Annotated in this window: 53 protein-coding genes (2 of these 53 cut by a window edge); 19 read left to right on the top strand and 34 right to left on the bottom strand. The window is 71.4% G+C overall.

What is annotated here, in order from left to right; all coding sequences use genetic code 11:
* From QSJ40_RS00570 to QSJ40_RS00555, 4 genes are all read right to left on the bottom strand, one after another.
* Positions 1-427: the 5' portion of a DUF308 domain-containing protein gene (locus QSJ40_RS00570; protein WP_278857107.1), read on the bottom strand. The gene continues 173 nt to the left of window position 1, outside the view; the window shows 427 of its 600 coding nt (coding positions 1-427); its start codon is at positions 425-427; its stop codon lies beyond the left edge, outside the window.
* A 97-nt stretch (positions 428-524) separates the two neighbouring features.
* Positions 525-1,055 carry a DUF805 domain-containing protein gene (locus QSJ40_RS00565; protein ID WP_278857108.1) on the bottom strand — a complete coding sequence of 177 codons (531 nt, stop codon included), beginning with the start codon at positions 1,053-1,055 and terminating at the stop codon, positions 525-527.
* A gap of 258 nt (positions 1,056-1,313) precedes the next feature.
* Positions 1,314-2,195 carry a universal stress protein gene (locus QSJ40_RS00560; RefSeq protein ID WP_024289619.1) on the bottom strand — a complete coding sequence of 294 codons (882 nt, stop codon included), beginning with the start codon at positions 2,193-2,195 and terminating at the stop codon, positions 1,314-1,316.
* Positions 2,196-2,515: 320 nt separating this feature from the next.
* Positions 2,516-3,883, bottom strand: a complete 1,368-nt coding sequence (locus QSJ40_RS00555; RefSeq protein WP_053448041.1) for an MATE family efflux transporter — start codon at positions 3,881-3,883, stop codon at positions 2,516-2,518.
* 124 nt (positions 3,884-4,007) lie between these two features.
* Between QSJ40_RS00555 and QSJ40_RS00550 the strand changes: the two genes are divergently transcribed.
* Positions 4,008-5,465, top strand: coding sequence for an MFS transporter (locus QSJ40_RS00550; RefSeq protein ID WP_285728342.1), 1,458 nt, complete (start codon positions 4,008-4,010; stop codon positions 5,463-5,465).
* A gap of 98 nt (positions 5,466-5,563) precedes the next feature.
* Here the strand turns inward: QSJ40_RS00550 and QSJ40_RS00545 are convergent, their stop codons facing one another.
* Both QSJ40_RS00545 and QSJ40_RS00540 read right to left on the bottom strand, forming a co-directional pair.
* A complete protein-coding gene (locus QSJ40_RS00545) occupies positions 5,564-5,947 on the bottom strand; it encodes an RNA-binding S4 domain-containing protein (RefSeq protein WP_006214070.1) in 384 nt (127 codons plus the stop codon).
* A 608-nt stretch (positions 5,948-6,555) separates the two neighbouring features.
* Positions 6,556-7,023, bottom strand: coding sequence for an SRPBCC domain-containing protein (locus QSJ40_RS00540; RefSeq protein WP_058871954.1), 468 nt, complete (start codon positions 7,021-7,023; stop codon positions 6,556-6,558).
* Positions 7,024-7,144: 121 nt separating this feature from the next.
* Between QSJ40_RS00540 and QSJ40_RS00535 the strand changes: the two genes are divergently transcribed.
* Together QSJ40_RS00535 and QSJ40_RS00530 are read left to right on the top strand one after the other, a co-directional pair.
* On the top strand, positions 7,145-8,071 hold the full coding sequence (locus QSJ40_RS00535) for an N-acetylglucosamine kinase (RefSeq protein WP_058871953.1): 927 nt from the start codon (positions 7,145-7,147) through the stop codon (positions 8,069-8,071).
* A gap of 64 nt (positions 8,072-8,135) precedes the next feature.
* Positions 8,136-9,266, top strand: coding sequence for a hypothetical protein (locus QSJ40_RS00530; protein WP_259870457.1), 1,131 nt, complete (start codon positions 8,136-8,138; stop codon positions 9,264-9,266).
* Positions 9,267-9,290: 24 nt separating this feature from the next.
* Here QSJ40_RS00530 and QSJ40_RS00525 read toward each other — a convergent pair whose 3' ends face one another.
* Positions 9,291-10,304 carry a hypothetical protein gene (locus tag QSJ40_RS00525; protein ID WP_285728341.1) on the bottom strand — a complete coding sequence of 338 codons (1,014 nt, stop codon included), beginning with the start codon at positions 10,302-10,304 and terminating at the stop codon, positions 9,291-9,293.
* Positions 10,305-10,516: 212 nt separating this feature from the next.
* Here QSJ40_RS00525 and QSJ40_RS00520 point away from each other — a divergent pair, with 212 nt between their 5' ends.
* Positions 10,517-11,044 carry a mycothiol transferase gene (locus tag QSJ40_RS00520; RefSeq protein ID WP_058871950.1) on the top strand — a complete coding sequence of 176 codons (528 nt, stop codon included), beginning with the start codon at positions 10,517-10,519 and terminating at the stop codon, positions 11,042-11,044.
* A gap of 120 nt (positions 11,045-11,164) precedes the next feature.
* On the opposite strand, the gene QSJ40_RS00515 is transcribed toward QSJ40_RS00520, so the two are convergent.
* The 3 genes from QSJ40_RS00515 to QSJ40_RS00505 form a co-directional block, all read right to left on the bottom strand.
* On the bottom strand, positions 11,165-11,848 hold the full coding sequence (locus QSJ40_RS00515) for a hypothetical protein (RefSeq protein ID WP_058871949.1): 684 nt from the start codon (positions 11,846-11,848) through the stop codon (positions 11,165-11,167).
* A gap of 127 nt (positions 11,849-11,975) precedes the next feature.
* Positions 11,976-12,938, bottom strand: a complete 963-nt coding sequence (locus QSJ40_RS00510; protein WP_285728340.1) for a prolipoprotein diacylglyceryl transferase — start codon at positions 12,936-12,938, stop codon at positions 11,976-11,978.
* 265 nt (positions 12,939-13,203) lie between these two features.
* On the bottom strand, positions 13,204-14,136 hold the full coding sequence (locus tag QSJ40_RS00505) for a hypothetical protein (protein WP_285728339.1): 933 nt from the start codon (positions 14,134-14,136) through the stop codon (positions 13,204-13,206).
* Positions 14,137-14,349: 213 nt separating this feature from the next.
* On the opposite strand from QSJ40_RS00505, the gene QSJ40_RS00500 reads away from it, so the two are divergent.
* Complete coding sequence (locus QSJ40_RS00500) at positions 14,350-15,264, top strand: HpcH/HpaI aldolase/citrate lyase family protein (protein WP_285728338.1); 915 nt, start codon at positions 14,350-14,352, stop codon at positions 15,262-15,264.
* Positions 15,265-15,462: 198 nt separating this feature from the next.
* Here QSJ40_RS00500 and QSJ40_RS00495 read toward each other — a convergent pair whose 3' ends face one another.
* A complete protein-coding gene (locus QSJ40_RS00495; protein ID WP_285728337.1) occupies positions 15,463-16,203 on the bottom strand; it encodes a transglycosylase family protein in 741 nt (246 codons plus the stop codon).
* A 268-nt stretch (positions 16,204-16,471) separates the two neighbouring features.
* Between QSJ40_RS00495 and QSJ40_RS00490 the strand changes: the two genes are divergently transcribed.
* Positions 16,472-17,191 carry a response regulator transcription factor gene (locus QSJ40_RS00490; protein WP_153005735.1) on the top strand — a complete coding sequence of 240 codons (720 nt, stop codon included), beginning with the start codon at positions 16,472-16,474 and terminating at the stop codon, positions 17,189-17,191.
* A gap of 102 nt (positions 17,192-17,293) precedes the next feature.
* On the opposite strand, the gene QSJ40_RS00485 is transcribed toward QSJ40_RS00490, so the two are convergent.
* Positions 17,294-19,006 carry an ATP-binding protein gene (locus QSJ40_RS00485; RefSeq protein WP_285728336.1) on the bottom strand — a complete coding sequence of 571 codons (1,713 nt, stop codon included), beginning with the start codon at positions 19,004-19,006 and terminating at the stop codon, positions 17,294-17,296.
* Positions 19,003-19,761: a response regulator transcription factor gene (locus tag QSJ40_RS00480; protein ID WP_051452672.1), complete on the bottom strand. Its 759-nt coding sequence runs from the start codon at positions 19,759-19,761 to the stop codon at positions 19,003-19,005. Before QSJ40_RS00480 ends, QSJ40_RS00485 begins: the two co-directional genes overlap by 4 nt.
* 88 nt (positions 19,762-19,849) lie before the next feature.
* Between QSJ40_RS00480 and QSJ40_RS00475 the strand changes: the two genes are divergently transcribed.
* Positions 19,850-20,671 carry a VOC family protein gene (locus QSJ40_RS00475; protein ID WP_082677015.1) on the top strand — a complete coding sequence of 274 codons (822 nt, stop codon included), beginning with the start codon at positions 19,850-19,852 and terminating at the stop codon, positions 20,669-20,671.
* Positions 20,672-20,840: 169 nt separating this feature from the next.
* Positions 20,841-21,185 (top strand): cupin domain-containing protein, encoded by a 345-nt coding sequence (locus QSJ40_RS00470; RefSeq protein WP_006214052.1) that lies wholly within the window; start codon positions 20,841-20,843, stop codon positions 21,183-21,185.
* 12 nt (positions 21,186-21,197) lie between these two features.
* Here the strand turns inward: QSJ40_RS00470 and QSJ40_RS00465 are convergent, their stop codons facing one another.
* The 11 genes from QSJ40_RS00465 to QSJ40_RS00415 all read right to left on the bottom strand — a co-directional run bounded on the left by QSJ40_RS00465 (position 21,198) and on the right by QSJ40_RS00415 (position 33,881).
* A complete protein-coding gene (locus tag QSJ40_RS00465; RefSeq protein ID WP_285728335.1) occupies positions 21,198-22,106 on the bottom strand; it encodes a PaaI family thioesterase in 909 nt (302 codons plus the stop codon).
* Positions 22,107-22,322: 216 nt separating this feature from the next.
* On the bottom strand, positions 22,323-23,075 hold the full coding sequence (locus QSJ40_RS00460) for a putative endonuclease domain-containing protein (RefSeq protein ID WP_285728334.1): 753 nt from the start codon (positions 23,073-23,075) through the stop codon (positions 22,323-22,325).
* Between the two features lie 529 nt (positions 23,076-23,604).
* Complete coding sequence (locus tag QSJ40_RS00455) at positions 23,605-24,801, bottom strand: MFS transporter (protein WP_235586817.1); 1,197 nt, start codon at positions 24,799-24,801, stop codon at positions 23,605-23,607.
* A gap of 22 nt (positions 24,802-24,823) precedes the next feature.
* On the bottom strand, positions 24,824-25,354 hold the full coding sequence (locus tag QSJ40_RS00450) for a DedA family protein (protein WP_006214048.1): 531 nt from the start codon (positions 25,352-25,354) through the stop codon (positions 24,824-24,826).
* Between the two features lie 127 nt (positions 25,355-25,481).
* Positions 25,482-26,474, bottom strand: coding sequence for a 2-hydroxyacid dehydrogenase (locus QSJ40_RS00445; protein WP_024289599.1), 993 nt, complete (start codon positions 26,472-26,474; stop codon positions 25,482-25,484).
* 399 nt (positions 26,475-26,873) lie between these two features.
* Positions 26,874-27,494, bottom strand: coding sequence for a superoxide dismutase (locus QSJ40_RS00440; protein ID WP_006214046.1), 621 nt, complete (start codon positions 27,492-27,494; stop codon positions 26,874-26,876).
* Between the two features lie 103 nt (positions 27,495-27,597).
* On the bottom strand, positions 27,598-29,769 hold the full coding sequence (locus QSJ40_RS00435) for an alpha-amylase family glycosyl hydrolase (RefSeq protein ID WP_285728333.1): 2,172 nt from the start codon (positions 29,767-29,769) through the stop codon (positions 27,598-27,600).
* A gap of 635 nt (positions 29,770-30,404) precedes the next feature.
* Complete coding sequence (locus QSJ40_RS00430) at positions 30,405-31,364, bottom strand: ABC transporter substrate-binding protein (protein WP_251714346.1); 960 nt, start codon at positions 31,362-31,364, stop codon at positions 30,405-30,407.
* Positions 31,361-32,041: an ABC transporter permease gene (locus QSJ40_RS00425; RefSeq protein WP_285728332.1), complete on the bottom strand. Its 681-nt coding sequence runs from the start codon at positions 32,039-32,041 to the stop codon at positions 31,361-31,363. The genes QSJ40_RS00430 and QSJ40_RS00425 overlap by 4 nt, the downstream gene beginning before the upstream one ends.
* Positions 32,038-32,715: an ABC transporter permease gene (locus tag QSJ40_RS00420; protein ID WP_285728331.1), complete on the bottom strand. Its 678-nt coding sequence runs from the start codon at positions 32,713-32,715 to the stop codon at positions 32,038-32,040. The genes QSJ40_RS00425 and QSJ40_RS00420 overlap by 4 nt, the downstream gene beginning before the upstream one ends.
* Entirely contained in the window at positions 32,712-33,881 is a 1,170-nt protein-coding gene (locus QSJ40_RS00415) for an ABC transporter ATP-binding protein (protein ID WP_053448058.1), read from the bottom strand. Before QSJ40_RS00415 ends, QSJ40_RS00420 begins: the two co-directional genes overlap by 4 nt.
* Before the next feature lie 217 nt (positions 33,882-34,098).
* Here QSJ40_RS00415 and QSJ40_RS00410 point away from each other — a divergent pair, with 217 nt between their 5' ends.
* The gene (locus QSJ40_RS00410) at positions 34,099-35,052 is read left to right on the top strand and encodes a DUF808 domain-containing protein (RefSeq protein WP_006214038.1); all 954 of its coding nucleotides are present in this window, start codon (positions 34,099-34,101) and stop codon (positions 35,050-35,052) included.
* A gap of 109 nt (positions 35,053-35,161) precedes the next feature.
* Here the strand turns inward: QSJ40_RS00410 and QSJ40_RS00405 are convergent, their stop codons facing one another.
* On the bottom strand, positions 35,162-37,030 hold the full coding sequence (locus QSJ40_RS00405; protein WP_024289595.1) for an ABC transporter ATP-binding protein: 1,869 nt from the start codon (positions 37,028-37,030) through the stop codon (positions 35,162-35,164).
* An 83-nt stretch (positions 37,031-37,113) separates the two neighbouring features.
* Complete coding sequence (locus tag QSJ40_RS00400; RefSeq protein ID WP_006214035.1) at positions 37,114-37,578, bottom strand: MarR family winged helix-turn-helix transcriptional regulator; 465 nt, start codon at positions 37,576-37,578, stop codon at positions 37,114-37,116.
* 111 nt (positions 37,579-37,689) lie between these two features.
* On the opposite strand from QSJ40_RS00400, the gene QSJ40_RS00395 reads away from it, so the two are divergent.
* Both QSJ40_RS00395 and QSJ40_RS00390 read left to right on the top strand, forming a co-directional pair.
* A complete protein-coding gene (locus QSJ40_RS00395; protein ID WP_285728330.1) occupies positions 37,690-38,580 on the top strand; it encodes a dioxygenase family protein in 891 nt (296 codons plus the stop codon).
* Between the two features lie 35 nt (positions 38,581-38,615).
* Positions 38,616-39,335, top strand: coding sequence for a DMT family transporter (locus tag QSJ40_RS00390; RefSeq protein WP_285728329.1), 720 nt, complete (start codon positions 38,616-38,618; stop codon positions 39,333-39,335).
* Positions 39,336-39,357: 22 nt separating this feature from the next.
* On the opposite strand, the gene QSJ40_RS00385 is transcribed toward QSJ40_RS00390, so the two are convergent.
* Positions 39,358-40,071, bottom strand: coding sequence for an MOSC domain-containing protein (locus QSJ40_RS00385; RefSeq protein WP_251714342.1), 714 nt, complete (start codon positions 40,069-40,071; stop codon positions 39,358-39,360).
* Between the two features lie 164 nt (positions 40,072-40,235).
* On the opposite strand from QSJ40_RS00385, the gene nhaA reads away from it, so the two are divergent.
* Positions 40,236-41,630 (top strand): Na+/H+ antiporter NhaA, encoded by a 1,395-nt coding sequence (nhaA, locus tag QSJ40_RS00380; protein ID WP_285728328.1) that lies wholly within the window; start codon positions 40,236-40,238, stop codon positions 41,628-41,630.
* A 60-nt stretch (positions 41,631-41,690) separates the two neighbouring features.
* Here the strand turns inward: nhaA and QSJ40_RS00375 are convergent, their stop codons facing one another.
* Positions 41,691-42,179, bottom strand: coding sequence for a hypothetical protein (locus QSJ40_RS00375; protein WP_006214029.1), 489 nt, complete (start codon positions 42,177-42,179; stop codon positions 41,691-41,693).
* Positions 42,180-42,261: 82 nt separating this feature from the next.
* Here QSJ40_RS00375 and QSJ40_RS00370 point away from each other — a divergent pair, with 82 nt between their 5' ends.
* From QSJ40_RS00370 to QSJ40_RS00360, 3 genes are all read left to right on the top strand, one after another.
* Positions 42,262-43,113 (top strand): SIR2 family NAD-dependent protein deacylase, encoded by an 852-nt coding sequence (locus QSJ40_RS00370; protein WP_327033418.1) that lies wholly within the window; start codon positions 42,262-42,264, stop codon positions 43,111-43,113.
* 263 nt (positions 43,114-43,376) lie between these two features.
* Complete coding sequence (locus tag QSJ40_RS00365; protein WP_006214027.1) at positions 43,377-44,906, top strand: APC family permease; 1,530 nt, start codon at positions 43,377-43,379, stop codon at positions 44,904-44,906.
* A gap of 130 nt (positions 44,907-45,036) precedes the next feature.
* Positions 45,037-47,226, top strand: a complete 2,190-nt coding sequence (locus QSJ40_RS00360; protein ID WP_006214023.1) for an MMPL family transporter — start codon at positions 45,037-45,039, stop codon at positions 47,224-47,226.
* Positions 47,227-47,360: 134 nt separating this feature from the next.
* On the opposite strand, the gene QSJ40_RS00355 is transcribed toward QSJ40_RS00360, so the two are convergent.
* Positions 47,361-48,239 carry a hypothetical protein gene (locus tag QSJ40_RS00355; protein ID WP_006214022.1) on the bottom strand — a complete coding sequence of 293 codons (879 nt, stop codon included), beginning with the start codon at positions 48,237-48,239 and terminating at the stop codon, positions 47,361-47,363.
* Positions 48,240-48,409: 170 nt separating this feature from the next.
* Between QSJ40_RS00355 and QSJ40_RS00350 the strand changes: the two genes are divergently transcribed.
* Both QSJ40_RS00350 and QSJ40_RS00345 read left to right on the top strand, forming a co-directional pair.
* Positions 48,410-48,727, top strand: a complete 318-nt coding sequence (locus tag QSJ40_RS00350; RefSeq protein ID WP_006214021.1) for a glutaredoxin domain-containing protein — start codon at positions 48,410-48,412, stop codon at positions 48,725-48,727.
* Between the two features lie 304 nt (positions 48,728-49,031).
* Positions 49,032-50,471: a sugar porter family MFS transporter gene (locus QSJ40_RS00345; RefSeq protein WP_285728327.1), complete on the top strand. Its 1,440-nt coding sequence runs from the start codon at positions 49,032-49,034 to the stop codon at positions 50,469-50,471.
* A gap of 121 nt (positions 50,472-50,592) precedes the next feature.
* Here the strand turns inward: QSJ40_RS00345 and QSJ40_RS00340 are convergent, their stop codons facing one another.
* Positions 50,593-51,027 carry an arsenate-mycothiol transferase ArsC gene (locus QSJ40_RS00340; protein WP_006214018.1) on the bottom strand — a complete coding sequence of 145 codons (435 nt, stop codon included), beginning with the start codon at positions 51,025-51,027 and terminating at the stop codon, positions 50,593-50,595.
* Positions 51,028-51,052: 25 nt separating this feature from the next.
* On the bottom strand, positions 51,053-52,111 hold the full coding sequence (gene arsB, locus QSJ40_RS00335; protein WP_053448069.1) for an ACR3 family arsenite efflux transporter: 1,059 nt from the start codon (positions 52,109-52,111) through the stop codon (positions 51,053-51,055).
* Between the two features lie 123 nt (positions 52,112-52,234).
* Between arsB and QSJ40_RS00330 the strand changes: the two genes are divergently transcribed.
* A complete protein-coding gene (locus QSJ40_RS00330; protein WP_006214016.1) occupies positions 52,235-52,603 on the top strand; it encodes an ArsR/SmtB family transcription factor in 369 nt (122 codons plus the stop codon).
* 14 nt (positions 52,604-52,617) lie between these two features.
* On the opposite strand, the gene QSJ40_RS00325 is transcribed toward QSJ40_RS00330, so the two are convergent.
* Both QSJ40_RS00325 and QSJ40_RS00320 read right to left on the bottom strand, forming a co-directional pair.
* Entirely contained in the window at positions 52,618-54,069 is a 1,452-nt protein-coding gene (locus QSJ40_RS00325) for an MFS transporter (protein ID WP_285728326.1), read from the bottom strand.
* Positions 54,070-54,140: 71 nt separating this feature from the next.
* Positions 54,141-54,341 carry a hypothetical protein gene (locus QSJ40_RS00320; protein ID WP_053448070.1) on the bottom strand — a complete coding sequence of 67 codons (201 nt, stop codon included), beginning with the start codon at positions 54,339-54,341 and terminating at the stop codon, positions 54,141-54,143.
* Positions 54,342-54,692: 351 nt separating this feature from the next.
* On the opposite strand from QSJ40_RS00320, the gene QSJ40_RS00315 reads away from it, so the two are divergent.
* Complete coding sequence (locus QSJ40_RS00315) at positions 54,693-54,896, top strand: hypothetical protein (protein WP_285728325.1); 204 nt, start codon at positions 54,693-54,695, stop codon at positions 54,894-54,896.
* 3 nt (positions 54,897-54,899) lie between these two features.
* On the opposite strand, the gene QSJ40_RS00310 is transcribed toward QSJ40_RS00315, so the two are convergent.
* On the bottom strand, positions 54,900-55,740 hold the 3' portion of the coding sequence (locus QSJ40_RS00310; protein ID WP_285728324.1) for an alpha/beta hydrolase family protein. 152 nt of this gene lie beyond the right edge of the window; only the last 841 of its 993 coding nucleotides appear in the window; the start codon falls outside the window, past its right edge; it ends in the stop codon at positions 54,900-54,902.

Raw genomic sequence — 55,740 nt, 5'->3', positions numbered from 1 at the left:
CCGCGGCGGTGACGAGACCCACGATCTGCCAGTCCTTGGCCAGGGGATGCAGGCCGCGGCGCGACGTGCCCAGCCAGCCCTCCGGCAGGCCGACCAGGAACAGCACGACGGAGGCCACCAGCGCCAGCATCTCGGCGGTGGACGGGATCATCACCACGGCGATGCCTCCCAGGACCCACATGATCCCGGTCGAGCGCGGCACGGTGGCCAGTCCGCCCAGATCCAGGCTCTCGTGGTCACGGGAGCGCAGATCGCCCCACAGCACGCTGGCGCCCACGGCGGCCATCCAGAGCCCGAGCAGCCAGATGCTGAGGCCCAGGCTCGGGTCCGTCACGAAGATCGTGCAGGCGGCGAAGGCCAGCGTCAGCAGGGCGCGCACCAGGGTGGGCGCGACCAGACCGCGCAGGGCTGCGGGTTCGTAGGACACGGGCACCAGCTTCCGGGGACGACAGCGGCGGGGCATCCGCAACGGGATGCCCCGCCACTGTAGTGCGAGGTCCTGACGGCGCAGCCGCTGAGTCGGCTCAGGCGTCGAAGCGCGCGCCGCGGGGATTCGGCTCCAGCACCAAGAAGTACAGGAGGATGAACCCGCCGACCATCGGCACGAAGGAGATGAAGTACCACCAGCCGGAGCGATCAGTGTCGTGCAGGCGGCGGACGGTGGCCGCCAGCGTCGGGAGGAACGTGGCGAGCCCGAAGAGTGCGAGCAGGCTGTAGAGCAGCATCGCCACCACCGCTCCCCCTGCACCCACCCCCGCCGCGGTATTGCTGCCGGTGGAGGCGCCCGCCGTGGAGGCGATCAGAATGATGATGATCAGCACCATCACGACCATGCTCAGGGCGAACAGCACCAGCGCGGGCCACCAGTACTGGGAGCGCGAGGCTCGCCCGGAGAACTGCACATACTTCCGGAAGTAGTCCTTCACCGCCTCGGCGAGGCCCATGGGCTGGCCGGGCTGGGTGCCCTGAGGCAGCTGGACCCCTCCGCCGTACCCGGGCTGCTGCTGGTACGGGGACGAGTGCTGGGGCTGGTACTGGTACTGGGGCGTGCTCATGAGTGCCTTTCGCCGAGCTGAGGTCACGGTGGGGGCACCGACCCGGAGCCGGCAGACCGTATCCGCAGGAAACTGATGCGAGGACATCCTTACTCAGCAAGCGTGGAATTTGCAATCGACACACCTGGATGCGTCGCAGATGACGTCTCGGCAGTCGCAGGCAGGCCCCGCCCCGCCGAATCTCCCGCACACGATGGACCCCGGGGCTCGGAGCCGATCAGCTCCGAGCCCCGGGGATCCGCCCGTGAGGCTGAAGACTCAGCTCTTGTCAGCCTGCGCCCGGTTCGGCACGACCATCACGGGGCACACGGCGTCGACCAGCACGGCCTGGGAGACCGAGCCCAGGAGCAGTCCGCGGAAGCCGCCGCGGCCGCGCGTGCCCATCACCACGAGGTCCGCGGAGGCGGAGGCCTGCACGAGGGCGTCGGCGGGGCGGCCCGAGAGGATGTGGATGCTGGTGTCCAGACCGGAGAACTGCTTGACGACGTCGTCCTCGACCTCCTGCAGCATGTTCCGCGCCGGCTCCGTGAGCTGCTCCGAGACCGCCTGATCGAGCTCCGCGGAGCCCGAGGGCAGGGAGGTCACGGACGGGATCACTGTCACGAGCGAGAGGCCCTTGCCGTGGGCCTGGGCGTACTCGGCCGCCTTCCGGACCGACGGGGACTCCAGGCCGAGCTTGTCGACGGCCACGACCACGCGGCCGGTGAAGTCGCCCTGGGTGGGCTCGATGGTCTCCGGCAGGACGATGACCGGGCACTCGGCGTGGGCGGCGGTGGCGGCGGAGACGGAGCCCAGGCGACCGCGCAGACCGTGCAGGCCGCGCTTTCCCAGGACCACCAGGGAGCTGTCCCGCGATTCGTTGACGAGGACCCCGGCGACGTCGCCGCGCTCCAGGACGCCCTGGGCGCGCACGCCCGCATCCTTGGCCTTCTGCACGCCGCGGCGGGCGGTCTGCTCGGCCTCGTCCTCGATCTTCTCCAGGAACGGACCGGTGATGGCGGCATCCGCCACGACGGGGCGACCGGTGGAGACCACCACGGTCAGCTCGCCGTCCAGGGCCTTGGCCTCTCCGATGGCCCAATCCAGGGCCTTCTCCGCGAACTCGGAGCCGTCATAGCCGACGAGGATCTTCTGGGTCATCGCTCTGCCTTTCCACGCTGAAAGCCGGTGGAGAGGCCCTGTGCGACCTGGCGGATCGGGCCCGGAGACCGTGCCCCTTGCGGCGCCGCTCCTGACTGCCTCTCCACCTTCATTCTATGACAGCGCGCACATCCGGGCCCGTTGTGATGGCAACCGACGGCATCCGCAGATCACCTCTCGAGATGGGCTCCAGGTGCGCCCGGTCGTCGCGTCGGCAGGCCCCGGCCGGACGCCTCTCCACCGCCCACGCATCGACGGATCACCGAAGCAGGTGATGCGCCCCGCGGTGTCAGTCGAGCGGCGCCGCCGCCCGCAGCGGCTCAGGCCTGAAGCAGCCAGCGATCCCCTCGGGAGCGCACTCCGAGCGTGACCCCGCGAGCTCCCATGTAGCCGAACGCGTAGGCAATCCACAGCAGCACCAGCCCGAGCGAGCCGCCGAGATCCGCCAGCACCAGTGCTGCGAGCATCGGCAGGTAGACCACCAGGTTCACCACACCCGCCAGGGCCAGGTAGCGGGCGTCGCCGGCTCCGATCAGCACGCCGTCGAGCACGAACACCCAGGCCGCCAGCGGCTGGCCCAGGGCGACCACGATCATCCCGAGCGCGAAGAGCCGCTGGACGTCGGGCGAGGGCGTGAGCAGGGGCGCGGCCAAAGGCAGGACCAGCCCCACCACGAGCCCGGTGACCACGCCGAAGACCATCCCGAAGCTCACGATGCGCCGCACCAGGACGCGCACGGCCTCTCGGGCCTCGTCGCCGTCGGGGCCCTCGGCGCGGGTGTCCCGAGCACCGGTCTCCTTGCCCACGAGCGCCTGCGCCGCGATGGCCAGGGCGTCGAGCGCGTAGGCCATGACGTTGAAGATGGTCATGATCAGCTGATAGGCCGCGAGGTTCTCGGCCCCCTGCCGGGTCGCGACCACGACCGTGAGCATCAGCGCGGCACGCAGGGAGACGGTGCGCAGCATGAGCCACGAGCCCACCCCCATCAGCGCTGCGACCCGGCGCGGGGAGGTGGCCATGCCCACGCCCTCCGCCCGGCAGCGCCGCCCGAGCATGACCAGGTACACGGCGGCCATGGCCCACTGCGTGAGGCTCGTGCCCAGCGCCGCACCGGCCACGCCCATGCCGACTCCGTGCACCAGCGTCACGTTGGCGCCCACGTTCAGCGCAGCACCCGCCATGGCGATGACCAGCGGGGTGCGGGTGTCCTGCAGCCCGCGCAGCACGCCGGTGGCGGCGGTGACCAGCAGGATCGCGGGAAGCCCGGGCAGCGACCACCACAGGTATGACGAGGCCTGCTCCAGCACCGCGCCCTGACCGCCCATGGCCTGCAGCAGCGGCTGCCCCAGCACGGCGCCGAGCACCGCCAGGACCACGCCCAGGCCTGCGCCGAGCCAGAGTCCGTCGCGGCCCACCGCCAGCGCCTCGCGCATGCGCCCGGCACCCAGGTGCTTGGCCACTGCGGGAGTCGTTGAGTAGGCCAGGAACACCATGAGCCCCACGGCCGTCTGGACGACCGCCCCGGCCAGGGCCACGCCGGCCAGCGGCTCGGTGCCCAGCCGCCCCACGATGACGGTGTCCGCCAGCAGGAACAGCGGCTCCGCGATGAGGGCGCCGAAGGCAGGCACGGCGAGTCCGAGGATGCGCCGATTCAGCCCCTTGCCGCCCGGCACATCGCTGCGCTGCACCTGTCCTGCCTCCGTCGTCTTCCGCCGTCTTCGAGCGCCTGTTCGTCGCGCCCCGTTGCTAGCCTTCCACAGTATCCATCCAGGGCCTCTCGGCCTGACCCGCATCCCCCCAGGAGGTCTCGCGATGGCCCGCTCGTCCGGCGGACGCCCCGTGCGCTCCTCCCACCCGTCGTGGCCCCCGCTGCGCGTGCGCGCTGTGCTCAACGGACTGGTCGCAGCCGCGGCGGGCATCGGACTGCTGTGGCTGACCTGGGGAGCCCTGGACTTCACGGTCTACGACGCCTCCGGGGTCCCGGCTCCCGTGCGGGTCATCGCGCTGTGGTTCGCGGTCGGGCTGCCTATCGCCTGGCTGGCCATCGGGCTGCACCTGCTGGTGGCCGCGATGTTCAGCTCCGACCGCGTCCTGCTCGCCCACGGCTCCGCCGAGTGGGAGCCCGGGGCCCAGGACGACGTCCTGCGCGGCGTCCGCGTGCGCCGCTGGCGGCTGGGGCTGCTCGGCGGTCGTCGCGTCTCCGCCCCCACGCTGGGCTGGCTCCCCGAGCTCTCCCCGTACGCCCTGGCACCACTGGGCGGCGGGATCCTCACGCTGCTCGTGATGCTGGCCTGGATGGCCCGCGGCTACGGCGCCGGAGTGATCGCGCTGATCGCGGCGATCCTATGGCTGGGCTGGCGGCTGCTGCGCGGCTGGCAGGCCTGGAGCGACGTCCGCGACCACCGAGCCCGCCCGCGCTCTTCCCAGGAGCCGGACCCCACCCCGGACGAGGTCTGGGAGGACGAGGAACGGGACGACGACTGGCAGGACGAGCCCGAGCCCGCACGCAGCCGCGCCGAGGACCTCGACTCCATCGCCGGGATGCCCCGCTACCGGGAGGATCGGCCGACCGCCGCGAGCATCGCCGCGACCCGGCGGGTCGATCGCGCCGAGGAGGACGACCCCACTGCCGCTCTGCCGCTCTACGTGGACGACGACGAGCACCGCAGGGCCTCCGAGGACGGTCCGCAGACCGCCCCGCTGCAGACCGTGCCCGCACGGGACGAGCCCCTGCGCCGCGGACGTCGCGGCAGGCGCGGGGCACGCGGGGACTCAGAGCACGGCTCTGCGGACGACGGCCCGCCGGAGGTGCTGGTCGATCGCTCCGTGCAGCGCGCGATCCGCGCCAAGCAGGCCCGTCGCGGCGCACCCGTGGAGCAGCAAGAGCCCGCGCGCGGCCGCTCCGGGCGCGGTCGAGGAAGCGGCCGGGGGTCTCAGCGCCCGGGCCCGGCGGCCGCGGACGAGCAGCCCCAGGGCCTGCGCGTCTACCTGGGCCAGCGCAGCCACCAGGGACAGGAGGATTCCGGGACGCGGGCCCTGCACGAATCCGCGGGCCAGCGCATCCGCCGCGAGGACCGGGTCCCGGCCCCGCGCCCCCGTCCGACGTCGCGGCCGACGCGCTCGGACGAGCCCTTCGACCAGGACCGTCCCTCACGCCGCGGCGGCGCGCCCACGGCGGCCGATGCGATGGACGAGATCTACGGCCACGACGACCACGCGCCCTCGCTGCTGTCCTACCTCTCCCGCCGCCGCGACGACCACGCCGGCTGAGGGCCTCGCGCGCAGCTGCCCGCCGCGCGCGTGAGAAGCGCCCGCCGCCGGCTGCTCCGGGGGCGCAGGGAGGCTCTCGCCGGCGGCCGCCTCTGTGCTCAGTACCCGCGCAGCTGCTCGATCTTGCGACGGTCCTTCTTGGTGGGCCGCCCTGCACCCCGGTCGCGCTGCGGCACCGCGGAGCGCAGCTGGGGCGGCGGCGGGGTCGAGCGGTCCTCGTAGCACTCCCGGGCCACCGGGGCGCCCACGCGCTTGAGCAGCAGCCTGCGGACCACGATCTCCTGCTGCCAGCCCGGGCGCCTGACCGTGACCGTGTCCCCCACGCGCAGCGCCTGCGCCGCCTTTGCGGGAGCACCGTTGAGCCGCACGTGCCCGGCCCGGCAGGCCGTCGTGGCCTCCGAGCGGGTCTTGAAGATCCGGACGGACCATAGCCACACGTCCAGGCGGACGGAGGCTGGACCGTTGTCAGGGGCGGTGCTCATGGCGCCATCCTCCCATTCGGGAGCCGTCGAGATTCCTCGCGATGTGGCCTTGCTCACAGCAGCAGACAGGAGTAGCGTCTGGCGCACCACAGGTCGACAGACGGGAGTGCGAATGGAGAAGGCATCCATCAGCGGGACCGACACGGGCAGGGCTGCAGAAGCCGCGCAGTGAAGGCCGGAGCAGACCGCAGCAGCCGAACCGGTTGACGATCGAGCCCAGCACAACGGGAGACGGGTCATCAACACACCGGCGGCTCGCATGCGGCGCAGGCGATAACCATCGAGAAGAGCACGGTGGCAAGCCGACCCCGCAGTAGGACCGCGAAGACCAGACGAGGACCCCGGAGGCGATCGCGACGCCCCGGGGTCCTCGCATGCCCGGGCTCCTCCGATCTCAAGGACCGACGCAGCCGCACGGGCACCTCGCACCCGCGAGGAGTCGCCTGCGCAGACCATCGCTCGCCCAAGCCCTGCGTGAGCGACTCCTCGCGGGCCCCTCAGTCACCCCGGGTCGCAAGACGGGCACCCGGACGGCGCGGCGCCCCGGCTCGCAAGAGCCGGGGCGCCGTGGTCCGCCGATCCCGAGTGCGGGATCATGCGTCAGTCGATCAGGAGGCGACGACGGAGGCCAGGCGGTTCATGGACTCCTCCAGCTCCGCCTCCGAGATCATGGGGAAGTGGACCTTCTTGAGGATCTCGGGGTTGGCGTCCTTCCACGTGTAGGTCTGGGTGACGCGCGTCTGGTCCTCGCCCAGGGACTCGAGCTCCCAGACCCACTCCCAGCCGTTGTCCTCGACCGTGGTGCCCTGCCTGGCGGGCTTCCAGGCGATCAGCTTGTTGGGGTCGAAGCCTGTGACCGTGTTGTCGGTCTTGTAGTCGCCGCCCTGGTCCTCGCGGTGCATGTCCATGGTGAAGACGTCGCCGGCCTTCTCGATGCGCTGGTCCGAGCCGTTCTTGATGTTGCCGGAGCCGTCGAAGTCGACGTGGCGGGCAGGCAGGGACAGGATCTGGAAGATCTCGGCCGCCGGGGCATCGATCTCGCGGGTGACGGTGACGGAGGTGTCGGTGGTCGTCATGCTGAAGTGCTCCTTTTCATCAGGGGACTTTCGTGTGACCACAGTAGGAAGACTGCGGCCCGGATCACAACGCCGTTCTCCCCCAGAGGAAGTGCCGAGAGCCGCTGGCTAGCCTGGAGGCATGCAGCAGCGCACCGTGATCGGCCTGGACATCGGCGGAACCTCCACCCGCGGCCTGCGCGCGGACGGCCCCGCCGCCGCACCGGGGCCCGAGCTCGTCATCGGCGCCGAGGCCTGCGGCGGCAGCTCCAACGTGCAGAACGTGAGCCGCGACCAGGCCCGGCAGAGGCTGGCCGCCGTGCTCGAGGAGCTGGGCGCCCCCGGGCTGGATCCTGCTGCGCAGCGCGTGGACGTGGTGATCGGGGCGGGAGGCGTGGACACCGACGACGACGCCCGCCGACTCCGGCAGCTCGTGATCGAGGCCGCTGGGACCCTGGCTGCAGCCCAGTTCCGCATCGTGCACGACACCCGCCTACTGCTGGCCGCCGCCGGGGCGGACGAGGGCATCGCGCTGATCGCCGGCACCGGCTCCGTGGCCTGGGGCCGCACCGCCGAAGGCTCCGAGGCCCGCCGAGGCGGCTGGGGCTACCTGCTGGGCGATGAGGGCAGCTCCTTCTGGGTCGGACGCGAGGCCGTGCGCCGGGCTCTGTGCCGGGCAGACGCCGACGAGCCGGCCGATGAGCTCGACCGCGCCGTGCTCGAGACCCGCGGGCTGGGGCAGCGCTCGGAGCTGATCGCGGACTTCCACGACCGCTTCGAGCGCACCGCCTGGGCGGGTCTGGCCACGCACGTGGACCGCTGCGCCAGCGCCGGCCACCTGGGAGCCCGCGAGCTGCTCGAGGCCGCCGCAGGGCACCTGATCGAGATGGCGGCCGGGGTCGCCGAGCAGCTGAGCCTCACGGGTCCGATCGTGCTGGGCGGAGGGCTGGGGTCGTCGTCAATCCTGGTGGAGGCCCTGGCCGAGCGGGCGGCGGCAGCCGGGTTGAGCGCGCCGGAGCCGCTGCGCGTTCCGCCGGTGCACGGGACCCTGCGCCTGGCGGAGGCCTGAGCGCGGGCGCGCTCGCCCGCGTAGGCTCGGACACACACCCCGTCCCATGAAAGAGGTGCTGATCGTGTCCCCGAATCGCTCCAGCGGCTCCTCCGGAGGCTCCGACGAGCAGCCGGGCGGCGCGCTGTCGCATCCCTCGCAGCTCACGCAGGCGGATCCGGAGCGCCTGTCCGCGCTGACCCGGGATGCGGAGGCCTCCCGCGAGACGCTGAGGGCCGTCCTGTCGGACGCCGGGGCCGAGCCCCGGGATCGCGTGGCTGCCGCGGTGCTGCTCGAGGCCGTCCTCTCGGACAGCGGCGCGATCGACGCCCTGGACGACGAGGCCGCTGCCAGCACCCAGGCGCTCGAGCTGCGGTTCGCGCCGGCGCTGCGCCCCGCCGCCGCACAGGCCCTCGGCACGCCGGCGACCGTGCAGCTGCTGAGCTGGGCCGCGCAGCCCAGCCCCGGGGCGCCTCCCGTGGAGGCGGCCGAGGCGGCCGCGCACCTGGGCGTGGACGACGACGGACGCATCTACGGCCGCGTGTCGCAGCGAGCCGTGCAGATCTCCGAGCAGAAGGGCCTCAGCCGCGCCCTCAAGGATCGGCTGCGCCGACTCACCGATGCCCTGGGCCTTGCCGATCAGCAGGCCCGACGCCAGCGCGCCGAGCACAGTGCCGCGAGTGCCGACACCGCTGCAGGACCCGACGCCGGCACCGCCGCAGGAACCGACTCCGGTACCACCGCGGAGGGCGAGGCCGCACCGAAGGCTCCCGAGCCTCAGGACGGCCCCGCGCCGTCATGGTCCTCGGCCGATGACGCCGCCCTGGCCTCCATGCTGGGCCGCGATCCGGCCGACGAGCCGGCCACGGAGGAGCCGCGTCCGTCGGGCGAGGGAAGCAGCCAGCCCCCGCAGGCCCCGGACTCCGGCCGGCCCGTGGGGTTCGACGGCGGGAATGCTGCTGCCTTCGGGCAGCCCTCCGGCTCGGAGGAGGACGTCCCGCGGGCTCGGCAGGGCAGCGGACCGGGCTACGGCCCCGGCAGCGGCACGACCGAGGGCCAGCCGCCGCGCTCCTACGACTTCCGCTACCTGGGCGATGAGACCCCCAAGCCCACCACGGAGGCCGAGAAGGCCGAGTTCCGCACCACGCTGCGCAACTGGGGGATCTTCGCGCTGGCGCTGGTCCTGGTGATGATCATCGTGGCCATCATCCTCTGAGTGCCACGATGATCATCAGGGGCGTCACTGGGCAGTGAACTCCCACGGGCCGCTGGACTCCACCGTGATGAAGTACTCCTCGGCCGGCAGCTCCATGGTGCCCTCGCCGGGGCCCATCTCGTTGAAGATCGTCTGGGAGGTGGGGCCGTCGGGATCGGCGGTCTCGGCCTTGACGATGAAGTTGCCGTCGCCCTCGACCTTCACGTCGAAGGTCCCGGACTCCTCGCCCGTCCAGTGGAAGACCTTGGAGCCGTCGGCCTTGACCGACTGACCGGGGCTGACATCGGGGATCTCGTCGATCGAGTAGACGTCGAACTGCCACTCGACGTCATCCGGAGCCTCGACCGACACGTCCGTGATGCGATCGTCCATCCAGTACGGGTCCTCGAAGCCCACGCCGGTGGTGCCGGGGACCACGCCGCCCATGGAGGTGGACGAGCCGTCGGTGCGCTGCCCGGTGAAGTAGGCGTAGATGGAGCTGTCCCCGCTGGCGGAGCGGCTGGTGTAGACCGGGGCATCCTCGCCGTCCGGGTGCTCCAGGGCGAACTCGCCGCTGCCGGAGCCGGACTCGGACTGCACCGGCTCCACATCGGGCAGGCCCGACAGCTCGACCACATCGCCAGAGGCGGAGGCCGATCCGCCGCCCGAGCCCTCGGAGTCGTCCTCCGAAGGGCCCTCCGAAGCGCCCTCGGAAGCATCATCCGAAGACTCCGACGAGGCGTCGTCCGAGGAGTCCTCGGAGGCCCCTTCCGTGGACTCCTCCGAGGGCGACTCGCTGCCGGCCGCGGAGTCCTCCGTGCTCTCCTCACTCGACGTCTCCTCGGACGAGGAGGACGACGAGTCGTCGGAGGAGTCGTCGCCGCCGGTGGCGACGCAGCCGCTGAGGGCGAGCCCGGCGCTGAGCGACAGGGCGCCGAGGATCAGCGGCGAGCGGCGGCGCTTCGGCGCGCCCGAGCGCAGCTGCTCGGCGGGCTGGGTGTCCAGCTCCTCGTGCTCGGCGGACGACGACTGGGTGGTCTGTGACTTCCGGAAGCCCATGGGGGGGGTGCTCCTTCTCCGCGGTGGTGCGACGGATGCCGGTGGATCCGGCTCCGCCTCCATCCTGCCTCATGCGTTCCCTAAAGCACACACCTGCGTCGTGATGACTTTGCGTGACGCCGGCAGCTCGGGCCCCTCGTCGTGTCGGGGCGCGGTCATAGGGTCGTGAGAATGGCCCCGGAGGCAGGGGCCAGCCGACCGCAGGAGGAATCATGACCGCCGCTCAGCAGCTGCTCGAGGACCTCGCACGCCGCCCCGCCGACACCGCAGGACTGGTGCTCGACGGCCTGGGCCTCCAGGAGGCGCACACCCAGCCGGGTGGGATCCACAACTCGATCGTGTGGCTGATCTGGCACGCCGCCCGCCAGGAGGACGTCCAGGTCGCCCAGCTCAGCGGCCGGGAGCAGGTATGGAGCGAAGGCGGCTGGGCGCAGCGCCTGGGGATCGAGCGCGGGGCCGAGGACTTCGGCTTCGGCGACTCGGCCCAGGACGTCGGCGCGGTCACCACCAGCTCTCTCGAGGAGCTGGCCGCCTACCTCACCGAGGTGACGGAGGCATCGGCCCGGTACGCGGCCTCGCTGTCGGACGACGAGATCGCCGAGGTCATCGACGACTCCTACGACCCGCCCGTGACCCGCGGCGTGCGCCTGGTCTCGACCTTCGAGGACGCCTCGACCCACCTGGGACAGGCCGCCTACGCCCGCAGCCTCGTGGACAGCGGCTGGACGATCGGCTTCTGAGGCCCTCCCGGCCGCCGGGCCTGCCGACCGCAGTGCCAGTCGTGCCAGGGCGCGGCGCCCGGACAGGCCGGAAGCGCCCCTGAGCGCGGAGCAGCTCAGGGCGGGTCAGCCCTGCGCGAGTCAGCTCTGCGCGGCTCCGGCGGCAAGGCCGGAGAACCACCGCCAGGTGCTGTCCTTGGCCGCGGTCATGGACCCGGAGACGATCCAGGCGATGTCATCGCTGTCCAGCGGGAACAGGGGGCGGCGCTGGGCCTCCTCGCCGGGGACATCGACGACCTCCGTCTCCTGATCCGCCTCCGCAGGATCCGCGCCCAGCTCCGCCCAGGGATCCTCCTGGAGCTCCTCGGGTCGAGCCAGGCTCCACAGCTGGGCGAAGCCCAGGGTCGTGCCGCAGCGCGCGGCGAGCTCCTCCGCCACCGCGGCCGCACGGGGTGCGCCGCGCAGGGTGGTGCCGTCGGGGGCTTCGGCCTCCGCCCCCGACAGCACCTCGGCGTCGCCGTCGGCGGCCTGCAGGAACGCCGTCAGCAGGGCCAGGGACGCATCCAGCAGCGCAGCGTCGCCCTGCGCAGCCGCTTCGGACCCCTCCGCCGCGCCAGAAGCAGGTGCCGCCGACGACGGCAGGTCTCCGTCGAGCTGCTCCCACGCCCAGCGCAGCCAGGACCAGTGCGCCGGCGACGCCGGACGGATCTCCGGCTCCCAGCGCGTGGCCGCTGCTGCCCAGTCGGCGTCGAGGGCGGGGGTGCCGGCGACCTTCGAGTCCTGCGGCTGCTGGGGCGGGATCGGTGCGGCGGGGTGACTGAACATGCCCGCCAGGCTACTGGCCCTCGCCCGCAGGACGCGCGACGACGCCGCGCCGCGGCCCCCGTGGTGGGGATCGCGGCGCGGCGTCGTCGTGTGCGCGTCGATCAGGCGACCGGGCGCTTCCTGCGGCTCAGGAATCGGAGCTGGCCGACTCGTACTCCTCCTCGGTCATGGGCGTGAAGCTCCACTTGCCGTCGGCGTCGACAGCGATGATGTACTCGCCCTCCTCGATCTCCAGGCCCCCGGTCACGGCGCCGATCTCGTTGAAGACGTACTGGGTGCCGGTGCCGTCGTCCGTGGGGGACTCGCCGTGGACGATGAAGTTCGACTCGCCGTCGTGCTCCACCCCCATGTAGGCGTCCTCCTCGGAGTTCCAGCGGAAGACGCCGGAGCCGTTGGCCTCGATGGTGTCGCCGTCGCCCGCCTCGGGCAGCGCGTCCATCTCGTAGAAGCTCAGGGTGTAGGTGTCGCCCTCCTCGGCCTCCATGTCCCACGAGGAGGTGTTCGAGGCCAGGCCGCCGCTGCTGCCGTACGGGTCCAGCAGGAAGGTCGCGGACTCGCCGGTCTCCACGCCGGAGAGGGTCTGGCCCTTGTCGGCCGAGCCGTAGACGTAGCTGTACTCGTCCTCCGAGGTGTTCTCGAAGACGACCACCAGGGGCTCGTCGTGCTCGGGGATCTCGACGGTGCCCCCGCCCTCGCCCTCGATGACCTCGATCGGCTCGCCGTTCATGGCGCCGGCATCGACCGTGTCGCCCGAGGCCTTGCTGTCCGAGGAGTCCGAGCCCTCGGTGGCCTTGCCGCTGGCCTCGGCGTCGTCGCCGTCCGTGGGGGCGCCCTTGGCGTCGGTGCTCGCGGCGCTGTCATCGGCATCTTCCGAGGGAGCCTCGCTCGAGTCCTGGCCGGAGTCGCTCGACTCCTCGCTCGGGCGCTCCGTCTCGGCGGACTGCTCGGTCTCGGTCTCGGCGGGCTGCGTGGCCCCGGTCTCCTCGACTGCCGGCTCCTCGGTGGGGACGCAGGCAGAGAGCCCGAAGGCTGCGGTCACCGCCAGCATGCCGACGGTCAGCGGGGTGCGGAGAGTGCGATTCGTGCTCATGACGACCTCCTGAGATCGTGTCATTGGTGGTGCTCGGCTGGGGTGCCTGCCGGTCCTCTTCGTTCCGACACCTCAGAGTTAACCACTGCAAATGTGCAGGTGCAAACCCCTGCCGTCCGAACAGCTCATTGTGACGAATCTTTATATCCGCAAACACGTGACCCAGTGGTCCACGACGCGCGAGAGCCCCCTTCGCATGCACGCGAAGGGGGCTCTCGCAGCGGTCAGCGGGGCCAGCCGGCTCAGGCGGCCCGCTGGTGAGCAATCACTCCTCAACCGGCTCGTAGTTCTTCTCGTAGTCCTCCTCGGTGATGGGCGAGAAGCTCCACTTGCCGTCGGCGTCGACGGTGATGATGTACTCGCCGTCCTCGACCTCGAGGCCGCCGTCGATCGTACCGATCTCGTTGAAGGCCAGCTGCGAGGTCTCTCCGTTGTCCTCCGGGGACTCGCCGTGGACGATGAAGTTCGACTCGCCGTCGTGCTTGACCGCGTAGTAGCCGTCATCCTCGAGGTTCCAGCGGAAGATGCCGGTGCCCTCGGCCTCGGAGCCCTGGCCGTCCTTGACCTCCGGGATGGAATCCAGCGGGTAGAAGCTCATCTTGAAGGTGTCGCTCGCGTCGCCCTCCATCTTCCACTTCTTGGTGTTGGAGTCGAGGCCGCCGTTGTAGCCGTACGGATCCAGCAGGAAGATCACGGTCTCGCCGGTCTCGGCGCCTTCGAGGCTCTGCCCGGGATCGGCCGTGCCGTAGAGGTAGCTGAACTCGTCCTTGGAGGTGTTCTCGAAGACGACCACCAGGGGCTCGTCGTGCTCGGGGATCTCGACGGTGCCGTCGCCCTCGCCCTCGACGACCTCGATGGGCTCGCCGGAGAGCTTCGAGGCATCGACCAGATCGCCGGCCGGAGCAGCATCCTTGGACTTCGAGGAAGCGTCGCCGGAGGGCTTCTCCGAGGTGTCCTCGGACGCGCCCTCGGAAGGCTTCTCAGAGGCCTCTTCGGAGGCCTCCTCCGACGGCGTCTCCTCGGCCTGGGTCTCCTCGGCCTGGGTCTCCTCCGAGGACGCGGCCTCGGTCTCCTCGCTCTGGCCCGATTCGCTGGAGTCGTCCTCGACGGTGGGCACGCAGCCCGACAGGCCGATGACGCCCGTCAGGGCCAGGAGCCCGACGGTCAGGGGGATGCGGAGATGACGATCCAGGCTCATGCTGTGCTCCTTCGGAAACGGCGACCAGATGGTGCGCGGGCCATGAGGTGACCTCGCGGACTCAAGACCTCTCCAGGGAATCACGAATGCACACACCGGATGGAATGAGAAGTCAACATGTCGGTACATGACGCTGGATGAAAATCCGGGGAGGGCCTCGGCCCGTCCGACCTGGGACGGGCTCAGACGCGCGGCCCGCTCTACCCTGGAGCCATGATGACGTCCTCCGCCCAGCTGGCGACCGCCCGCACTGCCCTGTTCAGCCCCGCGCTGCGCCCTGATCGCGTGCTGAAGGCCCAGGGCTCAGGAGCCGACTGCGTGGTGGTGGACCTCGAGGACGCCGTGGCCGCCGCGGACAAGGACGCCGCCCGCGAGCACCTGATCGCTCTGCTCACCGGGACCCATGAGGCGGGCGCCCTCGCAGGGCCCGTGGCCGTGCGGATCAACGGACCGCAGACCGAGGCGGGGCGCGCCGATCTGGAGGCTCTGCGCCGTGCCGCTCGGGCCCACGAGCACAGCGCGTCGGCCCGTGCCGCCGCGGCCGCCGTGGGCGGTTCCGCTCCGGGCTGCACCGAGGCCCCCGAGCTGCTCGACGCCGTGCTGATCCCCAAGCTGGAGTCGCCCGAGCAGGTCCGCGACGTGCGCGACGGCCTGGGCTTCGAGGTCGGGATCGTGGGCACCGTGGAGTCGGCCGCCGGACTGCTGGCCCTCGAGGAGATCGTGGCCGAGCCCGGCGTGGTGCGCCTGGCGGTCGGAGCGCTGGATCTGGCCTTCGACCTGGGCTGCGGCGCGGACTCGCGCACCATGGCCGCGGCGATGGCGCGCGTGGTCACCGTCTCGCGAGCCCGCGACCTGGCCGGCCCGCTGGACTCCCCCACCCCCGAGTTCCGCGATCTGGAGCCGGTGCGTCGGGCGGCTCTGCGCGCCCGGGAGGACGGCTTCACCGGGAAGCTGTGCATCCACCCCGCGCAGGTCGAGGCGGCGGCTGAGGCCTTCGCGCCCACCGAGGAGGAGATCGCCTGGGCCCGCTCTGTGGTCGAGGCCGTCGACGGAGCCAGCGCCGTGGACGGAGCCATGGTCGACGCCCCCGTGATCGCCCGAGCGCGACGCCTCCTGGGCGAGGGCTGATCCCACGCTCTCCCTGCGGATCGTCCGGGTCTGAGCCGGCGCTGCCCGGCAGGAGGGCAGAGGCCGAGCCGGCACTCCCCCCCCGGCAGGAGGACCGAGGCCGAGAGGATCCGCGCTCTGGGCGCGGATCAGGGCTGCGGCCCCGCACCGCACGGTGCGGGGCCGCAGCCCTGTCCTTCAGGAAGTGCTCGGGCGAGCTCAGCAGCCTGCCGGAGCGCCCGCCATCGCGGGAGCGGCAAGGCCCTGGCTGCCCTGGCTGCCCTGGACCTGGCCGGCGGGAGCCTGACCGCTGGGGGCGGAAACCTGCTCGGCGCCGTTCGGAGCCGCGGGTGCGCCGCCGAGGAGATCTGCAGGGATGTCCGAGGGAGCCTCCGGAGCATCGGCCGGAGCCGCCTGGACTGCGAGCGCGGTGCCGGACTGAGCCGCGACCGTGCCGGTCGTCTCCGTGCCGGTCGAGACCGTGGCGGTCTCGGTCGCAGCCGTCTCCGTCGTGGTCTCGGTGCCGGTCGTGGTGTCCTCGGCGGTGGTGTCCTCGTCCGAGGAGTCCGAGGCGTCCGTCGTGCCCACGGCCCCGGACCAGCAGGACTCGGAGGCGGCCCACGGGCTGCTGCCCTGTGCCGCGTAGAGCTCGAGCGCCGCAGCATCCTGGACGGACTCGGGGGCCGAGGATGCCGTGGAGTAGCCGGCCGAGGCCGACAGGGACTGCCATGTGGAGTCCAGGAACTGGTAGGCGCCCGAGGCTCCGGAGGAGGCGTTGACGGCGGTGTAGTCGCCGCCGGACTCGCACTGCTTGATGGCCTCGAGGGTGGCGTTGCCGGTGTCGGCGGCGTTGGCCGGCACAGCGGAGAGCCCAGCGGTCAGTGCCAGGGCCGCACCGCCGGCGCCCAGGGCGAAGCGGGACAGGCCGCGACGTCGGGTGGAGGTCGTCGTGGTGGTCAAGGTCTTCTCTGCTTTCGTCGCTGACAGGAACTTTCCGGCGGCCGGTCTCGGCTGCCGATGACCAGAACCCTGCGCCTCCTCCGTGATCCGAGTCTGTGCGGAGGCTGTCGCGCTCACAGCGGCATGTGGGGCTCGGAACGCACAGTGGGGGCCCCGGGCCCGTCCCTGGATCCGCCGCGTGCGCCGGGGACAGGGGCCGAGGCAGGTCTCAGCGCGAGCAGGCATCCGGCACAGTCCCAGCACAGGGTCGGCCCGGATATTCGCGGCTATGAGAATCCTGACAGTGGACCTGACCGCCCGATCCCGCCGCACCGACGAGCCCGTGCCGCCCGGATGGGCCGCCGATGACCTGCTGATCGAGGCCGTGCGCCCCTCCGAGCTCGCGTGGGCCTGCGCGGACCTCCAGCCCGAGGCCGTGGTGGTCACGACCGACTCCGCGGGCCGCGCCGACGCCTTCCTGGTGCGCTCTCTGCGGGAGGAGGAGGTGGGCGTGCCCGTGCTGGTGATCGCCGCCGAGGCCGACGGCGAATCGCTGGCCGCCTCCCTGGAGGCAGGAGCCGACGATGTGGTGCCCTCCCCCTCGACCCCGATCGAGATCCGCGCCCGGCTGCGCGCCCTGGCCCGACGCCCCCGCACCTGGATGCCGGACCTGCTCACCAACGGCCCGCTCCAGGTCGACGTGCTGGGCCACCGCGCTGCGGATGACGGCCAGGAGCTCGAGCTCACCGCCCAGCAGTTCCGCCTGCTCACCGTCCTGATGCGCAATCCGGGCCGGGTGATGTCGCGCGATCAGCTGCTGGCCGCCGCCTGGGACCCGGCCCAGGAGGTCAGCTCCAATGTGGTCGAGCAGTCGATCTCCGGGCTGCGCGCGCGCCTGCCGCGCTCCGGGTCGGCGCTGCGCACGGTGCGCGGCATCGGCTACCGGCTGGATCGCCTGGACCACGGCGACCGACGGGACGGCGCCGCAGCAGGCACCCACGCTGCCTGACAGCGCTGCCGATGCTCCGACAGCTGCTGCCCAGGCAGACCGGGCCAAGCTGTCGGCACTGGGGCCCGGCAGCACTCGCAGCGCGGCAGGCAGCGGGTCCGCTCAGGCCAGCGGCAGCTCGATCTCCACGACGGTGCCGTGCGCATGCCCGGGCGCCGGGGACTTCAGCCGGGCGCTGCCGCCGGCGGACTCCGCGATGGTCCGCACGATCGCCAGCCCGAGCCCCGAGGAGCCCTCGGCGCCGGCGGTGCGGGCATCGTCGCCGCGGGCGAAGCGGTCGAAGGCCGTGGGCTGCAGGTGCTCCGGGATGCCGGGGCCGTCGTCGGCCACGGCCAGCACTGCACGGCCGTCGCGGATCCTCAGGCTCGTGGTGATGCGGGTCCCGGCGGGCGTGTGCTTGCGGGCGTTGGAGAGCAGGTTGGCGACGGTCTGCTGCAGCTGAGCGGCCGGGACTCGCACGGGGACGGGCTCGTCCGGGACGTCGAGCTCCCAGGCGTGCTCGGGGCCGGCGGCCTGGGCGTCCCTGACGGCCTCGGCGGTGATCTCGCCCAGGTCCACGGGGTCTCCGGACGGCTGCTGCTGGGCTCCGGAGTCGGCATCCAGGCGGGCCAGCAGCAGGAGGTCCTCCACGAGCCCGTTCATGCGCTGCGCCTGCGCGAGCAGCCGGTCCAGGATCCGCTGACCGTCCGGGGTGAGTTCCTCGCGCAGCCGCAGCATGTCCGCGTACCCGCGCACCGAGGCCAGCGGGGTGCGCAGCTCGTGGGAGGCATCGGCCACGAAGCGGCGCAGCTGGGCCTCGGAGGCGTCGCGGCGGGTCATGGCATGGTCCACGCTGAGCAGCAGGGTGTTCAGCGCCCGGCCGACCTCCCCGACCTCGGATCCCTCCTGCGCCAGATCGCCGCGCACGAGGTGATCCGCGACCGGTACCCGGGCTTGGGCCAGCGGCAGCTGGGCGACGTCGGAGGCGCTGCGCGAGATGCGCCGCAGCGGCTCCAGCGACCGGCGCACCCACCACAGCCCGGCCGCGGCGATGACGGCCAGCGCCGCCAGCGAGACCAGCACCACCGTGGTCACGATCGTGGCGGTGGTGCGCTCGATCTGCGCCGCGGGAAGACCCGTGACCACGACGCGGTCCTGCGTCTTCACCTGTGCGTCCTGCGGCGATGCCGACGGGGCCGGGGCCTGCGATGCCTGCGCCTGGCCGTCCGGGGCCTTCTCCGCCCCGTCCTGCGGGGAGGATGGGGCCTGCGAGGCGCCCATGCGATAGGCGCCGATGGACAGCTCGAGGGCTCGGACCGGGGCGTCGGAGTCCTGCTGGGGCTCGGCGGCCTCGTTCAGGACGCCGGAGTCCTCGATCGCCGCGACGTCCTCGGCCGGCAGCTCCCGGATCTCGCCGTCCTCGCCCAGGTAGCGCGCGCTCGTCGTCCGCCCGTCCTCCTGCACGAGCGCGAGCACCCCGACGGGCTGTCCGGGGGCAGCCAGGGGGTCGCGCTGGCCGTCGTCGGCGGGATCGGCGGCGCTCGTCGGGTCAGCGACATCGGAGGGCTCGCCGGCTCCGGAGGGCTCGGGCGCCTCGGACGGCTCAGCCGGGCTCGACGGCTGCGCGGCGCCCGGACCGCCGCCCTGATCGCCCAGGAAGTTCCACGACCGGCTCATGGCCTGGCGCACGGAGTCGTCGAGCTGTGCGCTGAGCGTGCGCTGGGCGATCAGCGCGGTCGTCGTCCCCATGGCCGCCAGCACCAGGGCGACGAGCACGACCACCCCGATGACGGTGCGCAGCGCCAGACTGCGCCGCCAGCGCAGGCGCGGGCTCATGCGGCCGGGCGGATGACGTACCCGGCTCCGCGCACGGTGTGGATCATGGGCTCGCGGCCGGCGTCGATCTTCTTGCGCAGGTAGGAGATATACAGCTCCACGATGTTCGCCCGGCCCTGGAAGTCGTAGTCCCACACCGCGTCCAGGATCTGGGCCTTGGACAGCACCGCGCGCGGGTTCTCCATGAGGTAGCGCAGCAGCTGGAACTGGGTGTCGGTCAGCTCGATCGGGTCCCCGCCGCGCGAGCACTCCCGCGTCACGACGTTGAGGGACAGATCGCCCAGCACGAGCTCGTCGGAGGAGCTCGAGGCGATGCCCGTGCGCTCCAGCAGCCGGTGCAGGCGCAGCAGCACCTCCTCGATGGAGAAGGGCTTGGTCACATAGTCGTCGCCGCCGGCGGCCAGCCCCGCGATGCGGTCCTCGACCGCGTCCTTGGCCGTGAGGAACAGCGCCGGGACGGCCGGCTGCGTGCGACGGATGCGCTCGAGGACCTCGGGGCCGTCGTACTCCGGGAGCATCCAGTCAAGGACCAGGACGTCCGGGGTCCATTCGCGGGCGATCTCGACCGCCTCGCGGCCGCGATGGGCCAGGCGGGTGTCCCAGCCGAGCATGCGGCAGCCCATGGCGACCAGATCGGCCAGCGCCGGCTCGTCGTCGACGACCAGCACGCGCACCGGCGAGCCGTTCGGATGGCTCAGCGGCGGGAGGTTCAGGGACGACAGGCTCACGGTTCTCCTTCCGACGTCCGCGTCCATCCTGGCAGACCCTTCCGCCGTCACAGGCCCGGACCTACACTCCGTGCGGACGCCCGGGAACGGCCCGGGTCCTGCCAGAGGAGCGCACGTGCCTGAGCAGAAGCTGAATCCCGTCCAGGGCGGACCGATCTGGATCGACCTGTCCACCCACGATCTCGACGGCGCCCAGAGGTTCTACTCCGAGCTGCTCGGCTGGTCCTTCCAGGACGGCGGCGAGGAGTTCGGGCACTACCACACGATCACTCACGAGGGACGGGCGATCGGCGGCGCCATGTCCTCGCTGATGGGCCCCGACGGACCCACCGAGGAGCCGAACGGCCCCACCACGTGGACCGTCTACCTGCGCACGTCGGACATCGCCGCCACGGTCTCCCGCGCGGAGTCCGCCGGGGCGCAGGTGCTCTTCCCGCCCATGGACGTGTCCGATCTGGGCTCCATGACCGTGCTCTCCGATCCGGCCGGGGCCGCCGTGGGCCTGTGGCAGCCGGGAACGTTCGACGGCATCCAGGCCGCCGCCGCGCCAGGGCTGCCCTGCTGGTTCGAGTGCATGTCCACCGACTACGACGCCTCCGAGGCCTTCTACCGCGACGTCCTGGACTGGGATATCGCGCGCATGGGCGAAGACGAGGCGGAGCAGTCCGAGGACGCACCCTCCGGCGTGCGCTACGCGACCCACGGCGCAGGCGAGGCCGCTGCCGCCGGTCTGTGCGAGGCCGCGAGCTTCCTGCCGGAGGGCACCCCGTCGTTCTGGCGCGTGTACTTCGGCGCGGAGGACGTGGACGCCGCGCTGTTGACCGCGACCCGCCTGGGCGGCACCGTCCTGGACGGACCCATGGACTCGCCCTTCGGCCGCCTGGCCACCGTGGCCGACCCGCAGGGCGCGAGCTTCCAGATCATCCAGGCGGTCTGAGGTCCCCGCGGTCCTCGTCGCGGCCGCTGGAGCGCGACGAGGACGCCGTGGTTCCGGGGCGCGCTGCACTTCCGCTCGTTGACCGGGATCAAGGCGCCTGGCGCGTCCAGCGGGCACCCTGAAGGCATCGGCTCACCGGAGCCGCATCCTGTCGAGACGGAGGACCGCCATGGAGCCGCTGCACCGCATCGCCGACGAACTGCTGAAGACCGCGCGGGGCGAGGAGAACGGACGAGCCGCTCGCCTGCTGGTCCACGACGGCCCGCTGCGGCAGACCCTCGTGGCCCTGCGAGCCGGCGCGGAGCTCGCCGAGCACAACTCGCCGCCCGCGGCCTCCATGCAGGTGCTGCGCGGCCGGGTCCACGTCACGGCCCAGGAGCACGACGAGCTCTCCGAGGGCGAGATCGCAGCCCTGACGCACCACCGCCACGGGGTCCTCGCCCAGGAGGACTCGGTATTCCTGCTCACCACGGTCACCGGCGTTGCCGGAATGGACAGCCACTGCGACCCATGAGGTCGTTCTTGCTCAGCCGCGGGCCCAGACGATCTCGCTCGAGCCCAGCAGCCGACCCTGCGGATCGCGGACCTGCGACTGCGTGATCGCGATCCGACGGCCGTCCTTGAGCACCTCGACCCCCACGCTCAGGGGTGGGCCGTCAACCGGCACCGGGCGGTGATAGGTCGTCCCGATCGAGACGGCCCTGCGTGCGCCGTCCGCTGATCCGGGCCGGCTCAGCGCCTGGGCCGCCTCGCCACGGCCCTCGTGCGCGGCCTTGGCCGCGAGTATCCGTCCTGCCGCCAGCTCGTGCAGGCGCATCTGGATCCCGCCGTGCATGATCCCGGCGCTGTTGGCCGTGTCGGCGGAGGGGATCACGCTGAAGCGGCCGTCGTCGTTCCGGGCAGGCTCCAGCGGCAGCAGCCGCGCCCAGTCCTGGGGCTCGGCGACCTCTCCCCACTGCTGTGTGGACTCCGGGCTGGAGCCCGCGTAGCCGCCCTGGCCGTCGACCGCCATGAAGCGTCCCAGCGCCTCGGCGACCGCGCGCCCGTCCTCGCCCACCAGCACGCCGCGGGCCACGATGCCGGTCGGCCCCGCACTGAGCAGCTGGCCCGCACCGCGCAGCGTCTCCCCCGAGCGCGGCGCGCTGAGCTGCTCGACCCGCAGCGACAGCGTGAGCATGGACTCGCCCTTCCCCAGCCCCTCCCGGATGCCCTGGGCCACGGAGATGTCCGCGGCGACTCCCAGATGGCTCGCCACGGGATCCTGGGGCATGCGCGCCAGCACGGCGAGGTGCTCGCCGTGGATTGTCGTCACGCGCGTCCCGCCCGTGAGATCGCCGGGCTGACGGGGGCTGCGGACGACGGTGGCGTCATGGGCGAGGAAGTCGCGGCCGATCGCCTGGAGCGCGGGCGAGGGAAGCATCTGCCGGAAGGGCATGGAGAACTCCTGAGGTCGGGGCCGCTCTCACCTTAGGTCGTTCACCGTCGCCCAGGTCAGAGCGGCTCTGCTCAGACGACTCCCGTTGAAGCCGCACATGCACCACCGCTCAGCGCTGATGACCTGCGGTGGTGCGGCCTCGTCCCACGCGTCAGTTCAAGCCGCACCAATGACTCCGATCGACTCTGATCAGGTGCGCAAATGCGGCTTCGAAGCTCAGCGACCCGCTCTCGCAGCCCGTACCAGTCGGACCGCTTCCGGAGCTGTCCCAGGCACTTCCTGGCGCATGTCCTTCCAGCTCAGGCGGATCTCGCGCCAGCCGGCGGCGACGGTCGCTCGCTCGCGTTCGATATCTCGGACTCGCTGATCGATGCCGTCGTGGTGGGGGCCCTCGATCTGCAAGGCAAGACGATTCCCCACGTCCGCCAGATCGGGCCAGACTGATCGATGCCCGGGCGCCGTCAGCTCGATGTCGGTGACCCACCCCCGGAGACCGAAGGCCTCCAGCAGCAGGCGCATTCGCGTCTCCAGCGCCGAGTCCACGGCGGGGAGCGCACGCTCGAGTCCCTGCCGCACCCGCGCGACGCCGCGCACACGCGACATCCGCCGCAGATCGGTCGCCATCGTCTCCAGCGGACGAAGGCACCCCAGGCCGGCTCGAGGGCCCGTCGAGTGCTCATCGATGATGCCCTCCAGCAGAACGAGCAGGTCGTCGTCGGTGAGCAGCGGTCGGCCCCGGCCGCGGGTCATCCCGGCCAGATCGACGGCGGTCCGCGTGGGCCCGGTGACCAGCATTTCCGCGCGCATCACGACATCCTCAGGGGCCAGGAGTGCTCGGTGCCCGACGACGCCGATCCGTCTGGGGGCTTTCCGGCCAGCCGTCTGGGTGAGATGGACCGCTGTGGAGCCGCGAAGGCGCTTCGAGAGTCGCAGACCGAGCACCTGCGCCGCGGTGACATGACTGATCACAGCTCCTGGAGTCACCACCTGAGCCGGCAGCGCCAGCGACGGGGCGTGCCCCGGCGGAGTCTCCGGTGCCCGATGCTCCGTACAGGACCAGAGGCTGCGCCCTTCGCTGCCATACGCCCTGCCGGAGAGCTGTGCTCGCGTCAGGCCAGCGGCGCGTGCGTCGTCGAGGGTGAATGTGCGCGCCTGCAGAGACGCCGGCGGATGATGCGGTGGTGTGGGCATGGGCCCCATCGCACTCCGACCGACGACCGGCTCCAGCTCTCTGCCCCTCCGAAGAGGATGCTGCGACGGGCGCACCCTGGAAATGTGTCGCTGTGGAGCCGCGAAGGATGGGTGGCCTGCAGTCATGCGCCCTCATCGAGGCCGCACCACCGCATGTCATCACGTCCGATCAGCAGCAAAGGTGCGGCCCCGGCGCGGCGTCTTCGCTCATGCCGCAGCATCGCAGGCCATGGGGCGGGATCAGAGGAATACGTGCGGCCTCAACCGAGGGGCGGGGCGGCAGGTGCAGGACGACGACAGCGGCGGATCAGCTGCGCAGCGCGCGCTCCGCGCCGGAGGCGGCCAGCACGGCGCAGGACAGCCAGATCGCACTCGCAGGCCCCAGCGGGGCGGCGACCGCGCCGGCGATCAGCGGCATCCCCACCTGTCCCAGCCGGTTGGCCATCAGACGGACGGCCAGCGCCGAGCCGCGCCAGCTGGAGGGAACGGCCGTGGTGATCATGGACATGGTCAGCGGCTGGCCGAGCCCCAGGAAGAAGCCGCCGATCGCCAGCAGCAGTCCCGCCAGCCACACGTGGCCCATCACGAACGGCGGCACGGCGAGCGCGATCGCCGATCCCAGCAGGCTGGCCTTGAGCAGTCCCGGCCGGGAGAAGCGGACCACCAGCTTGGGCAGCACCACGCGCGAGAGGATCGAGGCCCCGCCGCGGATGGCCAGCAGTGCACCCACGACCACCGGGGCCACCCCCGCCTGCTCGCCGACCAGCGGCAGGAACGCGGTGAGGATGTCGAGCATGGCCAGCAGCCCGAGCGAGGCGGTCATCTGCGGCGTGACACCGGGGGTGCGCATGACGCGGGCGATGGAGGCGCGCGGCGCGTCGTCGTCGGAGGAGGCAGCGGGCCGAAGCGTCCCGGAGCTCGTGCGCAGGACGACCGGAAGCAGCGCGGCCAGCGCCAGTCCCGCCCCGACCCACAGGGCGAGCTCGATCCGCGCCAGGCCGTCGGCGGAGCCGGTGACCGACTGCGAGCCCACGAGCACCCCGCCCAGCAGCGGCCCGAGCATCTGCCCCACCGAGTACGAGGCGGTGAACCAGCCGAAGCCGGCATCCAGGCGGTCGTCGGGAGCGACGCGCGCGATCGAGGTCTGCCCCGCGATCGTGAAGGCCAGGTGCCCCAGCCCGAGCACCGCGCTGGCGGCGGCGATGCCCAGCACCGATGGCAGCAGAGCCAGCCCGGCGCCGCCGATGCCCAGCATGGCCACGCCGGCGCAGAGCATCAGGCGCAGCGAGGACATGCGGTCGGAGACCCGTCCGAGCCACAGCGCGGTGAACAGCGGCAGGATCGCGTAGGCGGCCGTCGTGATGCCGATCGTGAGCGGGCCGGCGTCCAGGGCGATCAGCTTATAGCTCGTGATGGGGCGCAGCAGGTTCAGCCCGGTCTGGGTCAGCGCCCCAGCCAGGCACAGCAGCCACAGCCACATGAGGGAGCGCGGGGAACGGGTCATCGTCGACGAGGATACGCCCGTGTCAGTCCAGGGGCGCGGCGACCTCCGGGTCGAGCCGCCGACGGGCGTCGCGCCGCCTCCAGTAGGCGCGCAGCCCCAGCACCAGCGCGATCACGACGACGACCACCGCGGCCGTCACCACCGGCTGGCGCAGCCAGGCCTGCAGCACGGCCATCCCGACCGTTCCGTAGATGCAGCCCCAGAAGAAGGTGCCCGCGAGCATGGCCGGGATCCATCGCACCAGGGGCATGCGGGTCAGCCCGGTCGTGACGATGACCGCCGTCTGGAATCCCACGGTGAGGAAGCATGCCGGGACGGCCAGCACGCCCCACCGGTTCACGAAGGCCTCGGCGCGCAGGTACGCCGGGGAGGCGACGACGCGCTGCACGAGCCGCGAACGACGGCCCCCGCTGCCGGCCGCGCGCGCGATCCCGTACATGATCGACGTCCGCAGGATGCCCACGGCCCAGAAGAAGAGGATGGCGCCCACGACGGGCAGCGATTCGATCCACTGCCCTATCGCCTCGAGGGAGGAGGGGGCCTGGTCGTCCATCCCGCCAGGCTACAAGCGCGCGGAGCCGCTGGTTGGCGACGAGGTGTCGCCCGCCAGCACGCACGACGACGGCGCCGCCCCCTCGCGCGAGGAGAGCGGCGCCGTCGTCGATCGGTCCTATCGGGCCTCAGCTCTTCTTGGCCTCCGGGTTCACGGCGTAGGGCGGGACCTCGCCGGCGGCGATCGCGATCGCGTTCTGGGCGCACATCTCGCCCATGCGGGCGCGGGCGGACTTCTCCGCCGAGCCGATGTGCGGCAGCAGGTACGCGTTGGGCAGATCGATCAGCCCCGGCTCGAGCACCGGCTCGTTCTCGAAGACGTCCAGCCCGGCGGCCGAGATCTCGCCGTCCTGCAGCGCGGCCACGAGCGCCTTCTCGTCCACCACCGGTCCGCGGGCGGTGTTGACCAGCACCGCGGTGGGCTTCATGGCCGCGAGCTCCTTCTGGCCGATCAGATGCCGGGTGCCGTCGCTGAGCGGGACGTGCAGGGAGATGTGATCGGAGGTCTCGAGCAGCTCCTGGAACGGGACCTGCTTCACCTTGCCGGCCAGATCGCCGAGCTCGTCGTCGGAGACCTCGCGGTCTTCCGGGGCGCGCTGGACGAACACGACCTCCATGCCGAAGCCCAGGGCACGACGGGCCATCGCCTTGCCGATCCGTCCCAGGCCCACGATGCCCAGACGCGTGCCCGAGACGTCCTCGGAGAGCATCTCGTTGGGTGCCAACGGCTGGAACTGCCCGCCGCTCTCGCGCACGATCTGCTGCATCTCATAGGCACGACGGGCGGCGCCCAGCAGCAGGAGCATGGCGATGTTCGCCGTGGGATCCGTTACTGCATCCGGGGTGTTGCCGATCAGCAGGCCGTGCTCGGTGGCGGCGTCGACGTCGAAGTTGTTGAAGCCCACGCCGAAGTTCGCGAAGCCCTTGACCTTGGCTCGCGACATGAGGTCGGCGTCGACCTTCTGGGACAGCTGCTGGATCACGGCGTCGTACTCGCCGCCGCTGACCGCTGCGTCGAAGTCCTCGGGAGAGATCCCCTCGATGACCTCGAGCTCACCGACCTCGCGCAGCATGTCCTCGGCGGGGCCGGGGACGGTGAACGTGCACAGGAACTTCGGCATGGGGCTTCCTCTCGACGGGCTCTCGACGCACGGGCCAGGGCTGTCCGCTGGGGCCAGCGGTCGCGTGCGGCCCGTGTCACACGCATCCTTCCCATCGTCGCCCGGAACCGCGCTCGAGTCCACCGCGCACCCGTCGTCGGCGCCAGCCACCTGCGCCCCGCGCCGAGATCCCGCTTCCGTGCGCCCAGAGTGCCGAGATCATGCTTCCGTGCACCGAATCGGCGATCTGGCGCATTTGAGCATGATCTCGGCGCACCACCTCGCTGCGCCTACAAGGCGGGAGGGAGCGGGCCCGGGCATGGCAGCGCCCCCGTGCCCGAAGGGGCGACGGGGGCGGTGCGGGCGGACTCGGCCGCGCTCAGGCGGTCGGAGTCAGCTGCTGTCCGGAGACGGTCGGTCTCAGACGAGCGAGGAGGCGCCGGCGCGGGCCTTCTCCAGGCGCTGGGCGACGTCCTCCCAGTTCACGACGTTCCACCAGGCCTTGACGTAGTCCGGCTTCACGTTCTGGTAGTCCAGGTAGAAGGCGTGCTCCCACATGTCCAGCTGCAGCAGCGGGAACGTGGCGACGGGGACGCCGTTCTGCTGGTCGTACATCTGCTCGATCACCAGGTTGCCGGCGATCGGCTCGTAGGCGAGGATCGCCCAGCCGGAGCCCTGGATCGTGGTGGCCACAGCGGTGAACTGCGCCTGGAAGTTGTCGAAGGAGCCGAAGGCGTCATCGATCGCGGAAGCCAGCTCGCCGGTGGGCTTGTCGCCGCCGTCCGGGGACATGTTCTTCCAGAAGATCGAGTGGTTGATGTGACCGCCCAGGTTGAACTGGAGGTCCTTGGAGAGCTTGGCAGCACCGGCGGCGTCGCCGTTGGCGCGGGCCTCCTCCATGGACTCGAGGGCCTTGTTGGCCGCGGTCACGTAGGTGTTGTGGTGCTTGTCGTGGTGCAGCTCCATGATGCGACCGGAGATATGCGGCTCCAGTGCGGCGAAATCATAGGGCAGGTCGGGCAGAACGAACTTCTCAGCCATGAGACTTCCTTCCTTCGTCGAAGTGACTCTTCTATCCAATAGTTCTGAGTCACTCAGGTCAAGGTGGTTCAGCCAAGGGCTGAGGAAAATCTCAGTGTGCTGATCACCGGGGGATGACGCGGACCCAGGACCAGCCGTGGGCCTCGAGCAGGATGCCTTCGCGCAGGTCGATCTCGACGTCGTCGCGCAGTCGCGTGCCTCGCGGGAGGAAGCCAGACAGCGTCTCGCCGGTCACGAACTGGGCCCAGTCCGAGAAGTTGGCCAGGCACAGGACGACGGTCTGCGGCAGCTCGCCGTCGGGGCGCAGCCCCACCCGCTGGAGCCCGAGCACGGCGGGGTTCCGAGTGTCGAAGTCCACGACCTCCTGTCCCTCGAACTCGAAGGCAGCCGCGCGCATCTGGGCCAGACGGCGGATGGTGCCGTAGACCTGCCCGGCTGTCGCGAAGAAGTCATGGCGGCTCTCGAGCGCCGAAGCCTCGAGCCGCGGTCGGTGCAGCCAGCGCGGATCGTCGGCATGGCCGGGCTCCCGCTGCCAGTCGACGTCGTTGAGCACGGCGAGCTCATCGCCGAGCCACAGCTCGGGCACCCCGCTCATGCTGAAGGCCACCGCGTGGGCCAGCAGCAGGCGCGCGGCGCCGGCTCCGGGCTCCTCCCGGATGCCGCTGAGCGAGGCCGAGGTGCCGCAGACCCCGTGCTCGGTGCGCACGCATCCGGACTCGGCCGCGAAGGCACCGGGGAAGCCGCCGGTGTAGAATCGGTCCAGGAACTCGCGATGCGCCTGGGGGTCGATGCCCTCGGGGACGTCCTGGGGGCCGAAGACCCAGCTCAGGGCGTCGTGCTGGCGCACCGGCAGCAGCCGCCCGGTGCCTGCGCTCGCCCCGGGCTGCGGAACCGCGCGCTCGAGCATCTCGACGCTGCGGGTGGCCAGTGCGCTCCAGATCAGCGACGTCCGCCCGAGCCCCTGCCCCACCGGGGCGCCCTCGGACCGGACATCATCGGCGTCCTGGGTCTCGAGCACGCTCGAGGGCGCGGCGATGCGCAGCACCTCGGCCAGCGCCTCCAGGACCAGCAGGCCGCGGCGGTGGGATTCGCGGGCGTCGTCGCCGCTCCACAGGCGGCTGGCGGGATCGACGCGCAGGACCTGCGCCCCCAGCCCGGCCACGTGCAGCAGCTCGCCCGCCACGCACAGCAGGACGTGCGGCGAGGTCCAGTCGAGATCCCACTGCTCCGGTGCGGCGGTGGAGCGCACGAGCCGGGGATCGAACCGGCTGCCCGGATTCAGCGGCACCCACTCCTGGCCTGCGGCCGAGCGGGCCTGGGCTTCGTCGAGCGTCAGCGGCCGCGACGACCCCCGACGCGTCCCCCGCCGCACCTGGTAGAGGCGCTCGAAGTACTCGCTGCCATCGGCGGCGGCCCGCGCCCAGTCGTGGTCCGACGACGTCCTCGACGTCACGACGTCGAGCATCAGCGAGATCCCGGCCCGGCGCAGGGCATCGGCGAGCCGCCGCAGGTCGTCGGCACCGCCCAGGCGGGGATCGGTCTCGCGGTGGCTGGAGACCGCGAATCCACCGTCCGGACGCTCGGGATGCGCGCGGAAGGGAGGCATCAGCCGCAGATGCGTGACCCCCAGCTGCTGCAGATAGGGGATGCGCTCCTGCACGCCGGAGAACCCGCCGGCCCACCGATCGGCATAGGCGGCCGCTGCGAACGAGCCGCGCGAGAGCCACCAGGGCTGAGCCCCCTCGGCCGCCGCATCGGCCTGGCGCAGCGCACTGGAGCGGGCGGCCCAGGACCCTGCCAGCATGACGGCGAGATCCCCGACGACGACCGCCAGCTCCTGGTGCTCGGCCCGGTCTGCGTAGATCTCCACGATCAGCTCGACGAGCCGCCCCAGATGCTCCTCGGCGCGGCGGCGGAAGGCCGGGGCGTCGGGAAGGTGCCGCAGGGCATCGTCATCGAGGCGCGTCCGCGCCACGCGCAGCAGGTCGGCATGCGGAGCCTCGGCCCGCTCGGGGAGCTCCCGCTCGCGGGGGCTCGGTGCGAAGGCCTCGACGGACCGCTCGGCCGGTCGATGCGCGGTGAGGCCCTCGGAGCTCTCGGCGGCTGCGAGGGCCGCGGCGGCATCGCCGCCGCTCAGGTCCGCATGCGGCCGTGCGACCGAGCGCCGACGTCGGCCGACGGTCCCGGATCCTGCCCCATGGACGGAGGCGCCGGGACGGTCGTCGTCGGGGTGGTCGGGTGCGGAGATCGCGAGCTGAGTGATGTCTTCTCCCAAAGGTCAACCCGCGTGGGCAGCAGCGGGAACGGCTCAGGATCTCCATCGACTCCGAGTAGGTGCGTCTGCCCCGACGAGCGGCGCGGGCACGAGGTCCGCAGGTCGCTTCGAGTCGGGACGCCGCCAGCATAGTCAGCACATAGCAGGAAGCCACTTCCAGGAAGCGCTGTGACACTGTGGGCGGTCTGGGGGGGCATTTCGGCAGATGACGCGGAGATCACCCGCCCCTGCGCACCCATCCACCACCGCCCACAGCCGGTCCACACGGTGATCCACAGAGGTCTCCACAGCTGGTGGATAGTCCTCCGTGTCGCGCACAGGTTGTCCACCGGGTTATCCACAGGCGAAGCGCGTTCGGGAAGGGCGTTCAGGGGTCAGCAGCAGCCGCATTCGGCCCAATGCGCACTGAATCCCCAGGTCAGGGGCCGTTTCTCTGCAACGATCCCCTTCCATGAAAGGTCACATAGCACAGTCGGGCCGCACTCGCGAAGCTGTGGAATCCACCGTTCACTCTGTGGAAAGCCCGTCTGAGAGTGTGGAGAACAGGGCTTGCCCTGGGGACAGCACGCAGCCAGAGCGGCTGTGAAGGCCGCCAGCATGCTGATCCCGGCGTCCCCAGCCTGTGGAGCGGCCCGTCAGCCGACTCGATAGCCGTTGTCCGCCAACCAGCCCTCAGCCGCCTGCTGTGCGGAGATCGCCTGATCGCCGCTGATCTCCTGATTGAGCTCGAGCAGGTCCTCGGTGCTCAACTTTTCCGAGACGCCGTCGAGCACCTCCTCGGCCCCGTCGGGAAGGCGCTGCGGGGACACGAGCGGGATGACCTGCTGCGCGGCGAAGTTGCTGCGCGGGTCCTCGAGCACCACCAGGTCCTCCTCCACGATGGCCGGCGTGGTCGTGAAGATGTCGGCGGCATCGGCGTCGCCGCTGGTCAGGGCGTCGACGGTGAGCGGGCCGCCGGCGTCGTTGATCGGCTGGAAGGACGCGGGCTCGCAGCCGTAGACGGAGGCCAAGCCGTCGAGGCCGTAGGAACGCTCCTGGAACTCCGGGGCGCCAGCGAAGGTCATGTCCGCGCACAGCGGGGCGAGATCCTCGAGGCTGCGCAGCCCGTGCTCGTCAGCGGTCTGGCGCGTGACCACGATCGAGTCCTTGTTCTGGGCCGGCGACGGCTCGAGCACCGACAGCCCCGGAGGCATGGTCTCGGGAAGCTCCTGCAGGATCTCCTCCTCCCCGGTGGCCGTGGCCTCCGGATCGAAGTAGGTCAGCAGGTTGCCCGTGTAGTCCGGGACGGCGTCGATCGAGCCGTCCTGCAGGGCCCCGATGTACGCCTCGCGGGCGCCGATCCCCGGCTCCGTGTCCGCCTCGATGCCCTCGGAGCGCAGTGCCCCGGCATAGATCTCGGCGATGATCTGCGACTCCGGGAAGTCGGCCGAGCCCACGGTGACGGAGCCGTCCGGCGTGCTGGCTCCCCCACCGGTGGCCAGCGGGTCCGAGTTCAGCCCGCAGCCGGTCAGCCCGAGCATGAGCGCCGCGCCGAGGGCCAGGACCGGACGACGGCTGCGCTCGGCCGTGGAGGGTCGGAATGCGGGTCCGGTCACGGTGTGCCTCCTTCGGGACGACGGATGCCGGGCGAGGTGAGCCCGCGCTGCAGCAGCGAGAGCAGGGCATCGACCAGCAGCGCGAGCACGGCCACGAGCAGCACCGAGCCGAGCATCCGGCCGTAGTCGCGCACGGCGAGCCCGTCGATCAGGTAGCGGCCCAGTCCGCCCAGGTTGATGTAGGCGGCCACGGTGGTCGTGGAGATGACCTGCAGGGCGGCGTTGCGCACCCCGCCCATGATCACCGGCACCGCCAGGGGCAGCTCCACGCGGGTGAGGACCTGCCACGGCGTCATGCCCTGGGCGATCACGGCGTCGCGGACCCGCGGGGAGACCTCGGCCACGCCCACGCAGGCCGCGCTGAGGATCGGCGGGACGGCCAGGATCACGAGCGCCAGCAGCGGAGGGACGAGCCCCAGGCCCATGAGCAGCGAGAACAGGGTCAGCAGGCCCAGGGTCGGCAGGGCGCGCAGGGCGCCGGCCGCGCCGATGACCGCTGCGGCCCCGCGGCCGGTGTGCCCGATCGCCGCTCCCAGCGGCACCGCCAGCACGACGGCGATCAGCATGGTCAGCCCGGAGTACTCGAGGTGCTCCAGGATCCGCATGGGGATCCCGGCGCTGCCGCTCCACTGCCCGGGATCCGACAGCCAGGACCAGGTCAGCTCGATCAGGTTCATGCCGCACCTCCCGTCGCGGCCACGCGCGCGTGGACCCGACGACCGGGTCGCTGCCAGCGCGTCAGGCCCAGTCCGAGCAGGCGCAGCAGCTGATCCAGCACCAGGGCGAGCACGACCGTGAACACCACGCCGACCGCGATCTCCTCGACGATCCCGCGGCGCAGCCCGTCCGTGAACAGCGTGCCCAGCGACTGGATGCCGATGACCGCGCCGACCGAGACCATGGAGATGTTGGCCACCAGCGCGGTGCGGACGCCCGCGAGCATCACGGGCACGGCCAGAGGCAGCTCAACAGCCCAGAAGCGCTGCCACCGGGTGTACCCCAGCGCCGAGGCGGCCTGGCGCACGTGGGGATCCACCGAATCGAAGGCGTCGGCGCACGAGCGGACCAGCAGCGCGATCACGTAGAGGCTCAGGGCCACGATCACGTTCCACACGGAGGTGATCAGCGTGCCCAGGATCAGCGGCAGGAGCACGAACAGGGTCAGCGACGGGATCGTGTAGAGCAGCGCCGACCCGTTGATCAGCAGCGGGCGCAGCCACCGCGAGCCCACGGCCGCGCGTGCCACCGGGATCGACACCAGCAGCCCCACGACCACCGGCACGATCGACTGCACCAGGTGGGTGAGCAGCAGCTGGCCCACCCACTCGAGGTTGTCCTGCAGCCAGCTCACCGGCCGGCCTCCCGCTCGCGGCGCACGTCCTCGATGGCCGCGAGCACGTCCTCGGGCCGCAGGACGCCGCGCACCCGTCCGTCGTCGTCCACCGCCACGGCCAGACCCGACGGCGACGACAGCGCCGCGTCCAGCGCCGAGCGCAACGGGGCGCCCCGGCGATGGAGGGAACCGCCCACGCGCTGCGCGTCGGAGCGGTCGGCGAGCGCCGGCTCGGACTCGCCGCCGCCCCACGGAGCGGTCCTGCCTGCGCCCGGAAGCGGGGCGAGCCAGCCGATGGGGCGGCCGTCGTCGTCGACCTCGAGCGTCCACTCCCCGGCCGCGGCGTGGCCGCCGAGCGTGGTCGTGCTGCCCTGCGGATCGCGGACCCGCACGCCGCTGAGCACGACGTCCGCCTGATCGAACTCGAGCGCCCGGAAGCCGCGGTCGCGGCCCACGAACTCGGCGACGAAGCCGTCGACCGGCGCCCGCAGGACCTGCTCGGGGGTGTCGTACTGCGCCAGGCGGCCGCCCTGGGCCATCACGGCCACGCGGTCGCCCAGCATGACCGCCTCGTCCATGTCGTGGGTGACGAACACGATCGTCTTGTCGAGGCGGTGCTTCAGCTCGATCACCTCGCGCTGCAGATCGGCGCGCACGAGCGGATCCACCGCGGAAAAGGGCTCGTCCATGAGCAGGATCGGCGGGTCGGCGGCCAGTGCGCGGGCCACGCCCACGCGCTGCTGCTGTCCTCCCGACAGCTGCGAGGGATAGCGCGAGCCCAGCGCGGGATCCAGCCCGATGATCTCCATGAGCTCCTCGGCGCGCTTGCGCCCGGAGGCCCGCGAGCCGCCCTGCAGCCGAGGCACGGTCATGATGTTCTCGCTGACGGTGCGGTGCGGCATCAGGCCCGAGGCCTGCATGACATAGCCCATCGAGCGGCGCAGCCGGTGGGCGGGGACGCTGGAGACGTCGCGGCCGTCGACCTCCACGACCCCGGAGCTCGGCTCGACCATGCGGTTGATCATCCGCAGCGACGTGGTCTTGCCGCAGCCGGACGGGCCCACGAAGACCGTCAGGGAGCCGCGGGGGACCTCGAGATCAAGGTCGTCCACCGCAGTGGTGCCGTCCGGGTAGGTCTTGCGCACACCGCGGAAGGCGATCGCGATCTCATCGCTTGCGTTCACAGGAGGTCCTGACGTCGGGGAGCTCCACTGTAAGCCAGTCCGGCCCGAGTTCCCTCAGCAAGCTGGCAGTTCATCGGATGTTCCGAGCGATGCCCTCGTGGGATCGGACGATTCGCGGCCGCGGCGCTTACCCTGCTGGCATGACCCGGACCCCCGCGCTCCCGCGCCCCCTGTGCCCCCTCGCGGCCGTCGCCGTCCTGCCGAGCCGAGGCGCGCGATGAGCGGCGGGCTGATCGCGCTGCTGGACGACGTCGCGGCGATCGCCAAGGTGACCGCGGCCTCCGTCGACGACATCGGCGCCGCCACCGGACGCGCCTCGATCAAGGCCGCCGGTGTGGTGGTCGACGACACCGCCGTGACCCCCCAGTACGTCAAGGACGTGGAGGCCTCGCGCGAGCTGCCGATCATCTGGCGGATCACCAAGGGATCGCTGCGCAACAAGCTGCTGATCATCCTGCCGATCGCGCTGCTGCTGAGCCAGTTCGCGCCCTGGGCGCTCACGCCGATCCTCATGCTGGGCGGGTCCTACCTGTGCTTCGAGGGCGCCGAGAAGATCTGGGGAGCGCTGTCCGGGCACTCCCACGAGGAGCCGGCCGTCGACCAGGACGCGGCCTCCGACGGCAAGTCCGCCGAGGACAAGATGGTCGCAGGCGCCGTGCGCACCGACCTGATCCTCTCGGCGGAGATCATGGTCATCTCCCTCAACGAGGTCGCCTCCGAGGGCTTCCTCTCCCGCCTGATCATCCTGGCGATCGTGGCCGTGGTCATCACGGGCGTGGTGTACGGGGTCGTGGCGCTGCTGATCCGCATGGACGACGCCGGGCTCAAGCTCGCCTCCACCGGCTCCGGGGCGCTGCAGACGATCGGGCGCGGCATGGTCAAGGCCATGCCGAAGATCCTGCAGGTCATCTCGGTCGTCGGCACCGTCGCCATGCTCTGGGTGGGCGGGCACATCATCCTCGTGGGCCTGGACGAGTTCGGCTGGCACGCCCTCTACGGCTTCGTGCACCACATGGGCGAAGCCGCCGCTCACGTGGTGCCCGTCCTCCAGGCCGCCGTGTCCTGGATCGTGAACACCTTCTTCTCGGCGGTGCTCGGACTGATCTGGGGCGCGATCATCGTGGTCGTCGTGACGCTGATCCAGAAGGCCCGCGGCAAGTCGGCCCACTGACGCCCGCTGCCGTCAGCCGACGGCCGTTTCCTCAACCCACCCGCATCGAGTGGCACCGCAGTGTACTGTGCCCCGTTGAGTGGCCCCGCGGGCCCGACGACGCGACCGATCACTCCTGGTCGGCGAACTGCGTCTCGTAGAGCTCGGCGTACCGGCCTCCGGCGGCCAGCAGCTCGTCGTGGGGGCCCTGCTCGACCACGCGGCCGCCCTCGATCACCAGGATCCGGTCGGCGCGGCGGATGGTCGAGAGCCGGTGGGCGATCACCAGGGCGGTGCGCTCGGCCATGGCCTCGTCGAGCGCGGCCTGCACGAAGGCCTCGCTCGTGGAGTCGAGCGCGGAGGTGGCCTCGTCCAGGATCACCACGCGCGGGGAGGCCAGCAGCAGCCGCGCGATGGTCAGCCGCTGCCGCTCGCCGCCCGAGAGCCGGTAGCCGCGCTCCCCGATCATGGTGTCGAGCCCGTCGCCGAGCTCGCGCACCACATGGTCCATGCGCGCGCGGGACAGCGCGGACCACATCTGCTCGTCGTCGGCGTCGGGCGCGGCCAGCGCGAGGTTCTGCCGGATCGTCTCGTGGAACAGGTGCCCGTCCTGCGTGACCATCCCGACGGCGCCCTGCAGATCCGTGAACGAGGTCTCGCGCACGTCCACCCCGCCGATGCGCACGGCCCCTGAGGTGGCGTCGTAGAGGCGCGGGACCAGTGAGGCGATCGTGGACTTGCCGGCGCCCGAGGACCCCACGAGCGCCACGGTCTGACCGTGCTCCACCGTGAAGTCCACACCGTGCAGCACCTCCTCGCCCACCCGGGAGTCGAGGGCGCTGACGTCCTCGAGCGAGGCCAGCGAGGTCTGCTCGGCGGAGGGATACGTGAAGCGCACCTGGTCGAACTCGACGGACACGGGACCGTCGGGGATCGCCCGGGGGTTCTCGGGCTCGCGGATCAGGGGCTCGAGGTCGAGGATCTCGAAGACCCGCTCGAAGCTCACCAGCGCGCTCATGATGTCCAGGCGGGCATTGGCGAGCATGGTCAGCGGGGTGTACAGCCTGGTCAGGAGCAGGGCGAGGGTGACCACCTGGCCGGCGTCGAGATTCCCGACGATCGCCTGCACGCCGCCCACGCCGTAGACCAGCGCGAGCGCCAGCGCCGAGACCAGGGTCAGGGCGGTGAGGAACGTGGCCTGGAGCATGGCCACCCGCACCCCGATGGTGCGCACGCGACCTGCGCGGCGGGCGAACTCGTCGGACTCGGACTGCGGCTTGCCGAACAGCTTGATGAGCGTGGCCCCACCGGCGGAGAACCGCTCGGTCATCTGCGTGGACATCGAGGCGTTGTGCTGGGCCGCCTCGCGCTGCAGCCTGGCCAGCCGCCCGCCCATCAGCCGCGCGGGGATCAGGAAGATGGGCAGCAGCAGGACCGACAGGAGGGTGACCTGCCATGAGATCGAGACCATCACCCCGACGGTGAGGATCAGCGAGACCAGGTTCGAGACCACCCCGGAGAGCGTGTTGGAGAACGCGCGCTGGGCGCCCAGGACGTCGTTGTTCAGCCGCGAGATCAGCGCTCCCGTGCGGGTGCGGGTGAAGAAGGCGACCGGCAGGGTCTGCACGTGGTCGTAGACGGCGGTGCGCAGGTCGAGGATGAGCCCCTCCCCGATCGTCGACGACAGCCAGCGGTTGAGTATGCCGAAACCGGCATCCAGCACGGCGATCAGCGCGATCAGCAGCGCCAGGCGCACGACGAGATCCACCGAGCCGCTGCCGGTGATCGCATTGACCACGCGGCCCGCGAGCACCGGGGTGATCACGCCGAGCACCGCCACGACCACCGACGTCAGCAGGAAGCCCAGCAGCATCCGGGAGTGCGGTCGGGCGAAGCGCACCACGCGGCCGACGGTCTCGCGGGAGATGCGCGATCCCTTGAGGCTCTCGCTCTGCGTGGCCGAGCGCATCAGGGCCCAGGGGGAGGCGTTCATGCTCATCCCGCCCACGCTAGACCCGGTCCGCTGCTCGCGGGCCGGATCAGAGCGAGGTCATCAGACAGCGAACAGCCGGACCAGGACGCTCAGACGCGCGGGGGCTCGACGCCGTCGGTGAGGTCGCGGGCGATCCGGGCGATCTGCTCGACCTGCTGGGCGCTGAGGCGATCGAAGATCTCCTCGCGGACGTGGGCGACGTGCCCCGGCGCCGCGCTGCGGACCTTCTCGAAGCCGTCCTGAGTCAGCTGGGCGACGACCACTCGGCGGTCCTGGGCGTTGGCGCTGCGTCGGACGTAGTCATGGCGCTCCAGCCGCGCGACGATGCGCGAGAGCCGGGACTGCCCCGTGAAGGTGGCTGCGGCCAGATCCGACATGCGATGGCTGCGATCCGGGGCCTCGGAGAGCATCGCCAGGACCAGATACTCGGCGAGGCTGAGGTCCTCGTCGTCGACCAGCTGGCGCTCGATCGTGCCGGGCATCTTGAACATCAGCGCGACGAGGGCAAGCCATGCCTCCCGCTCGTCGTCGTTGAGCCATTGCGGTTCCACCATGGTTGTAACCTTACTGCCCATTCTGGGTACTTGACGCATCACGTACTGAGGCGTAGAAATACTTTCCGACGCAACCGGCAGAAGGCTTGCCTCTTCGAACAGGAGCCCCCGATGACCACCCAGCCCACCTCGGCAAGAACCGCACCCGGCATGATCGCGCTGGACCGCCACGACCTCACGGCCGTGCCGCGCAGCGCCATGCAGCCGCGCTGGCAGGACGGCGACGCCCCGCTGCCGACCTTCTACATCGGCCATGGCTTCCCCGGACTGCTCGACGACGGCCTGTGGATGTCGGAGCTGTTCGAGTGGGCGGTCTCGCTGCCCAAGCCCAAGGGCATCGTGATCGTCTCCGCCCACTGGGAGCAGGCACCCACCATGATCACCGCCCCGGCGGCGGGGACCCCTCTGGTCTACGACTTCGGCGGCTTCGAGGAGCGCTTCTACCAGCTGCAGTACGCGACCCCGGATGCCACCGAGCTGGGCCGCCGGATCGCCGCGACCATGCCGGACGACGAGCCCCTCTACCAGCACCGCATGCGCGGACTCGACCACGGCGCCTGGGTGCCGCTGCGCGCCATGTACCCGCTGGCCGACGTCCCCGCCCTGCAGGTCTCCATGCCCACGCACGATCCCGAGCGACTGATGGACCTGGGACGGCGCCTGCGCGAGCTGCGCGCGGAGGGGTACCTGGTCGTCGGGTCGGGATTCATGACCCACGGGCGCCCCTCGGTCCAGCTGCTGCGCGCCGACGACGGCACCGCCGAGAACTGGTCCTCCGACTTCGACCTGTGGGCCGCCGAGATGCTCGACGCCGGCCGCGTGGACGCCCTGGCCGACTTCCGCCGCCAGGCCCCGGGCATGCCGCACGCCCACCCCACCGTGGAGCACTTCACGCCGCTGTTCATCACCCTGGGGGCGGCCTCGTCCCCCGATGTCGAGGTCCGCACCAGGATCGAGGGGTTCAAGATCGGGCTGTCGAAGCGCTCGATCGAGATGAGCTGACACCGGCCCCCCGCTGCTCTGCGAGGATGGTGGGCATGGATGATCAGGGAACCTGGCCCGTGCCCCTGTCCGCTCAGGACGGCACCGACGCACGCGCCTTCGACCGCCAGATGATGGACGAGATCCGCTCCGACCCGCAGGCGCTGCAGGAGATCGGCGGCGTGAAGGGCAATGTGCTGATCGTCCTGGTGCCGCTGCTGGCTGCGATCGTCGCTGTGGTGCTGCTGCTGCAGTGGATGCGCGACGGCTCCTGGGTCTGGCCCGCGATCCTGGCGGTCGTGCTGATCGTGGCAGGCGTCGTGTGGATCGGGCGCCTGCGCGCGGTCATGGGCCAGGCCCGCCAGGTGCTGGGCCAGGCAGCCACCGGCTCGGTGGGCTACGGGATCGGCATCATCCGCGAGCTGCGCATCGGCGGGGACGCGGCCGGCGTCGACGACGACCCCGCGGACCACGCCGCTGAAGAGGCCCCGAACGCCTCCGGGGCCGACGAGTTCGAGGTGTCGGAGGACGAGGACGACGACCTCTCCTCGGTCGAGGTCCAGCTGACCCTGTCCGTGACTCCGGGGCGGGGCAAGCCCTTCACGGCCCAGCTCTCCCAGTGCTACGCCACCGTGGATGCCCTGCGCCTGGAGCGCGGCCAGCACGGTCCGGTGCGCTACCTGCTGCGCTCCCCCGAGACCACGGCGGCCGTCGACGCCAGCCTCAGCCCCGACGCCGTCCAGCGCCTCTACCGCGCCGCCGCCCTGAACGGCTGATCCGCAGGCCCGGGCGGGCAGATCAGCTGGGCAGGTTCGGGTCGGCGCCGCCGATGAGCGCCTGCAGCCGATCCAGCAGCTTGGGGCTCAGGTCCTCGCCCGCCTGGAGCACTCGGGGCGCCAGGTCGCGCTCCAGGGTCCGCGCCCGGAAGGCCTCGGCCACCGTGATCCCGTGCTCGGGACGGGAGATCACCCGGACCTCGTCGCCGCGCCGGACCTCCCCTGGGGCGTCGACGGCCAGGTAAGCCCCGGAGCGGGCTCGCTGCGTGAAGCGCTTGATCCAGCCCTGCTCCTCCATCACGCCGGCGAACGTGCCGCACGGGATGCGGGGCTCGGTGACGCGCAGCCGCGCGGTCCCGATCTGCCAGAGCTCGCCGATCACGGCGTCGTCCACCGCCACGGACTCGAGCGTGAGGTTCTCGCCGAACATGCCGTCGTGCAGCGGACGGCCCAGCTGCTCCTCCCACCAGTCCAGCTCGGCGCGGTCGAACGCGTAGACGGCCTGGAACCTGCCGCCGTGGTGGGCCCGATCGCCCACGAAGTCGCCCGAGACCCCCGAGGCGAGCGGGGCGTCGGGGGCCCTGGGGCCGGGGTCGGCGATCGCCACGGGTCCGTCGACGGGCTGCTTGAAGATGCCGGTCGAGACCCGACGGGGCGCCGGATTCTCCCGCTCGGTGCCCACGTTGAGGCTGCGGACCCGGCCCGTCGCGTTCCCTCTGTGCTCGTGCGCGCTCATGCCGGAATCCTAGATCCGCACCCTGTGCCGCACAGACCGAGCGCTGGGGTCAGGCGCATCGCTTTGCTAACGTGGCAAGCGGTGAGCCGGGAAGTCTGGTCGGCCCGCGAGAGCGGAATGCGCATGCACCTGCCCTCATGCAGGCCGAATCCCACAGGAGACCGATGACCACGCCCCACAGCTCTGCGGAGAGCTCCGCCGAGCCCGATCATCACGCCGAGCCGCACCACGACCCCGTCTACGGCGCTTCCGACACTCCCTCCTCGAGCGGGATCGGTCGGCTCCTTCGCTCGGAGACGGTCGCCGGCGTCCTGCTGCTGGTCGCCACGGTCCTCGCCTTGAGCGCGGCCAATGCACCCGGGCTGCGCGAGCTCTACGAATCGGTCAGCGACTTCCACTTCGGCCCCGTCCTGGGCGACCCTGACAGCCCTCTGCTCACCCTGGACCTGAGCGTGAGCCACTGGGCGGCCGACGCCCTGCTGGCAGTGTTCTTCTTCCTGGTCGGCCTGGAGCTGAAGCAGGAGTTCGTGGACGGCGAGCTGCGCAATCCAGGCAAGGCCGCCGTGCCGATCGCAGCCGCCTTCGGCGGCGTCGCGGTCCCCGCCCTGATCTTCGTGGCCTTCGCCGCCAGCAGCGGCGGCGGCGAGCTCATGGGCGGCTGGGCGATCCCCACCGCCACGGACATCGCCTTCGCGACCGCAGTGCTGGCGATCGTCGGCTCGCACCTTCCGGTGGCCATGCGCACGTTCCTGCTGACGCTGGCCGTCGTCGACGATCTGATCGCCATCACGATCATCGCGCTGTTCTACACGTCGGATCTGAGCCTCGCCCACCTGGGGGCTGCGATCATCCCGATCGCCGTCTTCGCGCTGATCGCCTACAAGGGGCAGGCCAAGTTCGCCGAGAAGACCTGGCTGACCTGGCTGAGCCTGTTCCCGCTGGGCGTGATCACCTGGGCGCTGTTCTACAACTCGGGCATCCACGCCACCATCGCGGGCGTCGTCCTGGCCTTCATGGTCCCCGTCCACCCGAACCGCCGCACCGTCGAGCGCAACCCCGAGGCCGTGGGCCTCGCCTCCCACCTCGAGCACCTGGTGCGCCCGTTCTCCGCCGCGCTGTGCGTCCCGATCTTCGCCTTCTTCTCGGCCGGGGTGTTCGTGGAGGGCTGGAGCGGCCTGGTCGAGTCCTGGACCTCGGTCGCGGCGCTGGGCGTGATCGTGGGCCTGCTCGTCGGCAAGACGGTCGGCATCACCGCCACCACCTGGCTGCTCACCCGTCTGCGCAGGTTCAACCTCGATCCGGACATCCAGTGGATCGACGTCGTCGGCCTGGCCGCGCTGGCCGGCATCGGCTTCACGGTCTCGCTGCTGATCAGCGAGCTGTCCTTCGGGCCCTCGTCGGATCTGGGCGCCACCTCCAAGGTCGGCATCCTGACGGGCTCCTTGCTCGCCGCCGTCGTGGGCGGCGCCCTGCTGGGCTTCCGCAACCGCCACTACAAGAAGCTCGGCACGGGCTCCTCGGACGAGGCCGCGCAGGACGAAGCCTCGCAGGGCAGCTGAGCGGACATGACTGAGGGGCCGGGACATCTGTCCCGGCCCCTCAGTCATGTCGACTCCGCCTCAGCGGCGCTTGTTCGAGCTCCCACCGGAGGACGACGCCCGCGCAGAGCCCGGCACGGCGGTCGAGCCGGCGCGGGAGTAGGCGCGCTTGTCGCCCTTGCCCGCCTTGCCGTCGCGCTGGGCGGAGACCGTGCGGGAGAGCTGCGCCTGGACCGGCTGGCCGTCCGCGTCGCGGATGACCTCGGCCTCGGCCTCGCGCTCGTCGTCGTGCTCGACGCCGCGGGAAGGCGCCGCCGAATCGCGCAGCGCCAGGCGCTCGCGCTCGGAGCGCTGAGCCGCCCCCGGACGCGCCGGAACGCGGCGGGCGCCGTCGCCTGCGGAACCCGGGACCGCGATGACCGCCACGGCCACCACGTTCAGGGCCAGACCGGCCAGCCCCAGGATCCAGCCCAGGACGGCCCAGCCGAAGCTCACGAAGAGCAGCGCGAGGAAGATCAGCCCGAGCGAGGTCAGGACGGCGGGGGTGAGGCGTCGGAAGTCGTACTTCATGCGTCCATTCCATCACAGGCACCGCGGCGGCGCCGGGCCCGCATGGGCTCACGGCCGGGGCGAGTCGCCTACCGTGGGGGCCATGAGCACCGATCAGGATCCCGACGAGTCCCTGTCCCAGCGCGCCGGCCGGCTCAACGCCCAGCTGCAGGCGATCGGTCCCGAGGTGCTGGATCTGTGCCGCTCGGCCTCGAGGGTCGCGGTGCTCTCTGGCGCCGGCATCTCGGCCGAGTCCGGCGTTCCCACCTTCCGCGCCCCGGAGACCGGGCTGTGGGCCCGCTACTCGCCGCAGGAGCTGGCCACCCCGGAGGCCTGGGAGGCCGATCCGGAGCTGGTCTGGGCCTGGTATATGCAGCGAGCGCGATATGTCCGGCAGTGCGCGCCCAACGCCGGGCACCGGGCGCTGGTGTCGTGGAGCGAGTACGCGGACGTCACGATCGCGACGCAGAACATCGACGACCTCCACGAGCGCGCCGGCTCCTCCGATGTCTCGCACCTGCACGGCTCCCTGTACTCGTTCCGCTGCTCGCACTGCGGCCGCCCGGCGGATCAGTGGCAGGTCGCCGACCTGCGCCTGGACGAGCCGCCCCTGGACGAGCCGCGCCCCGAGACCCCGCCGGAGTGCCTGGAGTGCGACGGCCCCATCCGCCCGGACGTCGTGTGGTTCGGGGAGGCGCTGCCCGAGGGGGCCTTCGACGACGCCGAGTCCGCCATGGCCTCGGCCGAGCTCGTGCTCGTGATCGGGACCTCCGGGCTCGTGCAGCCGGCGGCCTCGCTGCCGCTGACCGCCCTGGGCCTGGGGGTCCCGGTCGTGGAGATCAACCCCGAGCCGACCGGCTTCTCCGCCCACGCCGATCACTCGGTCCAGCTGGCCTCCGGCACCGCGCTTCCGCTGATGCTCTCGGCGGCCCGTCGCAGCCCCGGCAGGGCCTGACCGGCCCTCTCCGGCGCCGGAGCGCAGCGCAGCCGTCGTCGGGGGCCGAGCGCTTGAGCACGGTCCCGTGGGGCCGGGCTGTCCCCGCAGCCCCATGCGGAGGAATTCATCCCCGCAGGACACGGCGGATGTGGCGCATCCGGGCCGGAAGGGCCGTACAGTGGGCGCACCCTGTGGGTCCAGTCACAGCCACCTGTGATAGCGGCGACAGCGCACCACCTGTCACCCCGGGTCCCGTCCGCATCCGTCCTCGGGAGCACCCAGTGAGCACCAACTCGCGCGAGAGCGCGCCCTCAGATCCCCGCGGCACCTCCACCGACGGCACCGCACCTGTCGAGAGCAGCGACCTGGCCAAGGTCATGGGCCCCGGCCTGCTGCTGCTGTTCATCGTCGGCGACATCCTGGGAACGGGCGTCTACGCCCTGACCGGCACGATCGCCGGCGAGATCGGCGGCGCCGCCTGGGCCCCGATCCTGCTGGCCTTCTTCGTGGCCGCCGTGACCGCCTTCTCCTACCTGGAGATGGTCACCAAGTACCCCGGCGCCTCGGGTGCCGCGCTCTACACCCACAAGGCCTTCGGGATCGGCCTGCTGACCTTCATGGTCACCTTCGCCGTGCTTGCCTCCGGCCTGACCTCCGCCTCCACCGCCGCTCGCACCGTGGCCTCCAACCTCGTGGCGGGCTTCGGCTGGGAGGATCCGCCCATGACGGCGGTGACCCTCATGGCCGTCGGCTTCATGGTCCTGCTCATGATCATCAACCTGCGCAGCGTCAAGGAATCCCTGATGCTCAACGTGGTGCTGACCTGCATCGAGCTCTCCGGCCTGGCCATCGTGATCCTCATCGGCCTCTGGGCCGCGACCCAGGGCAACGCCGACTTCTCCCGGACCATGATCTTCGAGACCCAGGGCGACAAGTCGATCTTCCTGGCGCTGACCGCCGTGACCTCCCTGGCCTTCTTCTCCTTCGTGGGATTCGAGGACTCCGTCAACATGGTCGAGGAGACCAAGGACCCGCAGAAGAACTTCCCGCGGATCATGCTCATCGGCCTGTGCATCACCGGCGCCGTCTACGTCCTGGTCTCCATCCTGGCCGTCGCGATCGTCCCGATCGGCGTGCTGGGCGAGTCCACGACCCCGCTGCTCGAAGTCGTCAACGCCGGCGCCCCCGGCATCCCGGTCGGCGCGATCTACCCGTTCCTGACCATCTTCGCGGTGGCCAACACGGCGCTGATCAACATGCTGATGGCCTCGCGCCTGCTCTACGGCATGGCCTCCCAGGGCGTGCTCCCGGGCTTCCTGGCCAAGGTCAGCTCCAAGCACTCCGTCCCGTGGGCCTCTGTGGTCTTCACGACCGTCCTGGCCGCCGCCCTGATCCTGGTGGTCGGGCAGATCATGGCCAAGGAGACCGCTGCCGCGCTCGGCGGCACGACCGCGCTGCTGCTGCTCGGCGTGTTCGCGGTGGTCAACGTGGCCGTGATCGTGCTGCGCAAGGACAAGTCGCGCGAGGGCACCGGCTACTTCCGGGCTCCCGCGTTCATCCCCTTCATCGGCGCGGCCACCACGCTGTTCCTGATCGGCCCGTGGGCGCAGGACGTCATCGAGTACCAGATCGCCGCCGTCCTGCTGGGCATCGGCCTGCTGCTCTCGGCGGTCAACTGGGCGTACAAGCGCTTCGTGAAGCACGAGCCCATGAGCTTCGAGGACACGCAGGCGATCGCGACCCTGGGCGAGGAGCCGGGCGGGCACGATCCGCTCGGCGACTACTCCACGCACGAGCACCACAGGAAGTGATCTGCGCCCCGCCGCGCGGGGTGCAGCTGCCGGCCAGGGGCCCGTCGGATCGATCCGACGGGCCCCTGGCCGCTGTCGCGCCACAGGGCCATGAGACAGTGAGGTCTCCCCAGCGAATCGAGCAGGACCAGTGAACACTCCAGCAGAGCACCGCCGCCCGTGGGCGCGCACCCTGATCGCCCCTGCCCTGATCCTCATCTGGCTGGCCGTGCTGATGCTCGGCGGGCCGTTCTTCGGGCGGATCTCGGACGTCTCCACCAATCAGCAGAGCTCGTTCCTCCCCCAGTCCGCCGAATCCACCCAGGTCGCTGACCGGGCAGACGACTTCACGGAGGACCCCTTCCTGCCCGCCGTGGCCGTGGCCCAGCGCGACGACGGCCTCACCGACCAGGACAGGCAGTGGGCGCAGGAGATCTCCGACTCGCTCGTGGACCGCGGCATCGCCGAGCAGCAGCCCTCCCCTCCCGTGGTCTCGGAGGACGGCAAGGCGCTGCAGCTCTTCGTGCCCATGGACGAGGACGAGTTCGGGGACCAGGTCTCCGAGCTGCGCAGCGCCATGGAGGACCAGGCGCCCCAGGGGCTGACAACGGCGGTCACAGGCCCTGCGGGCTTCGCCAGCGAGCTGGCCGAGGGATTCTCCGGGATCGACGGCATCCTGCTGCTGGTGGCCCTGGCGGTCGTGTTCGTGATCCTGGTGGTCGTCTACCGCTCCCCGCTGCTGCCGGTGCTGGTGCTGATCACCGCCATGGCGGCGCTGTGCGCGGCGATCGTGGTGGTCTACCTGCTGGCGTCGTCGGGGCTGATCCAGATCAACGGCCAGGTGCAGGGCATCCTGTTCATCCTGGTCGTGGGTGCCGCCACCGACTACTGCCTGCTCTACACCGCCCGCTACCGGGACGCCCTCCATGCTCATCGCAGCACGCGCCAGGCCACCCGGGAGGCTCTGCGCGGCACCATCGAGCCGGTGCTGGCCTCGGGCGGCACGGTGATCGCCGGGCTGCTGTGCCTGCTGGTCTCGGACCTGGGCTCCACCGCAGCGCTGGGCCCGGCCGCCGCCACCGGCATCGTCTTCTCCATGCTGGCCGCGCTGACCCTGCTGCCGGCGGCGCTGATGCTCATCGGGCGCGCGGCCTTCTGGCCGGCCGGCCCCCGCTTCCAGGACCAGGGTCCGCAGGCCCTGGAGGTCGTTCCCGACGACCGCGGACATGCCGTGGAGGGCAGCGGCCTCTGGGCGCGGATCGGCCGATTCATCGCCAGACGCCACCGCCCGGTGTGGATCCTCTCCACCCTGGTCCTGCTGATCGCCGCGGCCTTCGCCCCGCAGCTGCAGGCCTCGGGCCTCAAGCAGTCCGAGACGCTGATCGGCGAATCCCCGGCCGCCGACGGCCAGCACATCCTCTCCGAGCACTTCCCCGGCGGCTCCGGATCCCCGATCACGGTCATCGCCCCGGAGTCGCGCATGGATCAGGTCGCGGAGGAGGCGGAGGCCCTGGATCCCGTGGACTCCGTGACGGTCACGGCGCTCGACGCCCCACAGGGCTCCATCCCGCTGGGCTCGGCGGCCGCTCAGCTCGAGTCCGCTCCCCCGGGCGCGAATCCGTTCGAGGGGGTCTCCCCGACCGTCGTCGACGACGACGTCCAGATCCAGATCACCACCACCACCGACCCGGATGCCGATGAGACCTTCCAGGCCGTCGAGACCCTGCGCTCCGAGCTGCACGGGATCGACGACACCATCCTGGTCGGCGGCGAGACCGCCAGCACGCTGGACACCAATCACGCCGCCGAGCGCGACCGTGCGGTGATCATCCCCATGATCCTGGCGGTCGTGCTGGTGATCCTCATGCTGCTGCTGCGCTCGGTGCTCGCGCCGGTCCTGCTGGTGGTGCTCACGGTGATCTCGTACGCCTCGGCGCTGGGCGTCAGCGCGCTGGTGTTCAACCACGTGCTCGAGTTCCCGGGCTCGGATCCCTCGGTGCCGCTGTATGCGTTCGTGTTCCTGGTGGCGCTGGGCATCGACTACAACATCTTCCTGATGTCGCGGGTGCGGGAGGAGTCCCTGGAGCACGGGACGCGCGCCGGCGTGCTGCGGGGAACGGTGCTGACCGGCGGTGTCATCACGTCCGCCGGCATCGTGCTGGCTGCGACCTTCGCCGCGCTGGCCGTGATCCCCATCGTGTTCATGGTGCAGCTGGCCTTCATGGTGGCCTTCGGCGTCCTGCTCGACGCCCTGCTGGTGCGCTCCCTGCTGGTCCCGGCGCTGACCTACGACATGGGCCGCATCATCTGGTGGCCCCGCCACCGCCGCCTGGCCCCCTGAGCCGCCCTCTTCCCCCGCCTACGTGCTGCATCGCGTCTCTGCGTGCGCATGTGCGCTCTGGGTGCGGGAAAGCGCAGGGAGGCACCTAGGCGCGGGGCGGGAGAGGCGCCCTTCGCGGAGCAGCAGGGGCCGGGTCAGGCGGCGGCGGCGTCGTCCTCGCGGATGACGGGCAGCTCCTCGGTGATGGGGCCGTCGTCGAGGTCGCGGTGCGCGGAGGCCGCCGCAGTGCTGCGGGACTCGGAGCGGGCGTAGGCGGTCTCGGCGTCGCTGTAGCGCGGAGCCTGGCGGTGAGCCAGCTTGCGGTCCGCGCGCGGGAGACCCCAGCCGAAGCGCTCTGCCATGGCCGGGACGACCCTGTTGGCCAGGCCGCAGCCCAGCACCACGCCCGCCCAGGCGACCGGCAGGGACAGCACGACGTCCAGCACGTAGGCGGATGACGTCAGCAGCGCCGACAGCGCCACGGCCAGGCTCACACCGGCACCGGCGAGCAGGACCGCCATGCCGGAGATGTGGCGCCGCGAGGCCACCAGGAAGGACAGGGAGATGCCGATGGCGGCGCACACGGCAGCGGAGGGCAGTGAGGAGCCGACCTCGGCGGTCAGGACGCCGTCGCCCAGGCCGGGAGCCGGGCGGCCGATGATCTGCTGGGCGGTGCTCGCGACCACGACCATGGTCACTGCGGTCACGGCGAAGCCCGCGGCATCGCGGCCGCTGCGCTTGACGAGCGCCAGCCACGCGGTGAGTGCGGCGATGATGCCGTAGACCCAGGGTGCGGAGAAGATGCCGTGGACGAAGCCCGCGACGGCCAGGAGAAGGCCGGAGCGAACAGGGTCGAGGGCCGCGAGGACCTGGGACTCCGCGGCGCCGACCTCAGGTGTGAGACTCACGATCCGTCCGATCGCGCCGATCGCCAGGACGACGATGAGCGGGACGATGATCCAGTGCTCAAGCTGGGGCAGGTGCCAGGTAGCCCGGTCCGGCGAGGGGGAAGAAGACTGCGCCGGGGTAGACATTCTTCGATTCTGGCATCCATCGGCCCCTGGACCTGGAGACACAGCGTGGAATGACAAGAATCCGCAGGAATTTTTCGCCGATCCCACAGCCGCTGTCATGGTGGGGGAACAACGGATCGGCCTCGGCGGCTGGGGTACCCGGACCCGCATCACCCTTGAAGGAGACCCTCATGGCCCTCGAATCCCGTCCCAGCGCCGACCAGGCCACCGCCCTGCAGCACATCGCCGACGGCGGCGCCGTCGTCTACTGGCGCCCGGGCTGCGGCTTCTGCGCCGCGCTGGACCGCTCGCTCGGCGAGACCGGCGACCGCGCCCTGTGGGTGAACATCTGGGAGGACGACGCCGCCAAGGGCTACGTCGAGGACATCAACGACGGGAACGCGACCGTGCCCACCTTCGTGACCACGCAGGCGGGGTTCGTGGTGGCCACGCCGGAGGAGCGCGCCCTGGTCGCGACGGCGCTGGAGCAGGCGACGCCCGCGGCCTGAGCAGCCCCCGAGGCGAGGGCGCAGCCCCGGAGGCACCTCCGTCGATGACCCCGCGATCATGGCGCCCGGTCCCCTGGACCGCCCGAGCGCGTCGCCCATCAGCGGCGCGCTCGGTCGTTGCCATCTCGGTGACTCATCCGATGGACATCACCTGTGGCCAGGCCTACTCTATGGCCACTGTTCACCGGCGGTTCATCATGGGCGACCCTCCTCACCCAGCCTCGGCGGACCGCACAACAGGCCCCGGCCAGAGCGCCAGGGCGAGCCCGCTTCACCAGGGGCTCGGCACAGCAAAGGAGCTGCGATGTCCACCTACACCTCGCCGATGTCCCTGGGAGGGCATACGGCCAACATGGGTGCTGTCCTGCGGATCAGCCTGGTGGCCGCCATGGGCGGCTTCCTGTTCGGCTACGACTCCGCGGTGATCAACGGCGCCACCGGCGCCATGCAGGAGTACTTCGACGTCTCCCCCGGCGCCCTGGGCTCGGCCGTGGCCTCCGCTCTGCTGGGTGCGGCCGCCGGCGCGTTCTTCGGCGGGCGGCTGGCGGACAGCATCGGCCGTGTGAAGGTCATGCGGATCGCGGCGATCCTGTTCCTGGTCTCAGCGATCTTCTGCGCCTGGGACCCGTTCTTCACGGATGACACCGCCGGGTTCGCGTGGCTGATCTTCTGGCGCGTGGTCGGCGGCGTGGGCGTGGGCGTGGCCTCGATCATCGCCCCGGCCTACATCGCCGAGGTGGCACCGGCGGATGTCCGCGGCCGCCTGGGCTCGCTGCAGCAGCTGGGCATCGTGACCGGCATCTTCGCCTCCCAGATCGTCAACCGCATCATCGTGGGGATCGCCGGCTCCGCCGACGGTCATGTCCTGGGCGGCATGGATGCCTGGCGCCTCATGTTCCTGGTCTGCGCCCTGCCTGCCGCGCTGTACCTGATCGGGGCGTTCATGATCCCCGAGTCCCCGCGCTGGCTCGTGGGCCAGGGCCGCCGCGACGAAGCCCTGCGCATCATGACCCACCTGCAGGGCGAGGGCCCCGCGGTGCACCGCCTGGGAATCATCGACAAGACCCTCGACTCGGAGCACAAGCCGCGCTTCTCCGATCTGCGCGGCGCCGTGGCCGGCCTGAAGCCCGTCGTGTGGGTGGGCCTGGGCCTGGCCGTGCTGCAGCAGCTGGTCGGCATCAACGTGATCTTCTACTACTCCAACCAGCTCTGGCAGTCCGTGGGCTTCCAGGAGTCGGACGCCTTCACGATCTCCACGATCACCTCGGTGACCAACGTGGTGGTGACTCTCGTGGCCATCGCCCTGGTGGACAAGATCGGGCGCAAGAAGCTGCTGCTGATCGGCTCGGCCGGCATGGTGCTGACCCTGGGCACCATGGCCGTCGTGTTCTCGACCGCCACGATCACCGACGCCGGCCCCGTCCTGGGCGACACCGCCGGCCCGATCGCGCTGGTCGCCGCCAACCTGTACGTCGTGTTCTTCGGCGTCTCGTGGGGCCCGGTCATGTGGGTCCTGCTGGGCGAGATGTTCCCCAACAAGATCCGCGGCGCTGCGCTGGCCGTCGCCGGTCTGGTGCAGTGGCTGGCCAACTGGGCCGTCACCGCGTCCTTCCCGGTGCTCTCCGAGGCCTCCCTGGTGCTGGCCTACGGCCTGTACGCGTTCTTCGCGGTGGTGTCGCTGATCTTCACCGCCAAGATCGTCCGGGAGACCAAGGGCGTGGAGCTCGAGGACATGCAGAACTGATCTGCGGCTGACCTTCCGCAAGGGCCCGACGCCCGCGCACCTGACAGGATGCGCGGGCGTTGGGCCCTCGTCATGCGGGAACGCGAAGGACGACGGCGGCCGCACGCCCCGTCTCAGCAACTCAGCTCTCGGAGGCTGCGGTGAGCTCCTGGAGCAGGCGCTGGACGCGGGCGTCGATGTCGTCGCGGATCAGGCGCATGCGCTCCATGCCCTCGATCCCGCGCGCGGACGGCTCGTCGGTCTCCCAGGTCTCCAGGCGGCCATCGAGCGGGATCTCGGTGTCGAGCCGGGCCTCGGTACCCAGCACCACCACACGATCGGCGCGGCGCAGCAGGTCCGGATCGATGGAGCTGGGCTGCCCCTGGGACATGTCCGCGCCGAGCTCGGCGACGGCCTCCACGGACTGCGCGTTGAGCTTGCTGCCGGGCTCGGTGCCTGCCGAGCTGACGCGGACGGCGCCCTGGGCTCGGTGGTCCATCAGCGCTGCGGCCATCTGGGACTTGCCGCCGTTGCGGACGCAGACGAAGAGGATCTCGGGACGGGTGTCGTCGTTCATCGGAATCTCCTGGGGGTGGGTCGGTTCAGGCGCGGAAGGCCGGCACGGTGGGGTCCCCGGGGAAGAGCCTGCGCCCTGCCCAGAGGCTGACGTAGACGAGGCCCACCAGCACGGGCACCTCGATCAGCGGGCCGACCACTCCCGCCAGCGCCTGGCCCGAGGTCACGCCGAACGTGCCGATCGACACGGCGATGGCCAGCTCGAAGTTGTTGCCGGCGGCGGTGAAGGCCACCGTCGTCGAGTGGGCGTAGTCCAAGCCCGCGGCCCGGGAGGCCAGCAGCGCCAGGGCGAACATGACCACGAAGTAGGCCAGCAGCGGCAGCGCGATCCGCGCGACGTCCCACGGGCTGGAAGTGATCGCCTGACCCTGCAGCGCGAACAGCAGCACGATGGTGAACAGCAGCCCGCGCAGCGCCCAGGGGCCCAGGCGCGGCAGGAACGACTCCTCGTACCACTGCCGCCCCTTGGCCCGCTCCCCCAGCACGCGCGTGAGGAAGCCGGCGAGCAGCGGGATGCCCAGGAAGACGAGCACGCTGAGCACGATCGCCCCGACCGAGAACTCCACGGAGGTCGTCGCCAGGCCTAGCCAGGAGGGCAGGACCTGCAGGTAGAACCAGCCCAGCGCGCCGAAGGCGATGACCTGGAAGACGGAGTTGATCGCCACCAGAACCGCAGCGGCCTCGCGGTCGCCGCAGGCCAGGTCGTTCCAGATCAGCACCATGGCGATGCAGCGCGCCAGCCCCACAATGATCAGCCCCGTGCGGTACTCGGGAAGGTCGGGCAGCAGCAGCCAGGCCAGGGCGAACATCAGCGCCGGGCCCACGACCCAGTTCAGCACCAGCGACGTCCCCATCAGCCGGGGGTCGGCGGCGATGCGGCGGGTCTCGTCGTAGCGGACCTTGGCAAGCACCGGGTACATCATCACGAGCAGCCCCACCGCGATCGGCAGGGAGACGCCTGCAATCGAGACGGACTCGAGCGCGGTGTCCAGACCCGGGATCAGCCGCCCCAGGGCCAGACCCAGCGCCATGGCCAGCAGGATCCACACCGGCAGCCAGCGATCGGTGAAGGACATGGCCTGCATGACGGGCTGGTCGGGGGCGGTCGTCGCAGCGTCAGCAGCCAAGGAGCGCAGGCCTCTCAGATCGATGGATGTCGATGGGAGGCTACGTCTTCATATCGGCGTTCGTCAATGTATTGTAAGGGCATGAGCGCCATCGCACGCGAGCAGAGCACAGAGGGCACACAGGCCATGGCATCCGGCCAGGAGTGCTGCTCGCTGTCCGCCGGGCCGCTGAGCTCCGCGGACGCCGAGCGCTCCGCTTCCATGTTCAAGGCACTGGGCGATCCCATGCGCCTTCGACTGCTCTCCCACGTGGCCGCGCAGGGCTGCGAGTCCGTATGCGCCTGCGATCTCACGGAGCCACTGGGGATCAGCCAGCCTACGGTGAGCCATCACATGAAGCGCCTCGTGGAAGCCGGCCTGATCGTCCGGGAACAGCGGGGCCGCTGGGCGCACTACAGCGTGGTGCCGGAGGCCTTCGCGCGGCTGCGCCAGGTGCTCGACCTGCGCTGAGCGACCCGCGCGGCTCAATCCTTCAGCGGGTGCGCGGCCTCCTCGCGCGCCATGCGGAAGGCCAGCCACACGACGACAGCCATCACCGCCGGCACGATCGCTGCGGCGGCGAAGATGGCCTCCACGGGAACCACCGTGGACAGCGGCCCCACGACGGCCATGGACACCGGCATGAGCAGCAGCGAGACGAAGAAGTCCAGGCTGGAGACGCGTCCGAGCATCCGTGCCGGCACGCGGCGCTGCAGCAGGGTCCCCCACAGCACCTGGCCGATGCCGTCGGTGGCTCCCACCACGATCATGATCGCGACCAGCACTGCCCAGGACTCGGTGAAGCCCACGAAGAGCAGCGGCAGCGTGCCGAAGCCCCAGGCCACCATGATCCAGGTCAAGTACCGCCGCGGCAGGGGCATCCCGGAGATCACCAGCGCACCCACTGCCGAGGCCGCGCCCGTGACGCCCAGCAGCAGACCGACTTCCGCAGCCCCGCCGCCGAAGGAGTCGCGCACCACGAACGGCAGCAGCACTTCGAGCGGGCCGATGAAGCAGAACACGGTGATCACCGCGAAGATCAGGGTGCCCATCAGCCACGCGGTGCGCCGGACGTAGGAGACGCCGTCCATCATGTCGGCGAGCATGGAGCGCAGCCCGCCCGACGGGGCCGAGGCGGGGTCGGGCGGGAAGAGGGTGACGGGCTCGTCGTCGCCGTCCTGCCGGTGAGCCTGGGCCCCGGTGACCAGCGGGGCCGCTGACGGCAGCTGCGGGAGCTGGCCCGTGACCGGGTCCGGGGCCAGCTCGGGCACGCGCAGGCCCAGGATGATCGCCACGGCGACCGCGTAGCAGAGGGCGACCATGGCGAAGCCTGCGGTCGGCGAGAGCGCCGCGGCCAGCAGCCCGGCCAGCGCGGGCCCTGCGGCCGTCTGCAGCAGGGGCCGCGCGGAGCCCTCCAGCCCGTTGGCCGCCAGCAGCGCCTCGGCCGGCAGCAGCCGCGGCAGCGAGGCGGAGTAGGACGGGTAGAAGATCCCTACGCCCGCGAAGACCAGGAACGACGCCGCCGCCAGCAGCCCCACGCTCAGCATCCCCGTGGCGCTGAGGATCGCGGTGACGGCGGTGACGAGCGTGGAGGAGAGCAGCACGCCGCGCAGGACCAGGTGCGGCGGGAAGCGGTCGGCCACGACCCCGCCGATCAGCGCGAACATCACCACGCCCACCGCGCCGGTGGCCGAGACCACGGAGAGCTCGACCGGGGAGCCGCCCTGGGCCATGACCTGGAAGACGATGGTCAGCGCCCAGGTGCCCTGCGCAAGCACCACGGCGAGCATGGCCGCGGCCAGCCGCGGGTAGCCCGCATAGCTGAAGGGGGCCACGGCCCGCCGCGCGGCCCGGGAGGCTCCCGCCAGCCGACGACGCCCGCCCTGGCTCGGTTCGGGCTCAGGCGTGGGCTGCGGCGGCTGGTCGTTCGGGGTCATCGCGGGAAGTCTAGATGCTGGCGATCAGGGGCCGACCGGGCTGCGCTTGGGCAGCCTGGGCCGGCTTGGCGCTACAGCAGCCCGCGGATCACGAGGACGAGCCCCACCACAGCGAGCAGGGCGCCCATCACGCCCATGGGGAGCATGATCCGCGGGCCGCCACGCGCGATCCCCTTGTTGATGACGTGCTTCTGGAACAGATATGCGACGACTATCGAAAGACAGCCGATGCCGAACAGAGCAATACCCAAGGCATCCATGCCGGGACTCACCTAACCTTCCATACTTTCGCACACGAACTACCACCGCGGCGCGGCCGAAGGCCTCACCCTGACGCTGATGTGGTTGGGCAGCAGACTCGGGATCGCAGGCCGCTGGGCGCTCGGCGCCGGTCTCCTCGCCCTTGGTGCGGCTGTCGCTCTTCTGGCCGCCTGGCGGTATCGCGGCAGATCCGCCTGTTTCGAGCTCAATCGCGAACAGTGGTCCGGCCAGACCGGTTGCCTGGGGTTACTGGGTCCCTTCGGCGGGCTGTTCGTCGCTCAGATTCTCTCCGACATCCTGGCCGACTCCGGTGCAGGCTTGCTGCCCCAGATCGGGCTGGCGGTGGTGTTCGACCTGGCCCTGTGGCTCGGGATGCGCGCCTGGACCCGGCGCGCTTCGAGACCGCGCTGGCCCTGCTGGACAGCCGGCTGGCCGTCGTCCGGGAGGACAAGCGGCCCGGTTCCGAGCGTCCTTGTTCCGGACAGCGGGTGCATTTGAGCTTCCAGGGCGAGCAGGCGATCCTGCATCACCTGGCGCACCTTGAGGAGATGGCGCAGCGCGGCTGAGTCTCAGCGTCCGTCGGGCGCCCCCACCGCCGCCAGGCAGACTTCCCGCGTCACCGGCCAGGCGGGATCGCTGACCTGGATCAGGTCGTTGTGCTGCGCGCCCCGCACCAGCTCGATCCGCCCGGCCTGCCCCTGCGAGCGCAGCCGCTCCAGGTACGGCTCGACGGTCTGCACAGGAACCGTCCGATCATCGATCCCGTGCACCACATGCACGGGGAAGCCCGTGGGCAGCTGCTCCAGCGGCGAGGCCAGCGCGTAGCGCTCGGGCTGCTCCTGGGGCGTCCCGCCCAGCAGGTCCACCACGAACTGATCCTGGTCCTCCTCCACGGCGCGCACCGGATCCAGCACGCCGGCCAGAGAGATCGCGCTAGCCACGGAGACCTCGCTCTGCGCGGCCAGGGAGGCGAGCAGCTCTGCGGGGCCGTCGTCGCCGGTCGCCGCAGCCGCCCCCAGGGCCCCGGACACTGCCCCTGCCGCCCAGACCGCCAGGTGCCCGCCGGCGCTGTGCCCGACCAGGTGGATCCGCTGCGGATCCGGGGTGAAGGGAGCGTGCTCGCTGAGGCGGGCCACCGCCTGCACACCGGTCAGCGCATCCGCGAACGTCCCCGGCCACCCGCCCGGGGACGGCGTCCCGCGATAGGCCGGCAGCCACACCGCCACGCCGTAGCGCGCCAGGTCGCGGGCCGCGCCCAGAACGTAGTCCCAGCTCGACGTCTCCCGCCAGCCGCCGCCGTGGAAGAAGACGATCACGGGCAGCCGCTCCCGACCCCACGATCCGCGCTGCGGCAGCACGAGATGCCCGTACTGGCCCCGATCCTGGGAGCCCCAGACGATCACGCCGACG

This window comes from Kocuria sp. NBRC 114282 (genome assembly GCF_030268385.1).
Classification (GTDB): domain Bacteria; phylum Actinomycetota; class Actinomycetes; order Actinomycetales; family Micrococcaceae; genus Kocuria; species Kocuria palustris.
Note: the sequence above shows the minus strand (reverse complement) of the source record. Positions and strands in the feature narration are given on the sequence as shown.

What these genes read in the sequence shown, in the direction of transcription:
- QSJ40_RS00440 (WP_006214046.1), bottom strand. Translation starts at nt 27,494, where the DNA reads ATGGCTGAGAAGTTCGTTCTGCCCGACCTGCCCTATGATTTCGCCGCA.
- QSJ40_RS00445 (WP_024289599.1), bottom strand. Translation starts at nt 26,474, where the DNA reads ATGCCGAAGTTCCTGTGCACGTTCACCGTCCCCGGCCCCGCCGAGGAC.
- QSJ40_RS00325 (WP_285728326.1), bottom strand. Translation starts at nt 54,069, where the DNA reads ATGACCCCGAACGACCAGCCGCCGCAGCCCACGCCTGAGCCCGAACCG.
- QSJ40_RS00510 (WP_285728340.1), bottom strand. Translation starts at nt 12,938, where the DNA reads ATGAGCACGAATCGCACTCTCCGCACCCCGCTGACCGTCGGCATGCTG.
- QSJ40_RS00535 (WP_058871953.1), top strand. Translation starts at nt 7,145, where the DNA reads ATGCAGCAGCGCACCGTGATCGGCCTGGACATCGGCGGAACCTCCACC.
- QSJ40_RS00370 (WP_327033418.1), top strand. Translation starts at nt 42,262, where the DNA reads ATGAGCACCGATCAGGATCCCGACGAGTCCCTGTCCCAGCGCGCCGGC.
- QSJ40_RS00410 (WP_006214038.1), top strand. Translation starts at nt 34,099, where the DNA reads ATGAGCGGCGGGCTGATCGCGCTGCTGGACGACGTCGCGGCGATCGCC.
- QSJ40_RS00375 (WP_006214029.1), bottom strand. Translation starts at nt 42,179, where the DNA reads ATGAAGTACGACTTCCGACGCCTCACCCCCGCCGTCCTGACCTCGCTC.
- QSJ40_RS00385 (WP_251714342.1), bottom strand. Translation starts at nt 40,071, where the DNA reads ATGAGCGCGCACGAGCACAGAGGGAACGCGACGGGCCGGGTCCGCAGC.
- QSJ40_RS00490 (WP_153005735.1), top strand. Translation starts at nt 16,472, where the DNA reads ATGAGAATCCTGACAGTGGACCTGACCGCCCGATCCCGCCGCACCGAC.
- QSJ40_RS00355 (WP_006214022.1), bottom strand. Translation starts at nt 48,239, where the DNA reads ATGTCTACCCCGGCGCAGTCTTCTTCCCCCTCGCCGGACCGGGCTACC.
- nhaA (WP_285728328.1), top strand. Translation starts at nt 40,236, where the DNA reads ATGACCACGCCCCACAGCTCTGCGGAGAGCTCCGCCGAGCCCGATCAT.
- QSJ40_RS00455 (WP_235586817.1), bottom strand. Translation starts at nt 24,801, where the DNA reads ATGACCCGTTCCCCGCGCTCCCTCATGTGGCTGTGGCTGCTGTGCCTG.
- QSJ40_RS00340 (WP_006214018.1), bottom strand. Translation starts at nt 51,027, where the DNA reads ATGAACGACGACACCCGTCCCGAGATCCTCTTCGTCTGCGTCCGCAAC.
- QSJ40_RS00560 (WP_024289619.1), bottom strand. Translation starts at nt 2,195, where the DNA reads ATGACCCAGAAGATCCTCGTCGGCTATGACGGCTCCGAGTTCGCGGAG.
- QSJ40_RS00470 (WP_006214052.1), top strand. Translation starts at nt 20,841, where the DNA reads ATGGAGCCGCTGCACCGCATCGCCGACGAACTGCTGAAGACCGCGCGG.
- QSJ40_RS00400 (WP_006214035.1), bottom strand. Translation starts at nt 37,578, where the DNA reads ATGGTGGAACCGCAATGGCTCAACGACGACGAGCGGGAGGCATGGCTT.
- QSJ40_RS00345 (WP_285728327.1), top strand. Translation starts at nt 49,032, where the DNA reads ATGTCCACCTACACCTCGCCGATGTCCCTGGGAGGGCATACGGCCAAC.
- QSJ40_RS00425 (WP_285728332.1), bottom strand. Translation starts at nt 32,041, where the DNA reads ATGAACCTGATCGAGCTGACCTGGTCCTGGCTGTCGGATCCCGGGCAG.
- QSJ40_RS00405 (WP_024289595.1), bottom strand. Translation starts at nt 37,030, where the DNA reads ATGAGCATGAACGCCTCCCCCTGGGCCCTGATGCGCTCGGCCACGCAG.
- QSJ40_RS00450 (WP_006214048.1), bottom strand. Translation starts at nt 25,354, where the DNA reads ATGGACGACCAGGCCCCCTCCTCCCTCGAGGCGATAGGGCAGTGGATC.
- QSJ40_RS00330 (WP_006214016.1), top strand. Translation starts at nt 52,235, where the DNA reads ATGAGCGCCATCGCACGCGAGCAGAGCACAGAGGGCACACAGGCCATG.
- QSJ40_RS00515 (WP_058871949.1), bottom strand. Translation starts at nt 11,848, where the DNA reads ATGTTCAGTCACCCCGCCGCACCGATCCCGCCCCAGCAGCCGCAGGAC.
- QSJ40_RS00520 (WP_058871950.1), top strand. Translation starts at nt 10,517, where the DNA reads ATGACCGCCGCTCAGCAGCTGCTCGAGGACCTCGCACGCCGCCCCGCC.
- QSJ40_RS00525 (WP_285728341.1), bottom strand. Translation starts at nt 10,304, where the DNA reads ATGGGCTTCCGGAAGTCACAGACCACCCAGTCGTCGTCCGCCGAGCAC.
- QSJ40_RS00550 (WP_285728342.1), top strand. Translation starts at nt 4,008, where the DNA reads ATGGCCCGCTCGTCCGGCGGACGCCCCGTGCGCTCCTCCCACCCGTCG.
- QSJ40_RS00540 (WP_058871954.1), bottom strand. Translation starts at nt 7,023, where the DNA reads ATGACGACCACCGACACCTCCGTCACCGTCACCCGCGAGATCGATGCC.
- QSJ40_RS00465 (WP_285728335.1), bottom strand. Translation starts at nt 22,106, where the DNA reads ATGCCCTTCCGGCAGATGCTTCCCTCGCCCGCGCTCCAGGCGATCGGC.
- QSJ40_RS00395 (WP_285728330.1), top strand. Translation starts at nt 37,690, where the DNA reads ATGACCACCCAGCCCACCTCGGCAAGAACCGCACCCGGCATGATCGCG.
- QSJ40_RS00390 (WP_285728329.1), top strand. Translation starts at nt 38,616, where the DNA reads ATGGATGATCAGGGAACCTGGCCCGTGCCCCTGTCCGCTCAGGACGGC.
- QSJ40_RS00500 (WP_285728338.1), top strand. Translation starts at nt 14,350, where the DNA reads ATGATGACGTCCTCCGCCCAGCTGGCGACCGCCCGCACTGCCCTGTTC.
- QSJ40_RS00545 (WP_006214070.1), bottom strand. Translation starts at nt 5,947, where the DNA reads ATGAGCACCGCCCCTGACAACGGTCCAGCCTCCGTCCGCCTGGACGTG.
- QSJ40_RS00350 (WP_006214021.1), top strand. Translation starts at nt 48,410, where the DNA reads ATGGCCCTCGAATCCCGTCCCAGCGCCGACCAGGCCACCGCCCTGCAG.
- QSJ40_RS00480 (WP_051452672.1), bottom strand. Translation starts at nt 19,761, where the DNA reads ATGGACGCGGACGTCGGAAGGAGAACCGTGAGCCTGTCGTCCCTGAAC.
- QSJ40_RS00505 (WP_285728339.1), bottom strand. Translation starts at nt 14,136, where the DNA reads ATGAGCCTGGATCGTCATCTCCGCATCCCCCTGACCGTCGGGCTCCTG.
- QSJ40_RS00565 (WP_278857108.1), bottom strand. Translation starts at nt 1,055, where the DNA reads ATGAGCACGCCCCAGTACCAGTACCAGCCCCAGCACTCGTCCCCGTAC.
- QSJ40_RS00485 (WP_285728336.1), bottom strand. Translation starts at nt 19,006, where the DNA reads ATGAGCCCGCGCCTGCGCTGGCGGCGCAGTCTGGCGCTGCGCACCGTC.
- arsB (WP_053448069.1), bottom strand. Translation starts at nt 52,111, where the DNA reads ATGCAGGCCATGTCCTTCACCGATCGCTGGCTGCCGGTGTGGATCCTG.